General features: G+C 51.2%; 26 protein-coding genes and 2 pseudogenes (1 of these 28 running past the window's edge). 12 read left to right on the top strand and 16 right to left on the bottom strand.

Features of this window, described 5'->3' with window-relative positions; genetic code table 11:
- Positions 1 to 266 precede the first annotated feature (266 nt).
- A complete protein-coding gene (locus ACI2I2_RS16715; RefSeq protein ID WP_404658905.1) occupies positions 267 to 1,238 on the bottom strand; it encodes a DNA repair protein in 972 nt (323 codons plus the stop codon).
- 374 nt (positions 1,239 to 1,612) lie between these two features.
- Here ACI2I2_RS16715 and ACI2I2_RS16710 point away from each other — a divergent pair, with 374 nt between their 5' ends.
- Positions 1,613 to 2,512, top strand: a complete 900-nt coding sequence (locus ACI2I2_RS16710) for a LysR family transcriptional regulator (RefSeq protein ID WP_404658904.1) — start codon at positions 1,613 to 1,615, stop codon at positions 2,510 to 2,512.
- A gap of 49 nt (positions 2,513 to 2,561) precedes the next feature.
- On the opposite strand, the gene ACI2I2_RS16705 is transcribed toward ACI2I2_RS16710, so the two are convergent.
- Positions 2,562 to 4,949 carry an Ig-like domain-containing protein gene (locus tag ACI2I2_RS16705; protein ID WP_404658903.1) on the bottom strand — a complete coding sequence of 796 codons (2,388 nt, stop codon included), beginning with the start codon at positions 4,947 to 4,949 and terminating at the stop codon, positions 2,562 to 2,564.
- A gap of 240 nt (positions 4,950 to 5,189) precedes the next feature.
- Between ACI2I2_RS16705 and ACI2I2_RS16700 the strand changes: the two genes are divergently transcribed.
- Positions 5,190 to 5,570, top strand: a complete 381-nt coding sequence (locus ACI2I2_RS16700) for a hypothetical protein (RefSeq protein ID WP_404658902.1) — start codon at positions 5,190 to 5,192, stop codon at positions 5,568 to 5,570.
- 79 nt (positions 5,571 to 5,649) lie between these two features.
- Here the strand turns inward: ACI2I2_RS16700 and ACI2I2_RS16695 are convergent, their stop codons facing one another.
- From ACI2I2_RS16695 to ACI2I2_RS16665, 7 genes are all read right to left on the bottom strand, one after another.
- A complete protein-coding gene (locus ACI2I2_RS16695; protein ID WP_404658901.1) occupies positions 5,650 to 7,089 on the bottom strand; it encodes a TolC family protein in 1,440 nt (479 codons plus the stop codon).
- Positions 7,090 to 7,091: 2 nt separating this feature from the next.
- The gene (locus ACI2I2_RS16690; RefSeq protein ID WP_404658900.1) at positions 7,092 to 8,321 is read right to left on the bottom strand and encodes an HlyD family type I secretion periplasmic adaptor subunit; all 1,230 of its coding nucleotides are present in this window, start codon (positions 8,319 to 8,321) and stop codon (positions 7,092 to 7,094) included.
- Complete coding sequence (locus ACI2I2_RS16685) at positions 8,315 to 10,624, bottom strand: type I secretion system permease/ATPase (protein ID WP_404658899.1); 2,310 nt, start codon at positions 10,622 to 10,624, stop codon at positions 8,315 to 8,317. The genes ACI2I2_RS16690 and ACI2I2_RS16685 overlap by 7 nt, the downstream gene beginning before the upstream one ends.
- A 599-nt stretch (positions 10,625 to 11,223) precedes the next feature.
- Entirely contained in the window at positions 11,224 to 11,757 is a 534-nt protein-coding gene (locus ACI2I2_RS16680; RefSeq protein WP_404658898.1) for a response regulator transcription factor, read from the bottom strand.
- 81 nt (positions 11,758 to 11,838) lie between these two features.
- Complete coding sequence (locus tag ACI2I2_RS16675; protein ID WP_404658897.1) at positions 11,839 to 12,051, bottom strand: hypothetical protein; 213 nt, start codon at positions 12,049 to 12,051, stop codon at positions 11,839 to 11,841.
- An 83-nt stretch (positions 12,052 to 12,134) separates the two neighbouring features.
- The gene (locus ACI2I2_RS16670) at positions 12,135 to 13,016 is read right to left on the bottom strand and encodes an OmpA family protein (RefSeq protein WP_404658896.1); all 882 of its coding nucleotides are present in this window, start codon (positions 13,014 to 13,016) and stop codon (positions 12,135 to 12,137) included.
- 85 nt (positions 13,017 to 13,101) lie between these two features.
- Positions 13,102 to 15,528 carry an Ig-like domain-containing protein gene (locus ACI2I2_RS16665; protein WP_404658895.1) on the bottom strand — a complete coding sequence of 809 codons (2,427 nt, stop codon included), beginning with the start codon at positions 15,526 to 15,528 and terminating at the stop codon, positions 13,102 to 13,104.
- A gap of 710 nt (positions 15,529 to 16,238) precedes the next feature.
- Between ACI2I2_RS16665 and ACI2I2_RS16660 the strand changes: the two genes are divergently transcribed.
- The gene (locus ACI2I2_RS16660) at positions 16,239 to 17,177 is read left to right on the top strand and encodes a LysR family transcriptional regulator (RefSeq protein WP_404658894.1); all 939 of its coding nucleotides are present in this window, start codon (positions 16,239 to 16,241) and stop codon (positions 17,175 to 17,177) included.
- 43 nt (positions 17,178 to 17,220) lie between these two features.
- On the opposite strand, the gene ACI2I2_RS16655 is transcribed toward ACI2I2_RS16660, so the two are convergent.
- Entirely contained in the window at positions 17,221 to 18,501 is a 1,281-nt protein-coding gene (locus ACI2I2_RS16655) for a tetratricopeptide repeat protein (protein WP_404658893.1), read from the bottom strand.
- A gap of 390 nt (positions 18,502 to 18,891) precedes the next feature.
- Between ACI2I2_RS16655 and ACI2I2_RS16650 the strand changes: the two genes are divergently transcribed.
- The 8 genes from ACI2I2_RS16650 to ACI2I2_RS16615 all read left to right on the top strand — a co-directional run bounded on the left by ACI2I2_RS16650 (position 18,892) and on the right by ACI2I2_RS16615 (position 29,872).
- A complete protein-coding gene (locus ACI2I2_RS16650) occupies positions 18,892 to 24,561 on the top strand; it encodes an Ig-like domain-containing protein (protein WP_404658892.1) in 5,670 nt (1,889 codons plus the stop codon).
- 142 nt (positions 24,562 to 24,703) lie between these two features.
- Positions 24,704 to 24,961, top strand: coding sequence for a MarR family transcriptional regulator (locus ACI2I2_RS16645; protein ID WP_404658891.1), 258 nt, complete (start codon positions 24,704 to 24,706; stop codon positions 24,959 to 24,961).
- Positions 24,962 to 25,252: 291 nt separating this feature from the next.
- Positions 25,253 to 25,600: a hypothetical protein gene (locus ACI2I2_RS16640; protein WP_404658890.1), complete on the top strand. Its 348-nt coding sequence runs from the start codon at positions 25,253 to 25,255 to the stop codon at positions 25,598 to 25,600.
- Positions 25,601 to 25,684: 84 nt separating this feature from the next.
- Positions 25,685 to 26,041, top strand: coding sequence for a copper resistance protein (locus ACI2I2_RS16635; protein ID WP_404658889.1), 357 nt, complete (start codon positions 25,685 to 25,687; stop codon positions 26,039 to 26,041).
- Positions 26,042 to 26,088: 47 nt separating this feature from the next.
- The gene (locus tag ACI2I2_RS16630) at positions 26,089 to 28,104 is read left to right on the top strand and encodes a protein-disulfide reductase DsbD family protein (protein ID WP_404658888.1); all 2,016 of its coding nucleotides are present in this window, start codon (positions 26,089 to 26,091) and stop codon (positions 28,102 to 28,104) included.
- Positions 28,104 to 28,688: a DsbA family protein gene (locus ACI2I2_RS16625; RefSeq protein WP_404658887.1), complete on the top strand. Its 585-nt coding sequence runs from the start codon at positions 28,104 to 28,106 to the stop codon at positions 28,686 to 28,688. Before ACI2I2_RS16630 ends, ACI2I2_RS16625 begins: the two co-directional genes overlap by 1 nt.
- Positions 28,678 to 29,181, top strand: coding sequence for a protein disulfide oxidoreductase (locus ACI2I2_RS16620; protein ID WP_404658886.1), 504 nt, complete (start codon positions 28,678 to 28,680; stop codon positions 29,179 to 29,181). Before ACI2I2_RS16625 ends, ACI2I2_RS16620 begins: the two co-directional genes overlap by 11 nt.
- 217 nt (positions 29,182 to 29,398) lie before the next feature.
- Positions 29,399 to 29,872 (top strand): hypothetical protein, encoded by a 474-nt coding sequence (locus ACI2I2_RS16615; protein ID WP_404658885.1) that lies wholly within the window; start codon positions 29,399 to 29,401, stop codon positions 29,870 to 29,872.
- Between the two features lie 61 nt (positions 29,873 to 29,933).
- Here ACI2I2_RS16615 and ACI2I2_RS16610 read toward each other — a convergent pair whose 3' ends face one another.
- Entirely contained in the window at positions 29,934 to 30,398 is a 465-nt protein-coding gene (locus ACI2I2_RS16610) for a hypothetical protein (protein ID WP_404658884.1), read from the bottom strand.
- 61 nt (positions 30,399 to 30,459) lie between these two features.
- Positions 30,460 to 31,134: a hypothetical protein gene (locus tag ACI2I2_RS16605; protein ID WP_404658883.1), complete on the bottom strand. Its 675-nt coding sequence runs from the start codon at positions 31,132 to 31,134 to the stop codon at positions 30,460 to 30,462.
- A gap of 735 nt (positions 31,135 to 31,869) precedes the next feature.
- Between ACI2I2_RS16605 and ACI2I2_RS16600 the strand changes: the two genes are divergently transcribed.
- Positions 31,870 to 32,364 (top strand): SymE family type I addiction module toxin, encoded by a 495-nt coding sequence (locus ACI2I2_RS16600; protein ID WP_404658882.1) that lies wholly within the window; start codon positions 31,870 to 31,872, stop codon positions 32,362 to 32,364.
- 48 nt (positions 32,365 to 32,412) lie between these two features.
- On the opposite strand, the gene ACI2I2_RS16595 is transcribed toward ACI2I2_RS16600, so the two are convergent.
- The 4 genes and pseudogenes from ACI2I2_RS16595 to ACI2I2_RS16580 all read right to left on the bottom strand — a co-directional run.
- Complete coding sequence (locus ACI2I2_RS16595; protein ID WP_404658881.1) at positions 32,413 to 33,090, bottom strand: hypothetical protein; 678 nt, start codon at positions 33,088 to 33,090, stop codon at positions 32,413 to 32,415.
- A 304-nt stretch (positions 33,091 to 33,394) separates the two neighbouring features.
- Positions 33,395 to 33,673 carry a YrhB domain-containing protein gene (locus ACI2I2_RS16590; RefSeq protein ID WP_404658880.1) on the bottom strand — a complete coding sequence of 93 codons (279 nt, stop codon included), beginning with the start codon at positions 33,671 to 33,673 and terminating at the stop codon, positions 33,395 to 33,397.
- A pseudogene (locus ACI2I2_RS16585) lies at positions 33,673 to 34,002 on the bottom strand (toxin glutamine deamidase domain-containing protein); the annotation flags it as partial. The gene ACI2I2_RS16590 and the pseudogene ACI2I2_RS16585, both read right to left, overlap by 1 nt.
- A gap of 336 nt (positions 34,003 to 34,338) precedes the next feature.
- Positions 34,339 to 42,353 (bottom strand): annotated as a pseudogene (locus ACI2I2_RS16580) (hemagglutinin repeat-containing protein) (its annotated part continues 1,294 nt past the right edge of the window); the annotation flags it as partial.

The following is a 42,353-nucleotide window of genomic DNA, read 5'->3' as shown; positions in this document are numbered from 1 at the left end:
CTGTAAAGGCACGATGAGGTCTCTTCTGTTTTGTTAGCGCAACCAGTAGATCACACTTCATCGTGCTTTTCACTTTTGTGGGGATACCTCAGCCCGCGGGGAGAGGGGACAATCAGGAGTGGCCTTGTTTTCTCCCTTTCCCCACGGGAGAGGGGACAGTCAGGTGATGTCGGTGATTCTTTCTCTCACTCAATCGGAGAGAGAGGACAGTCAGGAGTAGTCTTGTTTTCTCCCTCTCCCCTGGGGAGAGGGGGGAACTCAAAAACTCAAGCCACCTCATCAAACCCCGCATCCACAATCTGCTTCTCAAGCGTATAAATCGTATTCCGCATCGCCTTTTCCTGCTGCTGGAAATACCCTTCCGGGTCGCGAAGGGTGGTCACCAGTTGCCACGAGCCTTCTTTCTCCAGGCTAACAAGTTCTGCATTGAGTGCCTGAATCTGCTGACGAATCTCGGCAATACGGCGCATCAGGCGTTCCAAATCGTTCAACCTTTCGCTTGCCATCATCGGCCGCTGGCCCTGCATCAGCCTGCCGAGGATCATGCGGATGGTGGCCAGATCGCTGCGCTGGCGTGCCTGATTCAGCTGCACCATCAGCGAGGTGGCTTCCGCTTTCAGCTCATTGTCTACCAGATCCGGGTGGCAAAGTTTGCTGGCCTGACGCCATAAACGTTTTAATTCCTGGCGTTCCGATTCTGCCAGTCGCTGTTGTGCCTGCTGGTGACGCTGGGCTTCCTGATGGCGTTGTCGGTAGGACTCATAATCTGCGTCGGCTTTTCGGGCTGACTCTTCGGCGATGGGTTCGCTCCGGTCGCCTTCGCGCAGCTGCTTGCGCAGCATTTTCTCGGCCAGCACCTTACGCAGACGCAGAATTTCCGTCATCAACGGGCCAAGCCGCGTCATATAGAGATCGTTAAACTCATCAAGCCGCTGAATACGCGAGTTGCGGCGATCGATAAGATCCCGCAGTTCAGTTTCCAGCGTTTTCAGCTCAAGCTTATTGGCGGCGATGCGAGGGTCTTGCCATGCCGTGAGTGCACGCTGATTTTGCAACCAGGCGATGATCGCCGACATGGCCTCCGCGTAATGCTTCTGTTCCAGCGCCTGAACAATTCCCTTCAGGCCGTCATCCAGGCTCTCTTTTTTGAGCTGCACCACCTGGCCGTGGATGATGTCGTCATCCTCAAGCTCAATCGCATTCTTAATGATTTCCAGCCGCTTGATCGGTTTGTTCATGGCGCCTTGGTTTAGCTTTCAGGTCTACACGGAGGCAGGCAGATTATCACTACCCAGGCCAGGCTGTCAGCGATTGAACGTGATTATAAGTCTCATTGATTCATTAGGTTAGGCTTTTGAAGGATTGTGAGGACTTAATCAAAATCATCGGTTTTTTCTCGCTCTCCGTCGCAGCCCCGCATAAGCAACGTCTTTTAATAAATAAATAAAGCTTATTTTTCGTCGACCAATCGCCGATATGCTGAAGAGCATGACAGGCTCCTGCTGACCCACAGTACACCACTGTAAAACGTTATTTCTCCGCTCTTATCCATCGTTTTCTATTTCCTGCAGTGCTGTCACCATGTCTGACGATAAACAAAAAGAGACTTCTGATGCACACCGTTGATTTAAAAGTGTTACGCGCCGTCCATGTGCTGGCATCCTGTGGCAGCGTGACCAAAACCTCTGAAATCCTGAATGTGACACCTGGTTCGGTAACATACCTGCTAAACAAAGCTCGCCATGCTACTGGCTCAGCGTTGTTTTTTAGAACCAAAAATGGGATGGAACCCGATAGTGTGGCGAAAGAGCTTAGTCTTCGTTATCAAAAGTTTACGACTGAGTTTGAGGAAAACGATAAAAAACTGTCGCTCAATGATCGAAATATCAGCGTGAGCACCTATGCATTGCTGGAACTGATTATAGGGATGTCTTTAAATAATAATTATCCAGTAGAAATCGTGAAATTTATACCATTGCCAATGAATGAAGAAGAACGACTTTCACGTTTACGAAATAAAGAGGTGGATTTAGATTTAGGCTCCGCACTTCCACCTGATCGAAGCATTATACGTTCCAGAGTGATTACATCAGGGGTTAAAATTGCCGTAAGAAAAGATCATCCACGAATAAAAGATAACTATACACTGGAGGACTGGAGCAAAAGTACGCATATAATGTGGAGTCGCCAGTGTCAATTATGTAACGATGACCATCATCAAGCCAATCGATTTTATGATCTTTTAGATAAGCGGAATGTTGTCTGCACCTCGAGTAATTCAACAAATATGCTATTGATGGCTTGCTATACCGATAATATCGTGATCATGCCAGAATTGGTTGTTCCGCACTTTATTGATAAATTTCCTATTGCTTTCTATGACGTTCCTGAGCATTTAGCGATGCGCTATGAATTTCATGTGCATTATCACTGCTCTATGGCCAAAGACCCATCGATTGAGAAAATGATCCAGGCGGTGAAAGACGTCGTCAAACCCAGAGATTTTATTTAAACAATCCCCAGCCAAAGGCCAGGGATTGGATTACTGCATTTGAGTGTTATCAGCTGTGCTGCAGTTCAACACCCTGCTGTACCAACAGTTCCAGATTATCCCCTGTGTGCTGGTAAACCTCATAGGTAACACCTGCCACAGTGGAGTGCCCGGTATCAGTCCAGGTGCTCGCTGCCAGGTCTTCCCCTTTCAGTTCAACCACATCGCCTTTGTCACCCTGAATGGCCAGCTGTTGTTTACCGTCGTTGATAAACATATTTTGCTGGGCATGAGAGAGGATATCGTCGTGTGAAATGGACTGCATGTGCTGCGTGGTTTCATGCAGATCAATCACGGCATTTTGGGTGAGCACAGATTGAGTGTCATCCTGAGCCGTCAGATTATCCGTGATTTGCTCGTGAGTGTCAGAAGCCGCTACGGGTTCGGGCACTGCCTCATGGTAGTTGAACGACAGCTCATCTAAGGTCACGCCATTGCCATCGCTGTATACCACCAATTCGGAGATAGTCTTTCCTTCAGGGGCATCAAAATGGAAAGTGGTATAGTCACCTTGCTTATTGGTCGAAATGCCATCAGCTGTAACGTATGCATCATAAAGCGTCTCGCCATGACTTCCGTGAACGACCACTCGCGAACTTGAATCCAGGCCACTAATTCTTACTGAGACATCATCAACAGCTTCATTGAACTGGAAGTTAGCATATTTATCCGTTCCTCCAGGAACGGCGATTCCGCTAAAGCTCAATGAATCACCGCCATAATGAGAGATACTGGTGTTAGAGTGCATGATATAGTTATGACCCGGGTATTCAAGATCGCTTATTCCTGACTGGAGGGCATCGTGAACATTATTGTTGGTTTGCCCAACCTGGTCTGATGATGGGTCAAATGGTGAAATTGTGTTAAATACAAGGCTATTTACCGTAATGCCTCCATCACAGTTATCCCCATAAATTTGGCAATGATCAATTTCAACACCTGCAGGTGCATCGTAACTGAAAAAGTTCCCATGATCATTGCCCGGATTGGTTACCATGGTATCAATTATTTTATTTCCGTGCGTATCCCATAATACGACACGTGAGCCTCCTTGATCATTCCTCAGGCCACTAATGTAAAAACTAACATTCGTTACGGGGTGATCAAAGTTTACGGTCATACTGGATGTTGGAGTCGCATTCAGCAATGCTATTCCAGGATAACTTGCTGCATCACCATCAAAATGCTTAATTGTATTTTCAGACGTTATGGTGAATTTATCCCCAATATATTCATTGTTGTGAACCTGGTCCGACTGAAGCATATCAGCAATACTATATGTGGCATATTGCGGAATGACCGTAAATCCAATTGCTTCAGATTCAGGGCTCTTTAAATTATGGACAGTATCTTCAACAATGGTTGTAAAACTATGTTCGCCAAATGATAGTGCATCTTCGGGAGTATAGCTCCAGGTTCCGTTTAAGCCTACGACTACTGAGCCAAGATATTCACCCTTATCATTAATGATAAGGGTATCACCAACTTCAGCTTGGCCACTTAGCGTAGGATTTCGATCATCAGTGTAATCACCATTAAAAATTTCGCCTGTTTTGTCACCAAAATCATCAAAGAGGGTGATATTGGTTGCCATTTCTGGCGTTGAAGCTTCTATAAATAGAACGAAATTACTTGAATGATTTGTTTCAGAACCATTCATCGCTTCTGTCGCACTTAAGATGTGTACGCCCTCGCTTAAGGCAGCCGGTGGAGTGAAGGTCCACACCCCGTTGGCATTAGCCACAACGGAAGCGATCCGCTCGTTGCCATCATAGAGATAAACGGTCTGGTTGGCGTCAGCGGTGCCTGTCAAAACAGGGGTGGCGTCATTGGTGCTTTCACCGTTGGTCAGATTCACTGGGTCAGTGCCACTGTCGTTCACTACGCTGGTAATTGTTGGCGTTTGGTAATCGTGGTTGATATCGGTGGTGGTAATCATGAACGGCATCGATGTCATAACCCTACTGCCGCCCGGATCCTTCGCCAGGACTTCAAAGGTGTATTGGGAGTGATCCAGAAGCTGTGGGTCAAAAGACCAGTTGCCGTTGCCATCAGTTTTGACGGTACCCAAAAATTGGGTATTCGCATAAATCATCAGTTCCATGTTTTGGCCGTGTTCTATGTGGCCGTGAAGAACTGGGGTCAGATCGTCGGTAAAACCGTTATTAAGTACTTCACCTTGTTTTGCGCCTGCATCATCGGTTGCGCCATCAATGATGATGTAGCCAGGACCACCCGGCACGTCCGGTGGTGTAGTGTCGGTGGCCTGCAGGGTCATGGCTGCAGCGGCGAGCTGCTCGTCTTGGGTTGAAAGTGTAGATTGACTCATAAAGTCCTCGGATATTTTATTATTTAAAAGGAACGCCATTATTTTTTTGGCATTGATAAACTGTTTCAACGTAGTGTCACAGTAATACTAAATACATTGTGATAATAATGGCGTTTTTGTGTTTGTTAATGAAAGATGATTTTTTAAATATTAGTCTTGGGTGGTGTGAATGGCATCACTATGAAATAAAATGATTTATTTATTTTCTTGATGGTTTTCTTTTTTCTGAATGCCTGTTTCTAATATCTATCCAGATTCATTTTTTTATTTCGCTATACTTGCGGGTGAAATTTATTTTTGGAGGATGAAATGATCTATACCCATGTGTTAATTAAGATGAAGTCAGACGGGAAGAATAAACCAGTGGTGTATGCCGAAGCTGATTTGGATGAGGCGTTTGTGGTTGAGCATGTGATCAAACCGTATGTGAACGGCGAGCGCATCTTCGTAGATGGCGCTCGCGCCAACGCAGACGACATCGAGAAAATTTCTGTTTATGCGAGTGAAGCGGAAAGCAGCGTATTGCTGGAAGAGGAGAATGCACGCAATAAAGGTGTGTCCGCTCGCGAGAAAGCGAATCGTATTTTCTCTGGCAACGTTGGGCGTGCCTCACTGCTTTCCGTGGTTCAGAATGCAGGGCAGAACATTACTCGCCAGGTGTTCAACGAGGCTTTGGGCATCACCCAATAAGTTTTCAGGCCGTAATGCAAAAGCACCTCTTTTTTAGAGGTGCTTTTTTTCATCTTGCGCTGGGGAGTAGCAAAGAAGGCTATTTCACCCCCAACCACTGATTCAACAGCCCTGCATTGGCATAGCTGGTAAACATGGCGGTGTAGGCATTAAAGCGCGTGGTTATCTCATTCACCTGATTATTGTAATAATCACTTTCCGCCGTCAGCACATCCAGCAGGGTGCGGGTGCTGAGCTGACGCCATTGCTCAAAGAAATCTCGACGAACCTGATCGGTCGCTGCCACCAGGCGGTGATACTGATTGGCCTGGTCGAGGTAGGTTTGCACGTTGTGCAGCGAAGAACGCACCTTGGTACTGAGATCGATTTTCTGTTCGTCGATTTGTTCTTGCGCGGCTTCGGCGCGAAGCGCAGCGGCTTCTTCCTGAGCATGCGCAGAACCGCCGCGAAACAATCCCCAACTGACGTTGAGGTAAGTCTGCCATGACTCCTCATAGGCACCCTGATTCAGCGGCACGGTTTTGCTGACCACCCAATCCAGCTTTGGCAGGTTGCCAGCCTTCACCGCTTTGGCCTGTTCCAGCGCAGACTGCGCCTGATTTTTGGCCTGAATCAGAGTGGGATGACGCCCCACGGCGCGCATCAGCTTGTTCGGGTCGTCAATGCGCAATCCCCAGACAGGGTCGGGCGGTAAGCCGGTAAAAGTGCTCTTCCCGGTAAGCTTGCGCAGAGCGATTTCTGCATCGCGTACTTTTGATTCTGCGCTGTCGCGGGAGGCTTCCGCTTGCAGCATACGCGCCTGTGCCTGGGTGAGTTCACTGATACGCCCGGCATCGACGGTGCTGATATCGCCGATCATTTTCACCAGCTTCTGCATGCGAACCACATAAGCCTGGCTGATTTGATAAATCTGCTTTTGTTTTGCCAGCTCCGCCAGCTGCGAGCAAACCTGGAAGGAGGTGTCCTCGTACTGAGCCTGGTAATAAGCCTCGGCGGCTTTGGCGGTGAACTCTTTGCTGTTGATGGTTTTGCTGTTGTACCCCCAGTCGAAGACCGGGGTTTTCATATTGATGTTTAAGCCATTGCTCAGCTCTTCTTTTGGCACTTTTTGACCCGAACCAAACTGCACCGGGTTGGACTGAAGACCCACATCAATTTGCGGTAAGCGCTGGCCTTTGGCCTGATCGATGTCGGCCTTCGCGGCATTGTAATTGCTCATCGCCTCGCGAATTTGCGGGGTGTAGTTTTTCGCCGCCAGCGCCATCTTTGCCAGATAACGTTTGATCACTGCCGTAGCGGCCCCCCGAGGGGAGCCGACGACGAACTGTTGATCCGAGCCATACGGGGATGCCGTGTTTTGCTGCGGGATAAACGTGTTATCGCCAGTAAGCGCCTGATCGTAAGGTGAATGCTGCGCATCAACTGAGGCAAAAGCAGGCTGCAGGCAGCAGGCCAACACCAGCGAGAGCAGGCTGCGCGTTAGCAACTTCGGCAGGTTTTCCATCATCATTGTTTTCATATTTATCGTTCCCTGAAGGCTTCGCGCGCCTTGTAAATCGGTTTAAGCAGGTAGTCCAGAATGGTTTTTTCGCCGGTTTTGATCTCCACTTTGGCGATCATGCCGGGAATAATCGGCAGCACTTTGTTTTTGACGTGCAGGCTGCTGGAGTTCGTTAGCACCATCACCTGGTAATAAGTGTCGTCCGGGCGGCCACGCGCCTGTTTATCTTCGTCTTTTAGGGTGCCGGGGCTGATTTGCTGCACCACGCCTTTCAGGCCGCCGTAGATGCTGAAGTCATAGGCCGTCACTTTGACCGTGGCCGGCAGGCCTGGGCGCAGGAAGGCCACGTCGGCGGGCTTCACTTTTGCCTCGACCAACAGCTGATCTTCAAGCGGGACAATGCTCATGATGTGCTCGCCGGGCTGGATAACCCCGCCGCGAGTGTTGAACTTGATGTCTTTAATGGTGCCTCGAACCGGGGCTTTAATCGTCGTTCGCGTCAGGATGTCCTTACGGCCAATCAGCGTTTCCTGCGCCTGCGAAAGCTCCAGCTGCAGGTTGGTCAACTGGCTGTTGGCGTCGGCACGGAATTTATTCTCCTTTTCAACAATCTGTGATTTCAGATCGGTTGCCTGACGGCGGGTACGCAGCAGTTCCACTTCTGACATCAATCCCTGGCGCACCAGCGGTGCGTCCAGATTCACCTCTTTCATGGTGAGCTGATAGCTGTGCTGCAGGGCGGCGACGCTTTGTTCAAGATCGTGCTTACGGGTGTTGTAGGCATCGGTTTCTTGTTTGATAACGTCGGTATCATGCACCGAAGGGCTGAACTCAAGCGGTTTGTTATAGGACTCGGCGGTCAGACGATCGACGGCAGCCTGTAAGCCGGTAACTTTCGACAGCGTCTCTTTATAGTTGGAGTTAGAGCGCGTTGGGTCGAGCTTGAGCAGCGTCTGGCCTTTTTCCACAATCTGGCCTTCGCTGACTTCCATGTCGCCGAGGATCCCGCCTTCGAGACTCTGAATGACCTGCTCGCGGCTTTTCGAAATGACTTTCGCTTCGCCCTGAGTAATTTCTTCAACGCGGGCGAAGTGTGCCCAGATAAGTAGAGTCACAAACAGCACGCCAATCAGCTGTAACACCAGCTTCGACTTCGGCGTTTTTTGTGCCAGCAGCGAGGCTCTGACGTCGTTCATGAAAGCGGCATCTTCTGCTGACACCATCTCCTGGGATTTGTTTTTCCTTAACATGATGTCACCTCTTCCTTTTTCTCATGTGCGAGGGCTGTTTGTGGTTTGGTAGTGCTGACGATGCTGGGCGCTGTGGTGCTGGACACCTTCACAGGGCGCTGTTTAGCGGCTGGTGTGGGCTTCCCAGCCAGGCTTGCCATGACTTTATCTTTCGGGCCATCGGCGACTATCTTGCCGTCGTCCACCACGATGATGCGGTCGACCAGCGCCAGCAGAGACGGGCGATGAGTGACCACGATCAGGGTCTGATCGTCCGTGGCATTTTTCAGGTGTTCGATAAACTGGTTTTCGGTTTGCATGTCCATCGAACTGGTTGGTTCATCCAGCAGCAGCACGGAAGGGCGGGCGATAAGACTGCGGGCGAGCGAAACCAGCTGGCGCTGACCGCCAGAGAGTCCATCCCCCATTTCACCAATCGGCAAGTTGATGCCCATTGGGTGCTTGGCGGCAATCTGGTCAAGGCCGGAGAGTTTTAAGACGCGCAAAAACTCTTTCACGGTGGCCGACGGGTTGCCAATCATTACGTTCTCACGCAGCGTGCCGTAAAACAGGCGGGATTCCTGGCTGACGAAACCAACATGTTTGCGCCAGTCGACCGGATCGATTTGCGTGATGTCGAGGCCGTCGGCAAACAGCTGGCCCGCGGTTGGGGTGTAGAGACGAGCAATAATGCGCAGCAGCGTGGATTTTCCGCTGCCAATTTTGCCCAGAATGGCCACACGCTCGCCCTGTTTCACCTGCAGAGAGATTTTTTTCAGCACCGGAATGGCCGGCTGCATTGGGGGCGCCGGGTAAGCAAACTCAATGTCTTTCAGCGCCAGGTTGCCGCGCAGCTCTGGTGAAGGCAGGTAGTCAATACGGGTGTCACGGTCGACAGGTTTTTCCATCAGCCCGTTGAGGGAACTCATGGCGGCTTTCGCCTGCTGGAAACGCACAGCCAGGCCGACGATTTGCCCCAATGGCGCGGTTGCACGGCTGGCAAGCATCACGGTCCCGATCAGTGCGCCCTGTGTCATCACCCCGTTGCCGATGAGATACACGCCAACAATCACGATAAGCACAGTCTGGATCTGCTGGAAAAAGGCAAAGCATCCCGTGGCGAGTGTAGAAAGGCGGCGCGACTTCATGCTGGTGTTGGCGGCCAGCGCGCTGAAGTTTTCCCAGCGGCGCTGCATGTGTGCTTCACCGCCAACGGCTTTCAGCGTTTCCATCCCTTCGATGGATTCGATCAGCACGCCTTGCTTCAGCGACGTTTCACGCAGGTTCTCTTTCATGGTCTTCGCCAGCGGCCACTGAATGAGCACGCTGATTGACAAAATAATCGGCAACAGGATCAGCGGAATAAACCCTAAGTAGCCGCCAATGGTGAAAATAACGCCGATGAAGAACAGCACGAAGGGCAGGTCGGCAATCGCTGAAAGCGTGGCTGAGGTGGCGAAGTCGCGTACAGATTCAAATTCACGTAACTGGTTGGCAAAAGAACCCGATGACGCCGGTTTGTACTCCATTTTGATGGACAACATCTGGCGAAACAGCAGGGTGCCTACGATTAAATCGGCTTTTTTCCCCGCAACATCAATCAAGTGTGCGCGGATGTAGCGAGAAAATGCCTCGAACATCATCGCCGTGATTACGCCGGCCGCCAGTGACCATAAGGTGACGTAGGCCTGGTTAGGCACGACGCGGTCATACACGTTCATGGTAAAGAACACGCTCGCCAGGGAAAGCACGTTGATAAGCACGGTGCCAATTGCCGCACTGCGATAGTAGCGGCGATAACGCCAGAGCGTGCCGAACAGCCAGTGGCCTGCGGGTTTCAGTTCTGGTTCTTCAACCCGGCGATCCGTTTTGGCCGACGGCTTAAGGAAAATGGCGAAGCCCGAATAGAGCGTCTGCATTTCCTCTTTCCCGATAGCGACGGGTTCGGCGCTGACTTCAGGCAGAACAATGCGGTAAACCACTTCCGCTTTTTTCTCGGCATTCTGTTTGGTTTCACGCCCAAGGAAAATACAGCCGCCGGAATTATGGCTGCGCAGCAAGATGATGGGCGCAAGCGGGTCAGGCAAATCGGCAAGATCACGCTCAACCAGACCCGTGGTAAACCCGGCATTTTGCAGCGCCACCAGACATTGTGAAGAGGTCAGAAAACGTCCTTTAGGGATACCGGCCATCAATGCATCGTCCGATGCCCCGAGTTTGTAGTGATCGCAAACCCAGGAGACACTCATCAACAACGTATCGTCGACGGTCGTTTTCCCGTCTGAACTTTCTCCACTTTCAATATTCATTGTGTTGTCGTTCATTACAAATCAACTTCCATTTTTATTTAAACCAAATACAGCCAATGAGTTTTCCCTTTGCAAGGCAGGTTTTTAGCCATCATTGATGTTTGATGCGTTGCAGTAATAGGAATATTTGGCTGGTGTCATATTCAGGCGTAACCATACACAATAATATGTTCTGAATTCAGGTGTAGGGAATTTTAAAAAGTCGAGTAAGCGGAGCCTGGACAGTTAATCCCTTGTGGCATAAGGCTTGTTGCTTTATTTTTATGAAAATCATGTGAGTTTTAAAAATCCGCAAACAGCCATTCGGCATGGGTTTGAAAAGGGGGTGAGTGAAAAAGGAAGTTTCGATAAGGGAAGAATAACAAACGTTGTACTGTTTAGATAAAATAATAACGCTGGCAACAGCAAATGTTCTGCGCCAGCGATGCCCAGAAGGTGATTCATAGCAATGAGTTTAAATTAACCAAAAAATAAGAAGCAAAATATTAACGTTCTGGCCCATTACTTTGTTTCTGTTATGTTGATAATTTTTGTAAAACAGAAACACAGAGGCACACAGTAAGGTGGTACTGGCCAAAATGCTGATAATTGCCGACATGCTTGCTCCTTGGGTGTTAAATGAAGTCATACTCCCGCGCGAACAGGGTCAGCTTATTCCGATAACCCAGTTTTTTCAGAATGTGCCCACGATGGGAACTGACGGTCTTCTTGGTGATGTTCATTAAATGGGAAATACGATCGTCGGTCAGGCCATTTTTCATGTGTTCATACAAAACTCCTTCTCGTGCAGAGAGCAGTGATTCAGTGCTTGGCACGGTAATAGGGTGACTGACAGCGAAGTTGAGATGCGCCAGTTTTTTGCGAACGTCATCGGGCGTATGTTGTGGGCCAAATAGCGCGATCGGTGTATGCCGAAGCAGCCGTTTTAATCGACGGTAGGGGTAGTCTCCTGCGAAAACTAAAGGCGTCTCAAGCGGGATCTTGAAATCGTCCGGGCCATTGACACTTTCGGCGAAATCTCTTTCCTTCATTTTCTCATAGTGAATGGTGGTTTGAATCGTAAAAAAGTCATTTAAAATACAGTGAATGCCTGACTGGTAATAGCAATTGTCATTTACAATGAGTACATTCAGGTTTTTATCGTCCATAAATAAAGCGTCCAATACACGAGTCGTTTGTAAATGAAATTATCACGGCATGGGTGGCTAGAATATTGATAGGAGGTGACGTTATTCCTGTTCGGTTTCGCGTTCGCGATCCTTTCTTTTCATAATGTAATAGAGGTAATGCTCTAAATTATCCAGATAGTCAGCAAGCCAGGTCAGTTCATTGATGACTGCTGTATCATGTCCATCCCATTGTCGGATCATTTCCCTTATTTTTTGTCGCATGGTGTTAAGACTGCGACGGTGACAAGATGCGAGCCATTTCTCACTTGCCATTAACCCTCCTGTGCAAAGGAGCGCTCAGCGATCTGAGCGCTCATGGATTTAAAGTGCGGTACGGGTGTTATTTGTCGCTGTCATTATTCCTGATAGCTGCGAATAACTACCCGGCGATCCGGGGCGTAGCAGGCAATTTTTGCGCTTTTCGCTAAACCTTCACAGCCTGTTGCGACCGGTTGTTTGCTGCCTGCGGTCATGGCGCTGATGTTTTCTGCGTGAACGCCATCTTCAATCAGCAACTGGCGAACCGTTTCGGCGCGATTCAGACCCAGGGTCAGGTTTTTCTGCGCCGATCCAATCGGGTCGGTATGACCAATCACCACGATTTTGGCGACGTTCTGATTCAGCTCATGGGCAATTTTCGCCACGTCATCACGGCCGCCCTGCTTGATGCTACGTTCGTTGTACTGGCCGAAATTGAACAGCACGTCGCTGGAAAGGTCGTACTCTTTATACAGGTAGTGACAAGGCACAACGGCAGAGGCACGAGACAGCAGAATATTTTGCAGTTTCGTTTGTGCCAGCTTTTCTGATGCCTGGTTTTCCTGCAGCAGATTCAGCGTAGACAGTGCGCTTTCGGTCGCTTCGACGTAGTAGGTATTACCGCCTTCCAGAGTGACCGGGTGCTGTTTGTCCTGCTTGCCTCTGTACAGAGGATCGTCGCCCAGCCATGCTCCCAGCGCGTGCGCGCCTGGCTTCACACAAAACGCGGTATAGCTCCCTGGCACCAGCGCGGTCTGGAATTCACCGTCAACATAGATGTTGGTGTTTTTCGTTTCTGAACCGGTATTTGCCGGACGGAAATACACCACCTGTGCCTGATCGTTGCCGACATCGGCCACGCGCTGATAGGTCGTTTTCAGTACGTCGTTAGGGGCGGCCACCGCTGCTGTCGCGCCCATCGTCAGTCCACATGCCGTAGCCAGAACCAGTAATTGTAATTTTTTAGATAATGTAAACATCCTGAACTCCACTCTGACTCTTGATATCAGAGGTTTAATAGTCGTAACGGACACGCCAGCGGTCACCCGCAAGCGTGCCTTTGGGTTAGCCGTGTTGAACTTCAATGCCGTGCTGGATAAGCAATTCAACCAGATTGTTTTGCTGCTGATAGACGTCGTAAACCACGCCGCCCGCCGTAACCTGGCCCGCGTTGTCCCAGTTTTGCGCATCGTGGGAAAGATCCAACTCAACGCTGCTGTTGGTGTCTCCGGTGATAGCAACCTGTTCTTTCCCGTCGGCAATCATCAGATCCGTTGTGGCGTGGGAGAGCAACTCGTCCAGGCTCAGCGTCTGGTGGCCCTGAACGTTGATAATGCCTTCCTGCTGATGCGCGTCAGCCTGTGGCTGAGAGAACGCGTCATAGTTCAGGGTGAGTGCCGTTTCGCCTGCATCATGATGGGTGGCGGCAACGTCGTGAGTCGCTTCCAGCGCTGGTGCAGATTCAAGCGCCGGGCCCCAGCTAAAGTTATCGACACGGGTAATCACGTTGCTTCCCTGGCCGTCACCGGTTTCGAGAGTCATCGAGCCAATCTTTTCACCTGCAGGTGCGGTCCAGGTGATGGTCTGCACTTCGTCGTCTGCTTCAACCGGCAGCGCTTCGCTGTGAATGGGCTTCCCGCTGTTGTCGTAGTAAGTGACCGTGCTGCCTTCAAAGCTGGAAGCATTGACGTCAAAGCTCACCGTATCCGTGCCGCCGCCAAATTCGAGTTTGGTCACGGAGTCTTCAACCAGCAGCAGGGCTTCCGTCCCAAACGATGCCGGGCCGTAGTAATAGATGCCATCACTTGAGATCCCGGTGTAGGCATTAATGCCTGCGCCATCGGTAGGGCCGCTGACGAAGGTGATGCTCAGGCCGCTATCCAGCGTGACGCTATCGCCTGCCACTTTGAAATAGTGTTCGGTTGCGGCTTCGAAGTTTTCACTGCCCGATGTTGCCGGGATAGTTGAAGTGTCGACGGTGAAGTCAATCGGTGTCGATTCTGAGCTCTTATTGCCCGCAGCATCTTCCACGACGGTAGAGAAGCTGTGATCGCCTTCATCCAGTGCATCAGGGGTGAAAGACCAGCTGCCGTTTTCATCCGTCACGGCGGTACCAATCACTTCGCCTTTGTCAGAGATGATGACCATGGCATTAGCTTCCGCTTCACCCGAGAAGGTTGGGGTGTTGTCGTCGGTGGTGTCACCCTCATTGATAGGCCCCTGCTCATCGCCAACATCGTCCATCAGCAGGAGGTCGGTGGCTGCATCCGGTGCTACGGTATCAATGGTGAAAGGAATGTCTTCTGACGGCACGCTCTCGTTACCTGCATCGTCAATCACCACCACGTTGATATCATGGTTGCCGTCATCCAGCGGGGTATCCGGGGTGAAATTCCACTCGCCATTGTCATCGACGGTAGCACTGCCAATGGCATCATCGCCATCATAGATAATGACAGTGCTGTTCGGCTCGGCGTCATCTCCACTGAAGGTCGGGGTGTTGTCATTGGTGTCGCCACCTTTGATGTCATTGCCATCAGTGTCTGATGCGGTCACATCGGTGGCGGCTGGCGCGACGGTATCGATAACCACATTGATGTCGTTGGACGGCTCGGACTTGTTGCCATCACCATCAATCACGATAACCGAGATATCATGCGCGCCATCCGTAATTGGGCTGTCAGGCGTGAATGACCAGTTGCCGTTTTCGTCGGCGGTGGTGGAGCCAATCGCCGTGCCATCCGTGTCGGTGATCACCACGGTATTCCCTGGTTCAACACCGCTGCCGTTGAAGGTTGGTTTGTTGTCGTCAGTCGAGGCGCCGTTTTCGATCGGCCCTTGTTTGCTACCCACATCATCGATGATGGCATCCAGCGTGCCGGATTTCACCACCGGGGCCACAGGCGTGTCGCCGCCGTTGCCATTATCATCGCCGCCGCTTCCGCCGTTAGAGGGGTCAGGCGTGGAGCTGACTTTGTCATCGTGATGATGGTGATGATTGGCGAGTGCAACCGCACCGCCTGCCAGCGCCAGTAAGCCCAGACCCGCCAGCGCCCACATGAGTTCGTGGTTGCTGTCGTCAACGACCAGGCCGGCGGCAAAGTCAGGGATGCTGTCCGAACCCAGTGCCATCGGCTGTGCGGCATCGCCGGTCAGAGCCGCGCTGTCCTGGCCGTAAGCGGTGACGTAGGAGTAATAGGCCCCGTCTTCCCCTTTACCGACCAGCTCGCCTTCATTGAGGTAGTAGTCGCGGATGATCAGCTGTGGATGATCGGTATCTTCGCCTTCCAGGCTGATATAAAGATCGTCACCAACACGTTTTACGGTGATGTTTTCTGGTGCGAAGCCGTTTCCGTCTTCCGCCAGCATGTATTTGCCATTTTCTACCGCGTCGAGCGTGACGGGCTTGCTACCTTCAGTTTGTTGTAACTTAAGGGTTTTTTCGATTTTATTCCCTTCAATAACAACAATGTTTACACCTTGACTTTCCACTTCATTACTCCTGTTTTAAATCCTTAAAAAAGTGATTGATTGCTATGTTATCCCTCGCGAGATTTGCCCTTCGGCGATGTGTAACTCATCACGACAATATTGCCTCAATCCATTTTTCTGGCTGTTGTAACTTTATTTTCTCAGCGCGAAGAGAAACCTGAGTACAGGTGACGACGATCTGAGCATTTCGCTTTTAATAACTAATGTACGAGTCGGATAATAATGTTTTTGAGCAAGGTGTAAATTGTCTATTGTTTTGATGATATCCATTAACTGATTGATTATTAGCTGGTTATTGTTTGTTTTTTAATGTGTAAAAAATGCATTTTGCGAATTGTGAGAGGGGCTTTTTATAAACTCAAAAATAATATTTAATTTTAACCGTGTGGTTGGGTGTTATTATCAATTTTATTGTGATGACTTTTCTGGAATGTTGACTGTGTGTTCTTTAATGCTTTCGGACCCCATTGGCAGGATGCATCTGGTATGTCCAGTAAATAATCTGGATGGCATTGAGGGGATATTCATGGAGGCAAGAAAAAAAAAGCAAACTAAGGTTTTTAAAAAAATTAAATAACATGATGGGCAATAAACGTTAATATTGTCCTGATTTTGAAAAACAAAAAAAGGATGCTTTTCCTCAGTAAGCCCTACTTGTTTGAAAAAACAGGTTTTTTGAGGTGGCATGAAGATCAAAAAGGAAGACACAGATGAATTCAAAAGATTTCGATCTTAACTCGTTGTTGATTCTCAACGCAGTGATTGAATGCCGAAGCGTTACGGCGGCAGCAAAGAAGATGGCGATGTCGCCCTCTTCCGTGACTTATGCAATCAATAAGATAAGAAAAACAACAGCTAATCCCATTTTTACGCGATCAAAAAATGGGATTACCCCAACGACGTTGGCTCTGGACCTCAACCAGCGTTATGTCAAAGCCATTGCGCTGATTAATGACGGGCTGGATTATTCGGCCAATGCTGAGGACCCCGATGTTTATCGCAACATCACCATCAGTACTTACACTTTTTTCGAGCTTTGGTTCTCTTACTTTATCCATCAGCAAGAGAAGGTACTGGAGGGGCTTTGCCTGAACTATGTTCTGCATCCCCGCTCCAATGATAAACGTATCGCCAAACTCAGAAATCACGAAGTGGACATTGATATTGGTGGGCTGCTACCAAATGATGCCTCTATTATTTCGCATAAATTATTTTCGTCAGGATTTAAAGCAATGGTCAGTGCTCATCATCCAACGATTACGGACACGCTCACTCTGGATGACTGGAACAACTGCAAGCACGTCGAGTGGCTACAAATGCCGGATGAATCGTTAATTCAGGATGGCGATGCCAACCAGGTCGAAGAACTGGAAGGTCGGAATTACAGTATCAAATCATTTAATACGCTAAATTCGATGATGATTTGCTCTTTAACTGACTGCATTATGATGGTACCAGCATACGTGGAATCGTTCTTAACGGCGGTATTACCAGTAAAGATGTTCGATATTCCTTTTGAGACCACCAAATCTTCTACGGTATACGTTCATTTCCATCGCTCGGCCAAACGTAAAGAGTACATTGGGCAATGTCTTGATGCGCTTGTTACCATGGCACCAAAACAAGACGAATCTGTTTTAGAAAACTGATTTGATTGAATAAAAAAAGAGACGGTTCTCCCGTCTCTTTTTTTTAGCTTTCAAAAAGTGCAATCGTTATGGCTTGCTGCTGATATTCATCCACCAGGAAAAACGGCAGCGGTAATGACCAGCGTCCTGCCTGAACATGGGCGATATACGTCGCAATGTGACCATGAATCTGCATTTCGACGGTGATATCCCCTGCGTAATTCTCCCGAGCCTTTCCGCCGATAGCGGAATAGCTGGCATTGCTACCCACGTGAAAATGATCTGTTTTCCAGCGTACGGGCTGACTGACAGGGTATTTTTTCGGGCGATGGAAGTGGAAGATTTCATCGTGATTCAGAATACTTTCACGCAGGGTCGGCCAAAGTGCCTGACGGAGAAAATGCTGGTCGGTAAATCGCGCATTACCTTTATGGTCTTTGACGAAAGCCAGGATCAAATTATACACCGACGGGATAACGCCCGTGCAGCCACCCCAAAGGCCTGCAAGCAACAGCTCGGTGTGGGTGTAAAAATCTCGCATATGGTGGAACCAGAAGGGTGAAACCACCCATTCAGCTACGGCAGCAGCTTCTTTTTCTGAGAACAGGGAATCTGCATCGCGCACCAAAAAACGCGACACATCAGGATCGTCCATCACCAGAAAGCGCCAAAGCGTAGCGGGGATAGCTGTTTCGTTGCTCATGTTGATGAGCTGAACATCATTATCCTCTAAGCGGGTGAGCACATGCACCGGGACGCTATTGTCATGGTAAACCCGGCAGGTCCATTCCGGGTAAAGCTCCGCGCGTATTTCGGCATTTTTAATCAGCGTTTCGCAATATTTTGGGCTGTCTCCATACAGGCTGAAAGCGATGATGTTTTGGCCGTTATTGTCCGGGTTAAAGACGGGAGGGCATTTTTCGGGATAAATATATTTCATCCCTTTAGAAAAATGATTGTCCGCCTGGACAAGTGACTGATAGCCATATTGGCGGACTTCTGCCGTTTTCCCAAGGATGCCGCACACTTCTGTTAATCCATCCATCCAGTTCCCTGAATACGGTGTTTTATGGCAGGTATCAAGCATATGCAGGTACAGCGCATAGGCTTGCTGATGGTCTCCGGTGCGCATTAACGTTAAGGCATAATCACTCATGATGGTGGGGTTTTCTGGCGTAATGGATAAGACCGTTTCGCAGCATTTTCTTGCCGTCAGATAATCTTGCTTTGCCATTGCTTGCTTAAACATTTTCGCCATGTCATTGAGTTTTGCTGTCTTGCGTGCAGTGTTTTTTATTTTATGGGGTAGTGCTTTTCTATTTTTCATAAATATCTCGCGCGGCATTCGTCAAAGTCGAAGGTCTATTATATAGAATCCATTTTGCTGAATAAGGTGTCGGCTGAGAGATTATTTAGAATACTTTTTTTGAAATAATTTTTTCTCCTTTGGTGCATGATAAATGGACTGTGAAGGATTATTTATGCGCTGCGTGCCGACTTTCTCATTAACAAAAAAACAGGCGCACCAGGCATTCCAGGGCGAACGGGTGCTGAACGATAAATTATAAAAGCCAGTTTTAATTATTGAAATAAGGCTGTCCATTACTTCTGTATACCTCGGCATAATGGAAGTGCAAATAAAAGGAGAGTGCATTAAAAAATATTATGTAGAGTCCGTTAGGGCAAGTTTAATACGTTAAAAAACAAGAAACTTCAACGATAAAAAGGATATGTCATGAGTCAATTCACACTGACAACCCACGATGGCGCTCAGCCATCACAACTGTTTGAATTAAAGAAGCCCGTCTCTGTAGATGATATTACTTCCATTCCTTCAGTCGAGAATGGCTATTATCTGCTTGAGAATGCGGAAGGTGTTTCCCTCAGCCGTCAGGGTAATGCTCTTCACCTGCACAGCGACGATTCCGGCGTCCCTGCTGCTGTAATTCCTGATTTCTATGAAACCGCCTCACTGCTAACGGTTCCTGCCGAAAACAACCTGCTGTCTGCCGTCGCGACCGCTGACGTGCAGGAAGCGCCAATGCCATTGACGGCGTTAATGGATACGCCTGATATGCCATGGTCCGATAGCCCTGTGGTGATTGAAGTTGAGACTGCTGACGGCGAGGTTACCGACCACGGCACTACTACCGATACCCTTCCGACGGTGCATGGCTTTATCGAACAAGGGAAAAACATGGTGTTGAATATCTATGCCAACACCATTTTTCTTGGCACAGCGCAGGTCGGTGAAGACGGTAACTGGAGCTTTACCCCGCCGCATTCCTTTGAGATGGATTCCAGCTACACCTTCCAGGTGTTGATGAAAGATCCCGGTGGTAGCCGTGTACTGATTGCGATGCCATTTGAGATGTCTGAAACCGCGAATGCTCCAGCACCGGACGATCTCCCTCAGCCAGGCAATAACCATATTATCGATGTTGAGGCAACCGATGCGGTTGGCCCACACCAGGGGGCTATCGCCAATAATGGCAATACCGACGATCTGGCACCGGTCATTGGCGGCACGATTTACCAGGGACATCATTTGACCCTGCAGATTTTCGCCAATACCAAATTCCTGGGTACGGTGACAGTGGGTGATGATGATACCTGGTCGTTCCAGCTTCCTGAACTCCAGGAGCATGCTCAGTACGATATTCAGGTGCTGATGCGAGACCCTGGTGGTAGCAGCACAATCATCTCCATGCCTTTTGTCTTTAACACTGGGTTTGACTATGCCACGCCGACAATCACCAGCGTCACGGATAATCAGGGGCTCTACACTGGCACACTGAATGACGGCCAGCCGACGGATGACACCACGCCAACTTTTACTGGTACGTCTGATCCGGGCGTCACCATCAATGTTTATGATGGCGATACTCTACTGGGTACCGCTACTGCAGATGACAATGGCAATTGGACATTTACACCAACAACGCCATTAAGCGGTGATGGCGAGCACGTTATCTCCGTCACGGCGTCCGATGGAACCAGCGAAACTTCACACTCTGCCGGGTTTGATCTGAATCTGGACACCGTGTGTGAAAAACCTGTTATTACAGGCATTGATGATGAAGTCGGCCCGATTAAGGGGAATGTCCTGGATCATGGCTTTATTACTGATGCGGGTTCCGTCGTGGTTTCAGGGACTTCCGAACCGGGTTCAACGCTGACGCTGTTCTTCACCGGTAATGGCGACAGCATCGACAGCATCGATATCACGCCAAATGCGGATGGTACCTGGAGCGTTCCAGTTGATTTCATGGGCGTGAATGGTGAAGGCTCTTATACCTATTGGGTGCTTTCTTACGATGCGGCCGGTAACAAAGCGGTCAGTGATAAAGTCACCATTGTGTATGACAATACACCACCAAACCCAATTTCTGGCGAAGAGCTGATTGATGACTATGGTCCTAAACAAGGGCCAATTATCAGCGGTGATACCACGGATGATACTCAGCCAACCTATAAAGGTAAGGCTGAGCCTGGCGACACCGTTCACATCTATGATGGCACGAATGAAATCGGGACCGCGACTGCTGATAAAGATGGCAACTGGACATTTACCCCAGCAGACCCCCTTGATCAGGGCGATCACAGCTTCTCTGCTATTGTGGTTGACGGCAACGGCAGCGAAAGTGCTCCATCCCAGCCAATTGATTTCACCGTCCAGACCCTGGTGGCACAGGTCACTATTGATAGTGTGACGAATGACCTTGATCCTACGAATGAAGTAGCAGTAGCAAATAACGGCTTCACCAACGATCCAACCCCAACCCTGCACGGTACCGCGACGATTGGCAGCACGGTGATGATCTACGATGTGCAGAATGGCGACAAAGTATTCGTTGGTTCTGCTGTCGCGGACGGCGATGGCAACTGGACATTTACTCCAGATGCGGCACTGGCGGACGGTGAACACGATTTTGTTGCAGACGTCACTCTCGACTCTGGTGACAACGCGGAAACCACCCCGTGGGTTATCACTATTGATACCGTTATTCCTGATCAGATCGACATCAACGTTGATGGCAATCTGGAAGTTTACGATGACGTGCCGCAGATCATTGGTGATGTTACAAATGGCGGCGTGACCAACGATAATATGCCTGATTTCTCAGGTAACAATGAGCAGCCAGGCAACACCATTACCATTCTGGATGGGAAAGACATTCTGGGTACGGCGATTGTTGATGCCAATGGTCACTGGTCGTTTACGCCAGCGAATCCAATGGCAGATGGGCCTCATGTGATCACCCTTGAGACCACTGACCAGGCTGGCAACACCAGCGTACCGTCAGATCCGTTCAACTTTACGATTGATACTGTGGCACCCGATGCCGCAACCGGTGAAGACCTGGAAGATAATGTGGGTCCAATCGTTGGCCCAATCCATAGCGGCGACACCACTGATGATCCACAGCCAGAATTCAGCGGCAAAGGGGAACCTGGTGCTACTGTCTATGTTTATGACAATGGTGACGAGGATCATCCAATCGGTTCAGCAACAGTGGATGACAATGGCGATTGGTCGTTCAAACCTACTGATCCACTGGCTGATGGGCAGCACAGCTTTGACGTTGTGGTAGTTGATCCAGCAGGTAACGAAAGCCCGGCAAGCACGCCTATCGACTTTACTGTTGATACCCGTGTGCCAAGCGTTACGCTTGACGGTGTGTCCGATGATGTCGCCCCAGTTGTAGGCGATATCGGCAATAACGGCTATACCAACGACAACACTCCTACACTGCATGGTACGGCGACAGCCGGTGCCCAGGTTAACATCTACGATCAGGATGGACAGATTGGTACGGCGATTGCCAAAGCTGATGGTACCTGGACCTTTACGCCGGCCAGTGCTCTGGCTGACGGCGAGTACGACTTCAGCGCGACGGTCGTTCTGCCTGCGACCGGTGAAAGTGCACCAACCGACCAGTGGGTGATCAACATTGACACCAGCGTGCCGGATGAAATCGACATTAACTCCCCAGACAATCTGGAAGTGTACGATGACGTTCCTGATTACATTGGTGACATCGCTAAAGGCGGCGTAACGAATGATAATGAGCCTACGTTCTCAGGTAAAAACCAGGAACCGGGCAATACCATTACGATTCTGGATGGTGGTCTGCCACTGGGTACAGCAATTGTACAGGCTGACGGTACCTGGTCATTCACGCCTGTAAATCCGATGAGCGAAGGCGATCATACCATCACGCTCGAGAGCACAGACCTGGCGGGTAATACCAGCCCAGAATCTGACCCGTTCAACTTCACGATTGACACCACTGCACCTGATGCGGCAACCGATCCGCAACTGGTTAACGATGAAGGCCAGACCAACGTTCCAATTACTGAAGGTTCTGTCACAGACGACACCACGCCGCTGTATGAAGGTCATGCCGAAGCGAATTCTACGGTGCATATCTATGACGTTAGTGGTGATGGTAAAAAGGTTGAGCTTGGAACGGCAATCACTGATGCGAACGGCAACTGGTCGTTCAATCCGCCTAACCCGCTGGCCGATGGTCAGCACAGCTTCTCTGCAGTCGTTGAAGATGCAGCGGGTAACTCAAGCCCAGCTTCCGATCCCATTGACTTCATTGTCAGCACCCAAACGGCGACCGTCACCATCACCCATGTGACCGACGATGTGGATCCTGTGACGGGTGACGTTGCCAACAATGGCTACACCAATGACACCATGCCGACACTGACGGGTACGGCGACAGCTAACGAAACGGTTACTATTTTTGACGGCAAGAATGGCTCGATTGGGACCGCTATCGCCGATGCTGATGGTAACTGGACCTTTACGCCGGCGACTCCGCTGTCGGAAGGCGAGCATGACTTCACCGCTTCGGTCACTATTGCTGTTTCTGGCGAGACGGCGACCAGTGATGTTTGGGTGATAAACGTGGATACGGTTGCACCGGATCAGATTGATATCAACCTTGATGGCAACCTGGAAGTTTACGATGACGTACCGGCGATCATTGGCGATGTGACCAACGGCGGCGTGACGAACGACAACATGCCAGACTTCTCAGGCAAAAATGAAGTGGCGGGCAACACCATTATCATTCTTGATGGTGGCAAGCCTATCGGTGAAGCCGTGGTGGCTGCTGATGGTTCCTGGTCGTTTACGCCAGCCACGCCTATGGCTGATGGTCCTCATGTGATTACGCTGGAAGCCAAAGATCTGGCGGGTAACACGAGTACTCCGTCCGATCCGTTTAACTTCACCATCGATACTGTTCCACCGGATGCCGCGAAAGACATCGTCATCATCGACGATCAGGGTGATGAACAGGGTACTGTGGTGCCTGGTGGTGCAACAGATGACACCATGCCAACCATCGACGGTAAAGCAGAGCCGGGTTCAACTGTCATTATCTATGACAATGGCAGCGATGTGCCGATGGGTTCAGCCACTGCCCATGATGACGGCACGTGGAGCTTCACGCCGGATACGCCAATGGATGATGGCCCGCACAGCATCGACGTTGTTGTGGTTGACCCGGCAGGTAACGAAAGCTCACACAGCGATCCGGTCGTGTTCTCCATCATCCATGAAGGTAGTGAGAACTTCACCGGTCAGCCTAATCAAGTGCTGGAGCTTAACCAGGCGTTGGCCCTGGATTCTGGATTGACCCTGACCAGCCTCGTCAGTGGTAAGAATTCCAGCAACTCGAATGGAATTACCTCGGATGGGATGTACTACTGGGCACCTGAAAGCTTCGAAGGCACTGCGCTTGATCTGCTGGCGAAATCGGTCACTAAAGTCGAATTCGGTGGTGAAACCAATGAGGTTAGCTTTGACGTTGCAGATGTCTCTGATACGGGTGGCTATGTTGAGTATTACTCCGCAGACAACAACCTTCTGAATACTCAGGATATTCCAGTATCCCCTGATCTGCAGGTGACCAACATTGCCTGGGAAGCGCCGGAAGGCCAGACGATTTCCTACATCGAAATCCATGTTGGTTCGGAAGATGGCGATGCCCTGATTCGTGTGGATAACTTCCAGTGGGGTGACTCGCAGGTTGAACCGCTGAATGCAACTCACACTGTTGCACAGACTGCGGATATTCAGGCGAATGTGGAGCACAATCCGGCCGTTGTAGATGTGCATCAAGCAGGTGGCCAGCTCACGCTGGATATGCACGATGTCCTGAGCCACGGTCAGCAAAATATGCTGATTGCCGATGGTAAAGCTCAGGTGGCCATCACCGGCGAAACGGGCGAGCACGTGGAACTGACTGGCGTGTCTGAAAGCAGTCTGGCTCAGCACGGTACCGTAACCAGCGGTGGCGTAAGCTACGATGTTTACTCCGTATCGGGTAATGAAACAGAACTGCTGGTACAGCACGGACTGGATCTGCATACCACTGCTTAATAGTATGACGTTGAGTCATTCATGAACCATGCCGGCATTCTTTGCCGGCATTTTTTTTGAAAGAAAAGGTACACGAACGTGCGTTAATACTGTGTGAAAAATATAACCGCCTGCAAGACAGTGGGTTGCAAGGAGCAATATCATGAATATTCTCAATGAAAGTCTGCTAGTGAATTATCAACAACTTTTTCCGGAGTTGACCCCATGGCAACTGGAAATTGTCGTTTTATATTCCTCCGGGTTTAATCAGAATGAGATTGCAAGGATTAAAAATATCAGCAAACAGGCTGTTTCGAAAGCGCTTAATGAAGGAAAGAAAAGGTATCACCTCGAAAAGGTGGAAAGTATTCGTTCGGTGTTTATTGCTCGCCGCTTGTCGAACATTCCCTTTTGCTCTTAGCGTGTGTCCGGTTGCTGGTGCAGGTGTGTTCGGTTGATCTAAATCAAGAATGAGTTGACCCGATCGCGGGATTTTTGTTTTTTTTCATAAAAACAAATACTTCTTTGTTTTTATGAAATATTGAAAACAACCGGAGTGCTACGCTACCATATACAGGACCCGTTGCAGAAATGCAGAATAAATATTCTGAAATGATGAAAATAGAATTTTTTATGGTTTGCACGGCAACAACATCAAATAATTAAAGATCACTAAGGCAAAAATTGAATTTATTAAATAAGGGATGTGGGCATGAATGTTAAGGAAGGGCACGATAGCAACGCAGAGAGTGTAAATGCCGCAATGAACTTACTGAATGATCTGCAAAAGAAAATAGCAGATGTTCAGTGCGATGATTTACCTGCTATAGCTCAAAAATTGACACGCTTACAGGACAGGGTTCTGGCTAAAAATTCAGCTCAGGCGAATTTAGTGGAAGAAGAGGTATTTTCTCTGGCCGTGGATATCGAGGCAAACTTATATGAGCGCCTCAGTGTGCTGGATGAGTCACGGCATACTTTGAGCGCGATGGCAGAGGAGCTTCATACGTTATCCTCAACGCTTCATGCGAACATGCGGGCAATGAGCGATAAATGCTGAGGCCCGACGGGCGAACAGACACTTCTTTACAGCAAGCCATCCCGACTGCCGTTAAGATAAGCCTCGAAAATTACCGAGGCTTTTATGATCGCAAAACAACGCAAAGCTTTTCTGCTCGTTGCTCTGGCATGTCTGGTGGTGCTTGTTTGCACCGCCCAGCGCATGGCGGGGCTACACGCGTTGGTCATGAATTCCCCTGCGTTAACCCAGTCCGTACAGCAAACCGCTGACAGCGACGCTCCCGTCACCCCCTGTGAGCTCAGCGCCAAATCGCTTTTAGCCTCACCGCCGGTGATGTTTGAAGGCGCGCTGTTTGCCGTCGCTTTGCTGATGGCTGTGCTTTCTGTTGTCCCTCAGCGTTTCGAACGCCGCTGGCCGCCGCGCGACATCTCGCCGCCCCGATTGCGGGTGCATCTGCGACTATGCGTCTTCCGTGAGTGAGAAAGGCCTGTTAGCTCAGGTTAATTCATCACTTACGGAGAAAATCTATGCGTATTATTTTCAGGCAGCTTGTGCTCTGCCTGCTCTGGCTATGGCTGCCCGTCAGCCAGGCTGCCGACAGCGGCTGGCTGCGCGCCGCCGATAACGACCACGCCAGCGTCCGGCTTCGGGCGGAGGCTCAGCCTGATGGTGAGGCTCGCGTCTTACTGGACGTTGCCCTGCAAAAAGGCTGGAAAACCTACTGGCGTTCGCCGGGCGAGGGCGGCATTGCGCCTGCCATCAAATGGTCATCGCCTGTCGAAATGGACTGGCGCTGGCCCACGCCACAGCGTTTTGACGTGGCCGGGATTTCGACTCAGGGCTATCACGGCAACGTCGCTTTCCCGATAACCCTGCGCGGCAATCTGCCGGAGAAACTGCAAGGCGTGCTGACGCTCTCGACGTGCAGCAACGTTTGCATCCTCACAGATTACCCGTTCACGCTGGATTTGAAGGCTCCCGCTGACAAAGATTTTGGCTATGACTTCACCCGCGCGATGGGCACGTTGCCGCTGAAAAACGGGCTGACCTCGTATCTTGAAGCGGGCTATCAGACAGGAACACTGACCGTGACGGCTACGCGCGAAGCAGGCTGGCAGCAGCCGGAGCTGTTTATCGACACGCTGACAGACACCGATTTCGGCAAACCAACCTACAAAATCAGCGGCGATACGCTGACCGCGACCGTGCCTGTCAGCGATGGCTGGGGCGAAACCGCGCCCGACCTGCGCGGGAAAACGCTTTCCGTCGTGCTGAGCGACGAAGGGCAGGCGCAGGAAAGCCAGCTCGCCGTCGGGCAAGCGGTGGTGAGTGTAGATCCCACGTCGCTGTGGTGGGTGCTGCTGATGGCGCTGGCGGGCGGGCTGATCCTCAACGTTATGCCGTGCGTATTGCCCGTGCTGGCGATGAAGCTTGGCAGCATTGTGCAGGTGCAATCGACGGATCGTCGCCACATTCGCCAGCAGTTTGTCGCCTCCAGCTTCGGGATTGTCACCTCGTTCCTGGCGCTGGCACTGATGATGACGCTGCTGCGGCTCAGCAATCAGACGCTCGGCTGGGGCATTCAGTTCCAGAACCCGTGGTTTATCGCGGCGATGGCGCTGGTGATGGTGCTGTTCAGCGCCAGCCTGCTCGGCCTGTTTGAGATCCGCCTCTCTTCCGGCGTTACGACGTTCCTCGCGACACGGGGCGGAAACACGCTGACCGGGCATTTCTGGCAGGGCGCGTTCGCCACGCTGCTGGCAACGCCTTGTACCGCGCCGTTTCTGGGCACGGCGGTTTCCGTTGCGTTGGTTGCGCCTCTGCCGTTGTTATGGGGCTTGTTCTTCGCCATGGGGATTGGCATGAGCCTGCCGTGGATTTTCATCGCCATCTGGCCGGGGCTGGCGCTGAAAATGCCGAAACCAGGCCGCTGGATGAACGTCGTCAGAGCCATCCTCGGGTTGATGATGCTCGGTTCAGCGCTGTGGCTGGGTAGCCTGCTGAAAACGCATATCGGCTTTATCCCAACGTTTGTTGTGCTGGCTCTGGTGGCCTTTATTCTGCTGGTTGCCCTCGCATGGCGCTGGGGAAAACGCATCGCGATGGGCAGCACGTTTGCGACCGTACTCGTCCTTGTGGCGACCTTCCTGCTGATGCGCCCGGACAGCAAAGGCATCGTCGAAGATCGCGTGAACTGGCAACCGTTGAGCGAGCAGGCGATTACCACCGCGCTGGCGGAAAACAAACGGGTCTTCATTGATGTAACCGCCGACTGGTGCGTGACCTGCAAAGCCAACAAATACAACGTATTGCTGCGCGATGACGTACAGGACGCGCTGACCGCCCCGGATGTGGTCGCTCTTCGCGGCGACTGGAGCCGCCCATCGGACACCATCAGCCAGTTTCTTCGCACCCGCCAAAGCGTGGCGGTGCCGTTCAATCAAATTTACGGGCCAGAACTGAAGCAGGGCCACGTATTGCCGCCGCTGCTCAGCACCGATGACGTGCTGCAAACCCTCAATCAGGCCAAAGGACAACACTAATGCGCATTTTCACACTGATTTTCCTGTTTTGCCTTTCCACCTTCAGCATGGCGGCCGAACCGCAGTTGCAGGACTTGCTGTTCAACGACCCGAACACCCCGGCAATGGGGGCGAAAAAGCCGCGTCTGACGCTGGTATCGTTCACCGATTACAACTGCCCGTACTGCAAACAGTTCGACCCGGAGCTGGAAAAAATCGTCCACAAATACCCGGACGTGCGGCTGGTGGTCAAACTGCTGCCGTTCCGCAGTGAAAGCTCCGCCGCGTCGGCAAGGATTGCGCTCACCGCATGGCGCGAACAGCCCGAGCAGTTCTGGGCGCTGCATCAACGCCTGATGTCGAAGAAGGGCTATCACGATGACGCGTCGATCCTCGCCGCGCAGCAAAAGACCAACACCGCGAACATCAAACCGGACGGGCAAAGCGGTGAAACGCTGCAAATGAACCTGATCCTCTCGCAGGTGCTGGGCGTGCAGGGCACCCCCGCTACGCTTGTCGGCAAAACGATGGTGCCGGGAGCGATCCCTTATGAAGACCTGGAGGCGCTGGTGAAAGAAGAGCTGGCGAAAGCCGATGCGAGCTAAGCTGAAGCGCTGGCTGCGCGAAGGTATTGTGCTGCTGCTGATTGTGGCAGCGGTGATGCTGGTGATGGATCAGTTTCGTAAACCGACGCTGCCGGCGACGTTTGTCAGTGCGCCATTGCAAACCATTGATGGCGAAACCGTCGACCTGGCCGCGATGAGCCAGGATCGCCCGTTGCTGGTGTACGTGTGGGCAACGTGGTGCGCAGTGTGTCGCTACACCACGCCAGCGGTGGCGAATATCGCGGAAGAGGGCGGCAACGTGATGAGCGTCGCCCTGCGATCCGGCGACGATGCCACGCTGACACAATGGCTGGCACGCAAGAAGTACGCGCTGCCCGTCGTCAACGACGAGCAAGGCACGCTCTCCCGACAGTGGCAAATTCAGGTCACACCCACGCTGGTGGTGATTTCAAAAGGCGAAGTGAAATCCGTCACCACAGGCTTCACCAGCGGCTGGGGAATGAAACTACGATTGTGGTGGGCAGGGGTTTAGTGGTTTAAAGGAATGAGATGAACAAGCCACCAGGGAGGGTGGCTTTGTTTTTGGGGAAGGGACGGTATCAGCAACCAACAAAAAATGTCAGTAAGTAATTGATTTTAATTGGGTGGTAGACTTGACTGGTATTGGCTCAGTGAGTAAAAATTAACCGATGACGGTCGATGGTTTATATTAAGCCATGCAAATATTTTATTAACAGGGATTGAATGCTATGAAATTTAAAAAAATGACAGATGAGCATATACAATTGGACGTCGAAAAAATTAATGGTTACCTGTCTGCAATTGAAACAATGAACATTGCCGATAATATTGGTGTTGAGTACGCGTTTATTAATCTACCTCAGAAACTTACTTTGCTTCAATCTATTGAAAATAATGTTGCTAATATATACCCCGGAACAATTATTGCAAACTGGCATATTAGCCTGGAGGAAGTAAACGAACATCAACTTGTTGATAGCCTTAATACATGGTTCTTCTGCTTCGGTAAAGCAGTGACTTTAAAAAATGAGTTACCTGCTTTGTGTGCAGGGTTTATGGACTTACTGAAACAGCTTGTTTATACGCCTGCTATTTACCGTGTTACCATGATTCCGCCGGTCTGGTATGCAACAGACTGGGAAACTTTTGCCTTCGATACGGATAATGGTTTTTTTTTACTGGAATTTAACTTCGATACTTGATGTCTACACAGTCGGTGAAAACTCAATGAATGATGAGCAGGGGGCAAAAAAGCCAGATAATTTAGAGAGTTATTCTGCGGGTCGATCTTGATTCTCTCGCTGCTGAATGAGGCTCACATCGACCATAGCTTATCGAAGAGTAGATATGGTCATTGTCATCGGTAATTTTACACAAGCATTTGAAGGGAGTTCCTGACGCTGGATAGGTGGATGATTGCGAATCGTCAACAACGGCGGAGAAATCGACTGTAATAGTAACATTTTTTATCCATGAGTTTGGCAAATGCTGCTTTCTCAGAAGGTAAGTAAGGATTTCTGTATAACGCTGAACGATATAATTAATGAGTGGAACATTGGTATTTGGTTGTTGAAGTGGAAATGAAATACCCAGTGAAGTAAAACTTCTTTCCACAGAAAATCGTTTTAGCAAGCCAATTGCCCAGTATCCATCAAAGTCATTGTTTCTGCTGATAAAGCTACCGTTAAGAGCGTTGGCTATGCCTTTAAGCTCCGATCTTCTTGCCATCAATCATTCCTTTTTGTGAGTTAAGTGGGTTTAAATATAATTGGGAAACATTCCCACCTTTCTATTTTTTTGAAACCAAAATCACTGGTTGTTCACTAAATATATTCCTGTTTAATATAAACTTATAGCATTCATTGTTATTTTTTCGCAGATACATCACTCGCCATTTCTTTGCTCCGCAATCAGATATGAATGACGCATCTGACAGTATCGCTATCCTCGCAATATAACCTGAAGATAGAGCGGAAAGAAAAAATGGAATTGCTGCAACAACCACTAAAGACTGGAGCATGGTAATTACTCTGGCAAATATTGAATTCTCATAATTATCTTTTTCCCACTCAGGAAGGAAGCCAATAACATTGCCAGCAATCATGCCTACTGCGCTGAATATACCTGTGACAAGCACCAAAAAGAAATACAGAACACAAATAGAAACAGGGATAGCAACAACGAAAGGCGAGAATTTCAAATATTCCTCATCAACTCCGTAAATCACACTAAGCATTTTTAGTGTCAATACATATGAAATGAACCATACCACCACATTATAAAATTTAATGGCGAATGTACTTCTTATTATCTTTACTAAGAGGTCTCTTTCTGGATATAGCTTGTACAAACTATAGATGAAAATAACAGAAAATGCGGAAAAAACATGCTCGAACTTTAGAAGCAGTAGGCCAGACACGACAACAACGATCAGAAGGAAAAAATTCTTTGTCTTCTCTTTCATGACTTAATCCTTATCATTAATAATAAAACTCCATCAAAGACTGATGAGCGGTATACATATAGAGTGAGAATATAATCGACGATTTTTTTTATTCATTATTTGGTTTTAACGTTCTATGCAGTGATTGTAACTTATAAGTACTCACTTAACTATTCACACTTTGTATGAGGTTCAGAGGTGAAAGTGTGGTTGACTAATTAATGAACGAATGAGATGTAACGATGGGTTAAATTCTTCATTTACTATATATGTTGTTTTTTTTTGGCAGAAAATGGCCTGTTAGTTTAGCTCTTCGCCAAAGCTGTGTCAGATTAAATCTTGGCTAATTCATTCATCATTTGCATTCTACATGCTACTCATGCCTGTTTGTTGTTGTGTTCTTTTGTTCTCCTGGATGTACATCAGCAGGTCTCGACGACTTTCAATTGTGATATTTTTACGGAAGGCTGGGAGTTATTATCGTTCTGAATACGAAAACTTCTTAGATGGACGTCAAATATGCAACACTGCATAAAGCAAAACCATTTCCTGAAGCAGCCTCGCATTTCTGAACATTGCTCATTTATAAAGAACTGTACTTTTATTCAGTACGGTATAATGAACGGGCTTAAAGAAGCATCAGACTGCAACAGGAAAATAAAGAAATAATAAATTCAGATTATTAAAGAGCGCGGCATGAAAGTGCGACCAACACTTCCATACCGCTGACCACAAACAACTTACACGGAGTTGATCATGGCTGACAAAAATCATAAGCCAGAAGTCGCTATTGCCCAAACAGATCCAGCCGCTTTGCCCGATATTTCAGAAAAGCACGATCCAGTACGCAAATATGACCGTTACGGCGTGCAAAACAAAATCATACGCAGAGCGAAATCGGTTTCCGGTACAGACAAAAATAACGGAATTTCTAAACCGCTACGCCGCATGACAGTCAGTTACGTCAGCATTCGCCATTACGACAGAAAGACAAACAGAACAAAGTGCTACACCCGAAATGCCAGCCTGCGCCTGAACGGCATCTGGATGGAAGAAGCCGGATTTACCACCGGAACGCCGCTGGATGTGCGCATAATGCCGGGTTGTCTGGTCATTACTACTCGCCCGACTGAAACGCCATTGATGAAAGTCATGAGCCAGGCGAGCACTCACTTACCAGAAAAAGAACAGCAGCAGGTGATGATGTTTTTACAGGGCGTGTTGGCGAAGGTAGCGCTTGAAGCTAATTGAATGAGAAATGATCCCGCCCGATAAAGGCGGGATTGATGAGCGAAAAGCTTATTTATTGGCGGGCTTTAATAAGCGTGGAAGCTGGTTATTGAATTCGAGTAAGCAGTTATCCATATATTTCTGAGTTTCTGTGGTGACCTTTTGGTAGTTATTTTCTTTCCATTCTGCCAGTGTGGCCGTTACAGGCGTAGGGCTACAATCAGCTACGGTAAATGCGGAGAACAGACTGCCACCTTCAGGGCGCTTATAGAAAATAACTTTGTATTTCAGCTGGTAAATGGGATCGGCAACGCTTGAGTCGTTAAAGATGAGTGCCCAGGTTGCGTGACCAATATATAAAGGCTGGTTATATGTATAACCTGAAGTGTTGGCCGACATCCATTCTGTGATACTCTTCTTTGCTTTTGGCGTGAAGTAGCTTTCTGTAGGGTTAACCATTGTATCAATAGCGCTTCCCTTATAATTTTCCTTATCAAAATCACTGGTGCTAAAATTCCCTGTAACAACTGCTAGCACTGCCAGGCCTTTCCCTGTAGCGTTGTCAGCAGGGGTAACCAGACGTAATTTATTATCTGCTGCCCGATTATTATTTAAATCACCCAGTGCTGCTCCACTAACAATTTCAATAGCGCTGCCATTTGTGGATTTGACCGTTTCAGGCTTTGACGAACCAGCACAGCCCGACAGAAATGCCATTGAGATTGCTACTGCTATTGCCTTTTTCATTATTTTATTTCCTTGTTTATTAAATAATTTTGATTCTAAGTGTCTTCAGTCTGACCACGAAGTTCTGTGCCATTGATACTTTAAGTTTTTCAACACACCTTTCTCTGTACACCTCATGTTGGGTTTTTTGGTCATTACCACTCGCCCAATGCAACGCCGTTAATGACAGTGCTGAACAAAACAACGCAACTTCCACAGAAAGAGCAGTTGGAGGTTATGGCATTTCTTCAGGGCGTTGTGGCTAAGGTTGCCCTTGAAGCGAACTGAATGAAAAATGATCCCGCCCGGTAAGGGCGGGATTGTACTAAATTATGCTATTTTTCTTTTCTTCGTAATCCTGCAAGTATTTTTCAATAGGATATGCAGTCCCAAGTTCATGTATCTCACCTGTATCCTTGTCAACTATAAATGGGGAATTACCTATAAGTTGAGCAGAGAAATCGCCTGTTTCCATATATGCTCTGGACTGAAAATAAAAAAACCATCCCTCCGAAAAGCGTCCTTGTAGGGTAATAACAACCGGCATATCTGTTTTATTAAGATATTGGGTTGCCTTATCAACAGCTTCATCAAAAGTGATCATTAGTTTGTCCTCAACAGTTGGAATGATTTGAACTGGCTGAGATCAGCAGATTTACCTGTCTGCCCGTCAAGGAAACGAACTGTACCATTTTGGTTCACAACATTAAATACATGTCCCGGTTGACCTGGTCCATACGAGCCAAAAACAATACCTCTTGAGCCAGAACCTGCATTTGTCATTTGCTGCGCAATACTTTCAGATGAAGGGGCGTACTTAAACTTAGTGCTATATTGATTTTCTAAAACGGATAATGGTACTCCATTATTATGATTAATCGGTAACGCTGATGCGGGGTTTCCGCCTAATGTTGCATCTGTAGCAATCGAGCAGTTTACACAGTTGTGTGTTCGCCCTGATTCGGGGTATCCCGGATTGACGTTCCTAATTGACCCTGCCGTCTCTTCGCTTATTCCAGAACCTTTCATCCCATAAACAGAACCGCCAATTGCCGCCACACCGTGTACAAATGTCATCGAATCATACAATGTTGAAGCCGTTTCCGGGCTAACACCCCAGTTCTGCGCTATACGCTGAACATTAGCATCGCGCTGGGCTTTAGCATCTGCGGTAGCATATTGCCACTGTTGTCCGGCGATTTTATCCGCTCCTTCCTTGTACACGCTACCCATCGTGCCGACATACTGACCATCCATGTGTTCATCGTAACTCTTGCCCATGCCGGCAAGTTCCTGTCGCATACCGTTACAGGCTGATGAAGATAACCCCTGACACGCTTTGTCCAGTGCTGCATCGAACGCTTTATCTTTCGCATCAAGATCAGCAATGAGCTTTTCGGCTTTTGCTTTTTTGTTGGCATCCTTGATATAGGGCAGTGACCACTTCGCATCCTGACGCTTCTTTTCATCCTGTGCACTGAGAGAGTTATTCTCAGCAACATTCTTCCCGGCACTAGCCCCAGCCGCAGCACCCGCCACATCGCCACCGGCAATACCGCCAGCCATGCCAGCCGACAGCGTTGCCAGTGTACTCACGGTTTGCTTCTGATCTTCCGTAAGTTTCGACGCTTCCACGCCTGGGTAGAGGCTGTTCGCGATGGCTACCGCGATCACTTCGCCGGTTCCTGCGCCGACGGCACCTGCTGCTGCACTGTTGCCCTGAAGGGCTGCGGTTACGCCGCCAAGGATGGCGTGAGCAATGGCTTTGGCTGCCGTGTTGTCATCAATGCCAGCATGGTGGCCGATGATATTCGCCAGCTCCGGCGCTGAAGCACCTGCCAGCGCTCCTGCCATATTGCCGCCCGCCAGTCCCTGAAGTGCCGCTGTTGCCGCCTGAATACCGCGCTGCATGTCGCTGCCGGTGCCGAACTTCGCCATTTCATCTTTGTATGCCTGCGTGTCACGCAGGTTTGCAAGATAAGCCTGACGTTCTTTCTCTGTCGCATTTGCCGGAACGTCTCCGTATTTTTCCTTCGCGGCTTTCAGCCCGTTCAGGTCGCCCTGCGTCCGCGCAATATCCGCCGCCTGGTTGCCGATATCGCTGATCATCCCGACTTCTTTCAGGCGGTTCTGCTCTTTCTCCTTGTCGAAGATGGGGCTGATGCTGTCGTTAGCGTGTTCGGTGTCACGGCTCAGGTCGGCGACATCCTGCTTCTGGTTCGCCTTGTCGCGGATGGTGATAGTGCCATCTGCCACGGCGGCCTGCGTGGTGCCTTCTGCATGGCCTTTGTTGCCTGCGGCTGAAATCATGCCGCCCGGCATGTTGCCCTGGAAATTATCCCCGAAGCTGCCGCCGCCGCTCAGGCTGATGCCGGAGTGCGAGGTTTTAAAATCGGCTTCGTTGTGCAGGTCGCTGAAGCCCAGCGTGCCAGTATCAAGGCTGTTTTTGTCCGGTGTGGCGGTGGAGGCGATAACCGCGCCGTCCAGCTGGGTGTGGTTGCCGACGGTGATATCGAACCCGCCGTCACCCGCATACAGCCCGGTCTGTTCTGCCACCGAATCAAAGCGGCTCTTCATTTTGTCCTGGCTCGCGTTGATGTAACCCGAGCCGGTCATGGAGCCGAAGGTGAAGCTGCCGCCAGCGGCCACGCTGGTCTGCTTGCTGTCGTAGCTGTTGGTGTCCTGCTGGCTGCGCATCAGCAGATCGTGTCCGACATCCGCCACGATTTTATTGCCGTTGACCTGTGCGCCATCGAGGACGGTGTCGTTCCCACTCTTGATGGTCACGGTTTTACCGCTGTCGATAGTGGTTTCAGTCCAGTCTGTACCGTTGCCTTTGTCCTTGCCGTGTGCGGCGTTGACGTTGGCGAACACGCTGATGCCCGCGCCGTTACCGCCTGCGCCGATGCTCACGCCCACGCCGCCGCCGCTGCTGCTGTTCTTGCCGCTGGTTTGTTGGGTGTTGGCTGCACCGCTAAGAATGACATCGTTCTTCGCGTCGAGCAGGGTGTCGCCGCCTGCTTTCAGCTGGCTGCCGGCAATCACGATATCGCCGCCGCCTTTTTTGCCGTTGGCGGTGATGGACAGGTTGTTGCCCGCGTTCAGCGTGCTGCCTGCCACCGCATCACTTTCGGCATGCTGCTGTGATTTCGATTTCTGGGTGGTCAGCGAGAGGGCAACGCCCATCGCGTTCGGGTCGGCGGTGGTGTTCGCCATGTCGGCTGCCTGTCCGGCCTGCACGCCGGACAGTACCGTTTTGGTGGCCTGAAGTGCCTTCAGACGACCGTCGCTCTCCTCTTTGGTGTCCTGCGCTGCGGTGACCGCGTTGTTAATCGCACTACCGACAGTGCCGGAAAGCGCCAGCGTCAGCCCGCTTTTCTTCTGCTCGAAGGTCTCATCGCGGGTGCGCTTATCGTGGCCCGGGTCGATGATGACGCTGCTGCCACTGAGGCTTAAATCCTTCCCGGCGATAAGGTCTGCGCCGCCGATGTGCGCCTGATTACCGGCAGAAATCGACACGCTGCCGCCCGTCGAGCCGACGGTGCTGAAGCTCTGGCTCTGGGTGGTGCCTGCTTCGCGCAGGTCGTGGGTGGATTTGCTGCTGCCGATGGTGAAGCCAATCCCGCCGCTGCTCATCAGGCCACTTTTCTTCTCTTCCTTGAAGCGCCAGCTTGAGTCGGTGTTGGTGGCGGCCACGATATCGACGTTATTGCCCGCATGCAGGTTCACGGCATCGTCGGCAACCACCGAGGAGCCTTTCACCAGCAGATTGTTGCCCGCCAGCACCTGCACGTTGTTGCCGCTGAGCAGGGTGCCCGCTTCACGCGTCGCGCTGTCTTCCTCGATGGTGTGCGTGGTCTTGCTGCTCAGGAACCCTTTTTTGGTCTTCGTCTCTTCTTTGTAGTGGTAATCGCTTTCGGTGGCGGTGGTGAGATTCACATCCCGCCCGGCGGCCACGCCGATATCGCCGCTGGCGGTGACCTGTGCGGCTTCGCTGTTCACATCGCGTCCGGCGATAATCGTGGTGTTGCCGCCGCTGGCGATTTCCGTGCCTTGCTGGCGAACGGATTCGTCAATGACCACTTTCTTGCCGCCACGGCTGCTGCTGCCGTTGACGGTGGCTTCAGATTGAAGGTTCACGTCGCGTCCGGCCTGAATGCCGACATTGCCTTCTGCCGCAATGCCCGCCGCCTGGCTGGTGATATCGCGTCCTGCCACCAGGGTGGCGTTCTCGCCTGCGCTGAGGGTGGTTCTGTCTGCACTGCTCTGATGCGTTTCGCTGCCGCCTGTGCGGCTGGTCTGGCTGGTTTCTCCCGCATTCAGGTTCAGGTCGTTTCCGGCTACCAGTTGCGCGGTTTTGCCTGCGTTGATGCTGCTCGCCGTAACGTTGATGTCGTTTCCGGCCTGCATCACCGCGTTGCCGCCTGCGGTGATGTCGCTGCCCTGGTTGGAGGTGGACGACGCGCTGGTGTCTTTCTTGCCCCAGAAGCCAGACTGGCTGCTGCTGTCGGTTATCTGGTTGGCCGCAATGTTGATGTTATTGCCTGCGCCTATCGCCAGGTCGCCGCCTGCGGCTACGTTCGCGCCGGTGATGTTGATGTCGTTGGCTGCATCCATATACAGGCCATCGCTGGCGGTGATGGAAGCTGTCTGGCCGACATCAGTTCCGCTGATGTGCACATTGCCCCGGCGACTGTCACCGCCGATGCTCCATTGCTGCGTCCGGGTGATGTTGTTGATATTGCCGCCCACACTTTCGAGCTGAACGGTTTTACCGGAAATCGAGGAGCCGATGTTGTTGATGTCGCCCAGCGCACTCAGGTCGAGACCGCCACCCGCGCTGATAAGCCCGGCGTTGAGGTTGTTGAGGCTGTTGCTGCTGTCGACGCTCAGGCCATTGCGGGCAATCAGCGAGCTGCCGCTGTTGGTGATGTTGCCACCCGCCAGTTGTACGTTGTTGCCGCTGATCACGCTGCCGCTCTGCACCGTCACATCTTTTGGCGAGAGATACACTTTCGGCACCATCACGGTCTGGCCGTTGATGGTCGAGGTCTCCCACCACAGAATGCTGTGGTCGAGTGCTGCCACCTGATCGGCGGTCAGCGCCACGCCAAATTTCAAGCCAAGCCCGCTCTGCGCGTTGGCGGCGTTATCCATCAGGTAACGCATCTGGTCGAGATCGGAACCGAGGCCGTTAATGTAGCGAGTGCCGGTCTGGTTCAGCACGTAGTTGCTGACGTAGCGGGTATCAAACGCCGCATCGCCCAGGAAACGGTAGTCTTTGTCCGGGTTGAGGCCCAGACGATCCATCATGTAAGACGAGCCGAGGAACTGGTTAGCGTCGGTGTACTGCGAGTTCGTCTCTTTCGGTGCCGCGCCCGGGTTCATGCCCAGCAGTTTATACAGATCGCCAAACAGGGAAGGATCGAGCTGACCCAGGCCGTCCAGTTTTGGGTTCACCGTGATGAGGTAAGGGCTGTCCGGATCGGTGGACGGCACAAAGTAACCGTTGTTGCCGGAGGGCAGGGGATAATCGCCGCCCATGCCGCCAGGGTTCAGGCCAGTGCCGCCGCCAATCGTCTGGCCGTTGGTGGTGTCTTTCCAGTCCGGGTTGGTGATGGCTGACGTGTCGGCCTGATCCAGCGCTTTCTGGTTTGCGCCACCGCTGATGTTCTGCGCCGAAGGCGTGTTTAACGTCGGCTTCGCAATGGTGTTGGTGATTTTGCCCGCGTTAGCCGTGGTGTTGGTGTTGCTGATATCGCTGGCGAAGTTAGCGATAACATTGCCACCCGCCTGGATGACGGAGCGGAAGATTTCGCCGTTCTGAACATCGCTGCGCTGCCCGTCCAGCGCATACTTAATGGTGTCATTCAGGCTTGGCAAATGGAGCACCGCACCCGGTTTATTCGGCTGTCCATTTGTAGGCAGGTTGTCTACGGTTTGATCCGCATAGTAATACCTGTCGGGGGACACAACATAGGAGTAGTAATCGGTGTAAGTGCCCGACTGCCAGCTTTGATTGTTCAGCGTTGAGCCAGTCAGGTTGACGTTACCGTTGGCAAGAATGTTGCTCGCCAGATTGTCCAGCGATGTGGCATTGATGCTGAGATTAGCGCCTGAAGCAATACGCGCCGCAGCGCCATCACTGGTGACGTCCTGTTGGGTCTGACGGGCAATAAACTCGACTGGGGCCGCGTTTTTCCAGGGGGCGTAATGCCAGCTCTCTGTGGTGATGTAGCTACCGCCGCCGTGACCAGGTGAACCACCGCTCCAGTCCGTTGAAACGGTGCTATAGACACCGTAAGTTCCATCGGGGAGGAGATAGACGGGAACATCAATGGTTGCATTCCCCAGTCCATCAATACCGGCGGGATTATCAATCACAGTTGATGAGCTCACTTTCAGCCCATCACGCTGATTCAACAAATGCCCGGTCCGAATAGTGATATCGCCGTTGGTGGTTTCGATATTCCCGGAGGTGTTGGTCACTTCGCTGTTCGCCGCCCCGCTGGCGTTTTTCTGCATCACCAGGTTGTTGCCCGCGAGAATATCGCCGCGCAGGTTCTGAATCTTGTCGGCATACAGCGCGAGATTGTTGCCCGCGTAGAGCAGGGCGGTGTTGATGATTGACCCGGTCGCGCTCAGCAGCAGGCTTCCGGCTGTGCCGGTAAATCCATCGAGCGTGATGTTGCTCTGGCTGGTCAGGCTGACGTCGCCGCCTGCCTGCAAACTGCCGCTGGCATTCATCGCAATCTGGCTGCCGCTGAGCGTTGTCGCGCCGCTGCCTGCGGTCAGCAAACCGTTATTGGTGAGTTTGCCTGCAGCGTTCAGCGTGATGCCGTTGCCCTGCAAGGTGCTGGCGTTGGTGATATCGCCCTGGCTGGAAATCGACAGCTGTTTGTTCGAGGCGATAACGCCCTGTGAGGTGAAGCTGTTGGTGAGTTTCAGCGTCAGGTTACCCAGCGCCACCAGTTGGCCCACGCCGCTGAGCGAGGCCAGTTCCGTCGCCATATCGCCGCCGCTGAACACTTTGCCGTTGGCGTTGTTGAGGCTGTTGCCTTTGAGCTTCAGGCTCTGGCTGCCGAGCAGCGTGCCGCTGTTGGTCTGTGTCTGATAATTCACATCCAGCATCGCGGCCTGGAAAGTGCCGCCGTTGGTCAGGGTGCTTCCGGTCAGCGTGGCCTGATTCGCCGCGATCGCGGTGCCGGTGCTGGCAAGTTTTGCCACGTTCAGAACGAGGTTTGTTGCCTGTAGCCAGCCGCTGCCGCTGTAGTCTGCGCTGCTCAGGGTCAGGTCGCCGCCGGAAAGCATTTTCCCGTTATTGCGAGCCTGGTTTGCTGCATTGAGTGTGGTTTTGCCATTGCCTTGCAGCGTACCGTCGTTGGTCAGAACCGGGGCGGTCAGCGTCAGGGCATTCTGGCTGAGGATCACGCCATTCGCCTTGTTGTTCAGGCTGTTGAGCAGGATCAGCGTCAGGCCGCTATCGCCCTGAATGCGCCCGCTGTTGGTCAAGGTGTTGGCGTTAAGTTGAGTCGCAGCGCCCTGAAGCTGGCCGCTGTTGTCGATGTCTTTCGCTTTGACGTTCAGCGCGCCGCCGGTCAGCATTTTGCCCTGCTGTTGCAGGTTGCCGTTCAGCGTCAACGCCAGGTTGTTCACCCCGCTAATCTCGCCGCTGTTGGTCAGCGAGTCGCCTTTCACATCCAGCGTTTTGGCGCTGATCAGCCCCTGGTTATTCAGCGCTTTTCCGCTCAGGGTCGCATCCCCGAGCGCGGTAATTTTGCTGCCCGTGGCGGCAATCACGTCGCCACTCAGCGTCAGTGCCAAATCCAGCGCACTTTGAATCGCGCCGCTGTTATTCAGGCTGTTGCCGTCGAGAGCGATAGTCTGCCCCTGCCAGCGTCCGCTGTTGGTGACGTTACCGGCGGTGATGTTCAGGGCTTGCTGGCTCAGCAAGTCGCCGCTGTTCGTGAGCGCGCCAGTGCTGCTGAGTTGCAAACCGTTGAGGCCAACAATTGTGCCCTGGTTATCAATGCTGCCCTGAGTCAGGCTGAGCGTGTCGCCCTGAAGCGTGCCGTTGCTGCTGAACTGGTTGCCGCTCAGCGCCATATCGCCGGCTGCCAGCAGTTTGCCGTGGTTGGTCAGCGTCGGCGCTGTCAGGCTGAAATCGCCCTGGCTCAGCAGCTCGCCGTTATTGAGCAGCGAGTTTGTCAGGCTGGTGTTCAGGTTGCCGGTTGCGAGTGCTGAACCGGAGTGGGTCCAGTCTTTGGCCTTCACGCCCAGGTTTTGCCCCTGCGTGGTGCCTGCGGTTGTCAGCGTTTGGCCGCTAATCGATAAATCACCCGCTGTCAGCCAGCGTCCGGCGGTTCCTTGCGATAAGGTATCGCCCGAAATTTCCAGCGCGTTTGTGCCCTGCAACAGGCCATCGCCCGTCAGCGTCGCGGCTTTCACGGTCAACGCATTGGCGGTGATTTTGCCTGGGTTAGTCAGCGTGGTGGCATTCAGCGTCAGAGATTTGTCGCTGGTGATAAGGCCGCTGTTGCTGATGCCGGGGATATCCAGCACCAGATTTTCAGCGCTGTAGAGCGTGCCGTTCAGCTGGTTGTTCAGTGAGCGAGTACTCACCTTCAGCGCGTTATCGCCCTGCAGCAGCCCGCTGTTGGTCAGCGTTTGCGACTGTGTGCTCAGGGAAGAGGCAACCAACACGCCGCTGTTGTTCAGTTCAGGTGCCGTCAGGCTGGTGGAGGCCGCGCTGCTTTTGCCGCTGTGCGTGAGCTTCTCGCTGGCGTTAACTGTGAGCGATTGCTTTGCTGCATGCGTTCCCGCAAGACTGGCTTCCCGGGCTTTAATGCTGAGATTTTTGCCGCTCTGCACCTGCGAACTGGCGGCTGTTGTGAGCTTGTCGCCCTGCAACTGTATGTCGCCGCCCGCACTGGTTTCACCGTCCAGCGTGGCTGTATTGGCCGTGAGCGCCAGATTGCCGTCAGAGTGAGTCACCGCATTTTTGCCGGAGGTCAGCGAGTCAGCATTGACGGTCAGCCCTTTACTCCCGGACAACGTGCCGTTCTGAGCCACATCGTGAGCTTTCAGAGTTAGTGAGTCATCACTTACAAGCGAGCCGGTGTTGTTCACTTGCCCGCTGGCGGTGATATCGGCTTTGCCTTTCGCGCCAGTGCTGCCGCTTTGCGTGAAATCTTTGGTGGTGATGTTCAGGCCGCTGCCACTCAGCAGCGAGCCGCTGTTGGTGAGGGAAGTGCTGTTCACCGTCAATGCGCCGCCCTGCACAT

The sequence above is a fragment of the Scandinavium sp. NPDC088450 genome, from assembly GCF_044900545.1.
In the GTDB taxonomy this organism is placed as follows: Bacteria; Pseudomonadota; Gammaproteobacteria; order Enterobacterales; family Enterobacteriaceae; genus Scandinavium.
This window is presented reverse-complemented; position numbering and strand designations above follow the sequence as displayed.

Excerpts from the sequence above, each read along its gene's own strand:
- ACI2I2_RS16715 (WP_404658905.1), bottom strand. The coding sequence starts at position 1,238 with ATGAACAAACCGATCAAGCGGCTGGAAATCATTAAGAATGCGATTGAG.
- ACI2I2_RS16710 (WP_404658904.1), top strand. The coding sequence starts at position 1,613 with ATGCACACCGTTGATTTAAAAGTGTTACGCGCCGTCCATGTGCTGGCA.
- ACI2I2_RS16700 (WP_404658902.1), top strand. The coding sequence starts at position 5,190 with ATGATCTATACCCATGTGTTAATTAAGATGAAGTCAGACGGGAAGAAT.
- ACI2I2_RS16695 (WP_404658901.1), bottom strand. The coding sequence starts at position 7,089 with ATGAAAACAATGATGATGGAAAACCTGCCGAAGTTGCTAACGCGCAGC.
- ACI2I2_RS16690 (WP_404658900.1), bottom strand. The coding sequence starts at position 8,321 with ATGTTAAGGAAAAACAAATCCCAGGAGATGGTGTCAGCAGAAGATGCC.
- ACI2I2_RS16685 (WP_404658899.1), bottom strand. The coding sequence starts at position 10,624 with ATGAACGACAACACAATGAATATTGAAAGTGGAGAAAGTTCAGACGGG.
- ACI2I2_RS16680 (WP_404658898.1), bottom strand. The coding sequence starts at position 11,757 with ATGGACGATAAAAACCTGAATGTACTCATTGTAAATGACAATTGCTAT.
- ACI2I2_RS16675 (WP_404658897.1), bottom strand. The coding sequence starts at position 12,051 with ATGGCAAGTGAGAAATGGCTCGCATCTTGTCACCGTCGCAGTCTTAAC.
- ACI2I2_RS16670 (WP_404658896.1), bottom strand. The coding sequence starts at position 13,016 with ATGTTTACATTATCTAAAAAATTACAATTACTGGTTCTGGCTACGGCA.
- ACI2I2_RS16660 (WP_404658894.1), top strand. The coding sequence starts at position 16,239 with ATGAATTCAAAAGATTTCGATCTTAACTCGTTGTTGATTCTCAACGCA.
- ACI2I2_RS16655 (WP_404658893.1), bottom strand. The coding sequence starts at position 18,501 with ATGCCGCGCGAGATATTTATGAAAAATAGAAAAGCACTACCCCATAAA.
- ACI2I2_RS16650 (WP_404658892.1), top strand. The coding sequence starts at position 18,892 with ATGAGTCAATTCACACTGACAACCCACGATGGCGCTCAGCCATCACAA.
- ACI2I2_RS16645 (WP_404658891.1), top strand. The coding sequence starts at position 24,704 with ATGAATATTCTCAATGAAAGTCTGCTAGTGAATTATCAACAACTTTTT.
- ACI2I2_RS16640 (WP_404658890.1), top strand. The coding sequence starts at position 25,253 with ATGAATGTTAAGGAAGGGCACGATAGCAACGCAGAGAGTGTAAATGCC.
- ACI2I2_RS16635 (WP_404658889.1), top strand. The coding sequence starts at position 25,685 with ATGATCGCAAAACAACGCAAAGCTTTTCTGCTCGTTGCTCTGGCATGT.
- ACI2I2_RS16630 (WP_404658888.1), top strand. The coding sequence starts at position 26,089 with ATGCGTATTATTTTCAGGCAGCTTGTGCTCTGCCTGCTCTGGCTATGG.
- ACI2I2_RS16625 (WP_404658887.1), top strand. The coding sequence starts at position 28,104 with ATGCGCATTTTCACACTGATTTTCCTGTTTTGCCTTTCCACCTTCAGC.
- ACI2I2_RS16620 (WP_404658886.1), top strand. The coding sequence starts at position 28,678 with ATGCGAGCTAAGCTGAAGCGCTGGCTGCGCGAAGGTATTGTGCTGCTG.
- ACI2I2_RS16615 (WP_404658885.1), top strand. The coding sequence starts at position 29,399 with ATGAAATTTAAAAAAATGACAGATGAGCATATACAATTGGACGTCGAA.
- ACI2I2_RS16610 (WP_404658884.1), bottom strand. The coding sequence starts at position 30,398 with ATGGCAAGAAGATCGGAGCTTAAAGGCATAGCCAACGCTCTTAACGGT.
- ACI2I2_RS16605 (WP_404658883.1), bottom strand. The coding sequence starts at position 31,134 with ATGAAAGAGAAGACAAAGAATTTTTTCCTTCTGATCGTTGTTGTCGTG.
- ACI2I2_RS16600 (WP_404658882.1), top strand. The coding sequence starts at position 31,870 with ATGGCTGACAAAAATCATAAGCCAGAAGTCGCTATTGCCCAAACAGAT.
- ACI2I2_RS16595 (WP_404658881.1), bottom strand. The coding sequence starts at position 33,090 with ATGAAAAAGGCAATAGCAGTAGCAATCTCAATGGCATTTCTGTCGGGC.
- ACI2I2_RS16590 (WP_404658880.1), bottom strand. The coding sequence starts at position 33,673 with ATGATCACTTTTGATGAAGCTGTTGATAAGGCAACCCAATATCTTAAT.